Origin of the sequence: Legionella maceachernii, from assembly GCF_900167045.1 — a bacterium.
Taxonomy (GTDB): domain Bacteria; phylum Pseudomonadota; class Gammaproteobacteria; order Legionellales; family Legionellaceae; genus Tatlockia; species Tatlockia maceachernii.
Window position 1 is genome coordinate 1 of sequence record NZ_FUXJ01000019.1, and the last position, 57,671, is coordinate 57,671.

Consider the following 57,671-nt stretch of genomic DNA (forward strand, 5'->3'; position numbering starts at 1 on the left):
ATTCCGACATATACCGTTTTGTTTGTATAATCTCGCTTCATAAGAGTCTCCTTTATCCTTGCACGGGTTTGTTAATCTTTTAACGGGAGACTCTTCTCTATCTCTTTCTCAACTTTTATTCAACCATAGCAACTACTCGCTAATCACAAAACCCTGCGTTCATTTTTTTATGTTGTTCATTTTTTTTGAACAAGCTATAATCATGAACATGGCAAAGAGGATATTGTGATGAATATAGATAAACTATTATCGATCATAAAGGATAGATCAAAGCTTCAATGTAAATTTGATGAAAAAAGTAATCAATTAACCCTCCAAATTGAAAAGAATAATAAGTTAATCTATAAGCCTGAACTCGTTGGCAATATTGATAATTCGAATATTGGTGCTATCGTTCAATACATGCAACATTTAAATAAAAAAAGCATTTTAATTAGCAACCACATTAATAAAGTTCTGGCTGATAAATTGCAAAAAGCGAATATTGAGTACGTTGATTTCTCAGGTAATATGTATGTAAACTCTCCCCCTGTATTTATCTCTATTAAAGGAGAAACACCTCAGAAGAGAAGTCTATCGGATATCACTCAATTCAAACTGAGTGTTGCCAGTATAAAACTTATTTTTACATTGCTTGTCATTAAAAAACCGTTAGAGCATACCTATCGTGAGCTTGCTAAAATGAGTGATGTGGCATTAGGAAGTGTTAGCAAAACACTTTTAATTTTAGAAAAGCATGGATATATCGTAGAAAAAAATCGTGGTGAAAAGCATTTGGTTAATAAAGATATCTTATTAAGTAAATGGTGTATTGGCTATGCTGAGAAATTACGTCCAAAATTAATGATCGATAAATTTTCAACAGATAATCTTGCACAGTTTAAAGAAACGAATCCCTGTGAATTTAATTTTCTTTGGGGAGGAGAAATAGCTGCTGCAAAGTTAACTCATTATCTAAGCCCCCAAATAATTACACTTTATGCAGACGATGCCTTACCACTATTACAATATAAATGCAGGTTAAAAAAAGATAACAATGGGAATATAGAGCTAATAAAAAAATTCTGGAATTTTGATACCAAAACTTATAAAGAAAACCATGTGCCATTCATTTTGGTTTATGCCGATTTATTAAGCTCACTCGATGAAAGAACTCAAGAAACAGCGGAAATTATATATGACAAGTTCATTAGAAAACAGGTGGAATAATTTTTCAGATAATGATATCGAGTTATTTGCATTAATTAATAAGATTGCTCGTGATAATGATTGTTCTTACTTTTTAATTGGTGCTAAAGCGAGAGACATGCTCTTAGATTATTTTGGTAAAAAGGCAGAATTAAGAAAAACATTGGATACTGATATTGCTTTGTGTTGTAGAAATTGGCAAGAGTTTTATAAAATAAAAAGCGCTTTTGTCAATGATAGTTATTTTACTGTCGATGAAAAATTTGAACCCCGTATCATATCCACAAAATATGGCTGTCTAGACATTGTCCCATTTGGTGAAATAAATGAACATGACTCGAATCTAAAATGGCCACCAGATTATGACATAAAACTCAGTTTGATTGGATTTGAAGATACATTTAAGCATGCAATAGATATCACAATTAGAGATATTACTATCAAGGTAGCTTCTCCATTGGGGTTCGCTCTTCTGAAGCTATTTGCATGGGGTGACCGAAGAGCTCAAAAAGACGCAAGTGATATTGCTTACATTATTGCCAACTATTTTGACTTGGGCAATGAAAATAGGCTTTATGAAGAGAATCAGGATCTCTTAGATGAAAACTTTGATTATACGCTGAGTGGATGTCGTCTTTTAGGTCGTGATCTTAACAATTCATCCAGAGAGACATGCAATCATCTAAAGGATTTTTTTGATAGTGACGAATTAACTAATGGACTAGCATTATCTATTTCCAGGGATCAATATAATTATCAGGAAGCAAGTCGTATGCTCCAAATGATTAAACAGGGTTTCTTAGACTGAGTGTAAAATGATACGACCAAATAAGACAGATATTGAGCGAGGTGTTGCCGAAATTATTAGTGTTAAACAGAAAGGTTTGGTTACTGTAAAAATGAGTGGGGCTGAAAAAGAAACAATTAGAACTTATAGAATGTCTTACAATAGCACCTTTTCCATGGATTACTGATGATGGATTTGATGATTTTGGTCGAAAATTTTCATGTAATCTAACGAGTTCAGGATTTTCTTTCCAGAAACCAGAGGAAGATACTCAAAAAATATCAGATTTACTTGATGAAAAGTAAATTTAATCGAAAAGTGACTTTTGTGACGAAAGTGCTATGCCACAAAACATATTTATTTTTTTAGTATGTTACAACGGTTAACTGTAAGCTGTGTAGAGCTGGCCAAAATATTGTCAATTTTTGCGTTGGTCTCTTTCTTTGTAATCTGAGGCTTAACTGATACTGTTTTTAATAATGGAGCAAAGCTAACATAAAGCGCAATAATAAAGCCCAATGTACTCATGACAGAAGCTATTATTGTTGATCGAGAATTCCACGTTTCGCGTCGTTCTTTTTTTAAAAAAATAACATACTTCGAGTAAATGGATTCGCTTTGTTTTTGGGATATTCGGTGCATGCGGAGTTTGAAGCTATCAATATCTTTTTCTAACTTATCGTAACCTCTGAACATAGCACCAGCATTGTACCCATTAATAAGGTGCATATAGAGATCGAAACACGCCTTAGTTCCATTAATAATGCATTTTTTGAGTTCCAACGCCGAAAATCTGATACAGCCTTTATTGGCCTCATCAAGAGCACCATTATAAAAAATTGGAATAACTGAAGGCTTTCATCGAAAAATGAAACGGCTCATTCTCAAAAAAGGGAGCACTTTAATCGAGTTAGTATAGACTAACCGTTTGATTTGACAGTCAAAAGGAGATTAAAGTGCCGAGAAGTGATCTTATCCTAAATTTACCTGGATTTACTATCAAAAAAGTGAGTGGTTATCAGCCGCTAATTTTGGAGCTATCGTATAATCGCAAAGCACGTTGTAGTCATTGTGCAAGTAAGGAAGTACGCAAAAAAGCGTCGTATATGCGTCGAGTATCGCATGAGTTAATAGGCCATCGACGAAGCGAGTTACATTTTAAAGCCTACAAACTATATTGTAATCGCTGTAGGCGATATGGCAATCAGCAATTTCCCGGAATAAAAAAGTATCAACGCTCGACCTGGCGTTTGCAGGCTGCGGTTTTCCACGACCATACTCGTGGAATATCGCAGAAAGATTTGGCTTTGCAATATAACAAAGGCAAAGCAACCATTGAGCGTTGGTATCAGCAGCACTATCGTGAGCAAGAAAGTGAATTAAAAAATACCCCTTGCCCTGTGGTTCTTGGGATAGATGAACATTCTTTTAGTCGTAAACAAGGCTATGCGACAACCCTTTGTGACCTTAAAAAGCATAAAGTATATGACATTGTCAAAGGCCGCTCTTCAGCTGACCTAAAAGAATACTTTAACCACCTGGAGGGTAAAGAGCGGGTGAAAGTCGTTTGTATTGATTTAAGTACAAGCTATCGTGCTTTAGTAAAGCAGCACTTTCCCAATGCCCAAATCGTAGCCGATAGGTTCCATGTAATAAGGCTTATTAATCAGTTCACCTTACAAACCTATCATCAAATTGACCCCACTCTAAAATATCAACGAGGATTGTTAGCAGCGCTTAAAACCAACCCAGAGAACTTAACGGCTAAACGATTGGCGCTGCGTAATAACTATCTTCAACAACAGCCTGCTGTTGCTGCAATTTATGATTTTAAACAAGAACTTCACCAGCTACTGTCTAAAAAGCATTGCACTGCTAAAGAGTGCAAACGCTTATTACCTCGTTTCTTAGACATGATAAATGAGCTTAAACGTAGTCCTTTTCAAACTTTGAATACCTTGGGAAATACCTTATTTAAATGGAAAGAGGAAGTCGCTAGAATGCTGCGGTTTACTAAGAACAATGGCATAACCGAAGGCTTTCATCGGAAAATGAAACTCATTCAACGTAGAGCCTATGGATTTAGAAACTTTGAAAATTATAGAACGCGTGTTAGGGTGCTCTGTGGCTGATTAAAGATGCCCCCGGAAATGGGAAAGACCCTTAATGCTTCACTTCAGCCTTCGACACATATTCGACACGAAAATTTAAGGTTTACTTTGAATTCCGCCAAAACCCAGACTGGGATTGGCTCCCCGGACAAGACTCGAACTTGTGACCTAATGATTAACAGTCATCCGCTCTACCGACTGAGCTACCGGGGAATGAGGCGGAATCTTAAATGGATTCCGCTAGTGGGTCAAGGGGATGAGTGAAATTTTTCTTCCCTTGCGAGGCTTTATTTACAAAAACGCTGCAATCGAGCGAGGGCGTCTTGTAGGATTTCCATGCTTGTGGCGAAAGAGAGACGGATGCAGCCTTCGTTTCCGAAAGCGGAGCCGGGTACTAAAGCGACGCCTACTTCTTGCAAAAGGCGCTCAGCAAATTCGACATCATTAGCGAAGCCGCGCTTTTCAATAATGGGTTGCACATTGGGGAAGAGGTAGAACGTACCATCGGCAGGAATGACTTCAATGCCAGGAATTTCGTATAAACGCTCAACAATGTAATCATGGCGCTCATGGAAGGCTTTAACCATCATTTTTACCTCTTCATCGCCGCCGTTTAATGCTGCAACCGATGCTTTTTGCGCAATGGAGCAAGGGTTAGAAGTGGATTGAGATTGCACGGTTTTCATGGCTTCGATTAAATCAGCAGGGCCTGCGGCATAGCCGATACGCCAACCCGTCATTGCATATGCTTTAGAAACACCATTGAGCACAATAGTACGAGGGTATAAATCAGGGCAAGCATTAAGTATATTAGAAAAAGGCATGGTCCAAAGAATGTGTTCATACATGTCATCGGTAGCAATTAATACATGGGGATATTGTTTTAATACCTCAGCAAGACCTTGCAATTCTTCAAGCGTGTAAGCAACGCCAGACGGATTTGATGGGCTATTGAGTACGACTAATTTAGTCTTTGGAGTAATCGCTTCAGCAAGCTGCGCCGGAGAAATTTTATACCGTGTTGCTGGTGTTGAAGGAATAATCACAGGTTTGCCACCCGCTAATAAAACCATATCTGGATAAGAAACCCAATAAGGAGCCGGAATGAGCACTTCATCCCCGTCGTTGATTAAGGCCTGGCAGAGGTTATAGAAGCTTTGTTTTCCACCCACTGAGACTAAGATCTGATTGAGCTGATAATCAAGGGCATTGTCGCGTTTAAATTTATCTTTAATGGCTTGTTTTAATTCGGCAATTCCGTCAACAGCGGTGTATTTGGTAAAGCCCGCCTCGATAGCTGCAATGGCTGCTTGCTTAATATGGACAGGGGTATCAAAATCAGGCTCGCCTGTCCCTAATCCAATGATGTCTAATCCTTCTGCACGCATTTTTGCGGCTTTTGCAGCCACAGCAAGAGTAGGTGATGGTTTAACTTGGTGTATTCGCTCTGCCAACGCGATATCCATTTTTAAGCTCCTGTGCTATGTTTTCGATCAATTCAGGCCGAGAAAACTACCCTAACACCTCATTGATCGGTTATAGTTTATAGTATGAAAAATGTATTTAAAATTTACGCAAATTATCAACCCGCTGGTGATCAACCAACTGCAATTAGCTCGCTAATCGACGGTTTGACGTCCGGGTTGGCGCGTCAAATCCTTTTAGGCGTTACCGGTTCGGGGAAAACTTACACCATTGCTCATGTGATTCAGGCGATGAAAAGGCCAGCGTTGATCATGGCGCCTAATAAGACATTGGCGGCACAACTTTATGGCGAATTCAAGACCTATTTTCCGGACAATGCCGTCGAATATTTCGTCTCTTACTATGACTATTATCAACCCGAAGCGTATGTCCCTGCTTCGGATACTTTCATCGAAAAAGACGCGTCCATCAATGAGCATATTGAGCAAATGCGCTTATCAGCAACTAAGGCACTGATTGAACGACGGGACGCTATCATTGTAGCGACCGTCTCTGCTATCTATGGTTTGGGTGATCCCGACTCTTACCTCCGTATGTTATTACATCTTTCCCGAGGAGAACAATGCGATCAGCGCAAAATTTTGAGGCGACTTGCCGAAATGCAATACATTCGCAGTCAGCAATCGCTGGAAAGAGGGCAATTCCGCGTTCATGGCGATGTTATTGATATCTTCCCAGCCGATTCAGAAAAAGAGGCGATACGTATCGAGCTTTTTGATGATGAGGTAGAAAATATTTCCCGTTTTGATCCCTTAACAGGAGAGATGCTACAGCGGCTACCACGGGTGACGATTTTCCCCAAAACTCACTATGTCACGCCACGGGAGCGCATTTTACAGACAGTGGATTTAGTCAAAGAAGAGCTGCGCGAAAGGCTTGCTGAGTTTAACGAACAAAATAAATTGCTCGAGGCGCAACGATTGCAGCAACGGACTTGTTTTGATATCGAAATGATGTTGGAACTCGGTTATTGTTCGGGCATTGAAAATTATTCGCGCTATTTATCAGGTCGAAATACGGGTGAGCCACCCCCTACTTTATTTGATTATTTGCCTCCTGATGCGTTATTGATTATCGATGAGTCCCACGTGACTGTGCCGCAAATTGGAGGTATGTATCGTGGTGATCGGGCTAGAAAAGAAACGTTAGTTCAATATGGGTTTCGTCTCCCCTCAGCTTTGGATAATCGTCCTCTTCGTTTTGAAGAGTTTGATGAGCGTTCGCCACAAACGATTTATGTGTCTGCAACCCCAGGTCCCTATGAATTGGAGCATAGTGATAATACGGCTGAACAAGTTGTACGGCCAACGGGACTCGTGGATCCTCAAGTGATAATCCGTCCGGTTAAAAATCAGGTGGATGATTTAATGTCTGAAATTCGTCTGGTCGTTGCGCAGGGGGAGCGGGTTTTGATTACGACTTTGACTAAACGGATGGCGGAAGATTTAACCGATTATTTGCGAGAGCACGGCATAAGAGTGCGTTATTTGCATGCGGATATTGATACTGTCGAACGGGTCGAGATCATTCGCGATCTACGACTTGGCGAGTTTGATGTCTTGGTGGGTATTAACTTATTGCGTGAAGGCTTAGATATGCCTGAAGTCGCTTTAGTTGCTATTCTGGATGCCGATAAAGAAGGATTTCTCCGATCCGATCGATCGTTAATTCAAACGATAGGACGTGCTGCACGCAATGTGAACGGACGAGCGATCCTCTATGCTGATCGCATTACCGGCTCCATGCAGCGTGCCATAGAGGAAACCGAACGGCGCCGCCATAAGCAAATGGAGTTCAACAAAGCGCAGGGCATTACACCTAAGGGAATCAAGAAATCCATCACCGATATTATGGAAGGGGCTTATAGTACACGCCGCAATAAGACCCAAGTGGCAGACCGGCAAGCGATCTATGAGGCGATACCCCCTGACCAATTACTCAAGCAAATCAAACTGCTTGAAAAGCGTATGCATGAGCACGCGAAAAACATGGAATTTGAGCAAGCTGCAAAGGTTCGAGATGAGTTCTTAATGCTTAAAGAACGATTGAAATTAACTCAAGCGTCTTAGTCTTAAAGAAGGGCGAAGAAGCCCGACAGTCTCGATTTTGAACCCCTTAGGTTCAGGTGGGGGGCAAGGTGTCGGCTCAGGCTTCCCACTCATTGATGGGCTTGCACAACACCGACTACAGGACGCTCCCCTGGATGTGAGTATTGGTTCACAAATAACTCGCTGTCGGGTTAAGCACAGTATACCACTATACCATTCCGAAGTTAACTCGTAATCAATAAAAGAGCTTGAGCCTTGGCCCAACAAAATGGCGAGCTATATAAAAGCTTAAGGCCCAACCTTCAGTCTGTTTGCGGGTCCTGATCTAAATTGCCATGCACAGCCTGGTGGATTTTGTTTTCCAATGAGCTGATGAATTTGCTAATCTGCATGCGCTGTTGCTCTTGTTGTTTTTGGCAAGTGATTAGTTGATGGCTTATATTAAGTGCCGCCAAGAGTAAGGCTTGGAATTCGTCCAGTTGTTTGAACTTCTTGCTCTGCTTCAATTGTTCATTCAGCTTTTCAGCAGCCTGTTCGAGATTAATTTGTTCATTTTCAGGGCACTTAATTTCATACGTTTTATTTAGCAATTTGATAGAACAAGTTTTTGCTGTTGACATTTTATATGGCCTATACAATGTGACGTATTATTCAAATAGTAGCAACTTTGGAATGGTCGAGCAAATCAGTTATCATTAATCAATTTGTTTAACGAGTTTATTATGTCTCCTGAAAATACACCAACCCATCTGCCAGACTATCAGAACTTTAGCCATACTATTTTGGCCTTAGAGTTGCCTTTTTCTGGAAGTGAGTTGCATGGAATGATGTGCGGTTATCTTTGTGCAGGGGCTGCCTCTGAGGGCGACGCCTATTTAAGAGCGCTAACCTCCAGCAAAAAAGATAAGTCAACGCGTGCAGCTGCTCTTGCTATCTTCGAAGTCTACACCATTAGCCAACAACAATTAGGGAATTTTGATTTCGGCTTTGAATTATTATTGCCTGACGAAAATGAACCTTTAATCGATCGTGCACAGGCTTTTAGTGAATGGTGCGAAGGATTTACCCAAAGCATGGCGATCGCTGGCATTAGCGTCGAACAATTTCAGGAAGAAGAATCACAGGAAGCGTTGCATCATCTGCAAGAATTTGCCCAATTGGATTATGAATCGTTAGAGGTGGAGGAAGAGGATGAAAAAGCGTTAATGGAGGTAAGCGAATATGCTCGAATGGCCGTATTGCGGTTATACGGGGATTTAAAAGCAAGTAACAGTGGACATGGTTCGACTAAAACCACGCACTAAAACGACTTTAAGGATTGTGTAAATGATTACCCAGCAAGAATATCAGGCAAGAAGACAAACGTTGGCAGCAAGATTGGCTCCAGGATCGATTGCAATTATTCCTGCTGCGCATGAGGTATTGCGTAATGGTGATGCGCATTACCGCTTCCGCCAAGACAGCGATTTTTATTACCTAACGGGTTTTAATGAGCCCGAGGCAATGCTGATTCTGCTAGCAGGTAAACCCGGTAAGGCATACTTATTCAATCGCCCACGAAACCCAGCAGAAGAGCAATGGACCGGAAAGCGCTTAGGGCAAGAAGGGGCACGTGAGAGGCTAGGAGTCGATGAAGCTTATTCCATTGAAAGCCTGGTTGCGCATTTGCCAGATTTATTAACTGACAAAACCGCAGTTTATTTTGCCATGGGTCGTTATCCTTCAATTGAAAAGCTACTTTTTAAGGCATTAAAGCATGTAAAAGGACAGCTAAGAAGAGGCATAAAAGTGCCTGATACGCTATGTGATCTAGAGCCTCTTTTGAGTGAAATGCGGTTATTTAAATCAGAGGCAGAACTTCATCTCATGCGTCGTGCTGCTGCCATCTCTGTGGCTGCACACAAACGGGCCATGCGGGCTTGCAGTAAGGCTAAAAATGAATATCAATTGGAAGCTGAGCTGCTTTATGAGTTCGGTTATCAGGGTTGCCGCTCAGTGGCTTACGATCCGATTGTGGCTGGCGGTGGCAATGCGTGTATTCTCCATTACACAGAGAATAACCAACCTCTGCGCGCAGGGGATTTGTTGCTGATTGATGCGGGGGGCGAGTTTGAAAATTATGCGGCTGACATTACTCGCACTTTTCCCATCAATGGCCGCTTTAGCCCAGAGCAACGAGCCATTTACGAACTGGTGCTTAAAGCGCAACAAGCAGGTATAGCCCGTATTAAACCTGGTTTAGGTTGGTATGAAGTACAGCAAACCATTATTACTATTCTGACTTCAGGTTTATGCGAGCTAGGCATCTTGAAGGGTGAAGTGGATAAATTGATTGCCACTGAAGCCTATAAGCCCTTTTATATGCATAATTCGGGGCATTGGTTAGGTTTAGATGTTCATGATGCGGGTCGCTACAAAATTGAGGGGGAATGGCGCCAGTTAGAGGCTGGCATGGTTCTCACAGTGGAACCCGGTTTGTATATTAGTGCAGGCATGCGTGGGGTCGATGAGCGCTGGTGGAATATTGGTGTACGCATCGAAGATGATATTGTTGTCACACGAGACGGGTATGAGAATTTAACTGCCGCTTTACCCGTGGAAGTGGATGAAATTGAGGCTTTACTCCGTGGTTGAAAGGCAAGTCGATATTCTTATTGTGGGTGGCGGATTAACAGGTGCCATCTTAATGCTGGCCTTAGCCAACAAAGGCTATACGATTCTATTGATAGACAACCATCCACTTAGTGCGAAAATCGATGCTCATTTTGATGCACGCACACTTGCGCTGTCTCCTGCAAGCCTGCGAATTTTGCAAATGCTGGATGTTTGGCCGCTCTTGCAAAATAAGGCGACGCCAATCGAAACCATTCATGTGTCAGAACAATATCGTTTTGGCAGCACCACCTTAAACAGTGAATCAGCGAATAAGCCCTTAGGGCATGTGGTTGAAATGCAGTCCATTAACCATGCCCTATATCAGCGGCTTGACGAACAGCACTGCTTAGCCCCCGCGAAACTCATCGCGCTGGATAAAGACCAAGGGTTGGCCACAGTAAGCACAGAAAAAGAAAATTATTCGATTAAAGCGAAACTCATTGTCGCCGCGGATGGTTCCGATTCCACAGTGAGGCGGTTAAGTGCCTTGCCAGTAAAAATAAAAGATTATCAACAGCAAGCCATTGTCACCAATATTGGTTTAGCACGATCGCATGGCAATTGGGCTTATGAGCGATTTACTGCATCGGGGCCTTTAGCATTGCTTCCTATGACAGAAAAACGCGCCTCTTTAGTTTGGGCTTTACCGCCGGTCGAAGCTGCACGTTTAATTGCTATTGATGAGGTCAGGTTTTTACAGGTATTGCAGAAAGCATTCGGCTACCGTCTGGGCCGGTTTGTGCGCGTCGGTAAGCGTGTTATTTTCCCTCTGAGACAGATCACAATGCCGAAAAAAATCGCTTGGCCGATAGTTTTTGTAGGCAATGCGGCTCACACCCTCCATCCTGTCGCTGGGCAAGGTTTTAATTTAGGCTTGCGCGATGTCGCAACTCTCGCGCAATGCATTGCGCAACAGGGATTAACCCCCGCCATGCTGCAAAATTACCAACAAATGCGCCAGCATGATGAAATGGCCATTACCCGGTTGACGAATGGGTTAATTGAAGTGTTCACCAGTCACTTTCCAGGCATGGCTTTGGCACGAAATTTAGGGTTAATTGCCGTTGATAATCTAAGCCTTCTAAAGCACTGTTTGACCCATTACACCTGCGGTTTTGCGGGAGTGACACCGGATTTGGTTTGTGGTATTGCGTTGGATAGAAAGGAAAGCTTATGAACCAACAGTTTGATGTAATGGTGGTTGGCGGTGGGGTTGTGGGTTTAACGGCAGCACTTGCAATGCTGTCACGTGGTTTTTCTGTCGCACTCATTGATGCGGGGAGTGTCACGGTTAATTCGGCGGATATTGATCCACGCGTGTATGCAATCAATCAAGCTTCTGAGGATTTATTGCAAGCATTGAAGGTGTGGGTGCATTTGGATAAAACCCGGATATCCTCCTACCGCCAGATGTATGTGTGGGATGCGGCAAGTCAAGCACACATTGAATTTGATGCCCGTACGATTGTTAGCGACCACCTAGGGACTATTATTGAGGAATCGGTGCTGAAGCAGGCCATCTTGCAGGCTTTGGATTTACAAAAAGCGAAATTCACTGTTTTAGCGCATTCCACGGTGAGTCAAATAGAGGAGCATGAAGAGGGGATTTTAGTCGCTTCGGGTGAGACTCGTTGGAAAGCACAACTGCTGATGATTGCGGATGGCGGTAATTCACCGTGTCGTCAGCTCCTAAAAGTGCCCTTAACCACATGGTCTTATCATCAGCAGGCCCTAGTTGCCTTGGTGCATACCGAAAAATCACACCAACGAACAGCTTACCAGGTATTTAACCCGGACGGCCCGCTTGCTTTCCTTCCGCTTAATGATACGCATTTATGCTCGATTGTTTGGTCGACAACACCTACACAGGCTAAGCAATTAATGGCGCTTCCTGAAGAAGCCTTTAATCGAGACTTAACCAAGGCATTTGCTAGTAAATTAGGTGAAGTTCAATTAATGAGCAAGCGTTATCAATTCCCCCTTACCATGCGCCATGCAAAACAATACAGCGGGAAACGCTGGCTCTTGCTGGGTGATGCTGCCCATACGATTCATCCACTGGCTGGATTAGGTTTGAATGTGGGCTTAGCTGATGTGGCTACCTGGCTTGCTGGCCTTGATGATGGGAATAAGCGTTTAACGTCGCAAAAAGTGTTAGGTGCTTATCAGCGCCAGCGTAAGTATGAAGTTTGGCAAACAATTGCCCTGATGGATGGATTTAAATCATTGTTTACAAATTCGTTAACGCCAGTAATTGCCCTTCGCGGTTTTGGCTTAAGAATGTGTAATGCAATAACGCCTCTTAAAAGAATGTTTATTGAGCAAGCGGCGGGGAAAAAATTGATTCATTTCGAATAAGTAAAGGATTCGTAGAAAAAACTTTCTGAATAAGGTATAAATCATTCTGTTTAAGAACTCGATACCGGGATGTAGAATGATAATAAAAAAATTGCCGATGGTATTACTGGGCTTTGCCCTAGCAAGGGATGCATTAGCAGGAGGGATGTATAGCCGCTCCCCTTATGATGACAGGACCGGATGGCCTTTCGTTGCGACTTTAAGTGTGGGGCCTGCTTGGTCCAGACCTGGGGAATCCCAGGTTCTTACGTTACAACCCAACGTCAATAAAGCGTATATCCCATTGCCCACAAGCCGCACCATCAAACTCGTTACCACCGCACAGGGAACCAATACCTTATTCACCGGTGAGATCTTTTTAGGCTTGTATGGTCAAATTAACTCGGTGGTCACCTCCCAGATAGGATTAGCATTTGGTGCTTCTTCCCAGGTAAGGACAAAAGGAAATGTTTTTGAAGACTCAGACATTGAGTTTGGCAATTTCACCTACTCTTACGGCATACGCAATGTGCGTGGCGCACTAAAGGCGAAATTTTTGTATGACCCCAATTACTATGATTTGCTTCCCTATATCAGTGGTAGTGCCGGCATAGGGTATAACCACTCCTCGGGGTTTACCATCAATACCCGTTTGTTCCAGGAAATTCCTGCCCCTTCTTTTAGTGATGAAAGTAAATCCGCGTTCAGTTATACCTTAGGTGCCGGATTAGAAACTTACGTGGACGATAACTGGCATGTTGGCTTGGGTTATGAGTTTGCCGATTGGGGAAGGAGTAACCTGGGGCCTGCCATTGGCCAAACCCTTGGTACGGGTCCGCACATTAACAGCCTGCGTACTCATGAATTACAAATCAGTATTAGTTATGTGTCTTAACTAAATGTTTAGCTATCTCTTCAAGGATTGATTTATGAAGAAGACTTCATTGCGGCAGTGGGCTGTTACAATTTTCCTTATGATAATGGCGGTAGTAGTTCAAGCAGCTGAAGTCAAATTTAATATCGTGCCAGTACTCAGGGCACCGAATACCATGCCTGCAAATGGCCTTGCGTATGCCCAGTACATGATTACCAATAACACTGGGATTGCCCGCGAGCTCACAACGGTACCTATTCCTGGCGTTCGCCATTTTGTTACCGGAGCACCCGGCACATGTCACTCTCCTTTTGTTTTAGCACACGGCCAATCCTGTCTTTTGGTATTGGAGTTACTTGCCCATGAAATGGCTGGTGGGGTGCATTCTGGGCCTGTGGTGTGTAAGACCATGGGGCCGGGCGATAATCGACCAGACGCTTCTCTTTGTTCCCAACCTTATCCAACGGATTTTTTGCAGATTAATCTGACACCCGCTATACCTGTGGGACTCGTTGCAAATACCTCCGCTGTGGTTTTCTCACTCGGGAGTACAGGAAGTGTAACCATAACCAATACAAACCCCTTTGGTTTTGCACAACATTTGGATATCCATTTTATTCTTAATACCGCAATTTCCATAACAAGTAGCACTTGCCCGTCTCACTTACCGCCAAACGCCTCCTGTGTGATTACATTTTCTGCCACGTCGGGGGCAACGACAACCCTATCGGTAATGGGAACCAATACGAATCAACTTCTTATTCCTATTACAGCCGCGGCAAATGTGCCAATCAGTGTCTCACCGAATCCTTTGGTATTAGGTGTTGGGAATTCTAGTTCCATAACCGTGACTAATTTAAGTGCCACGGTTCCTGCGATCAATGTTCGTGCTACTCCTCCCGCTGCAAGCACTAACATTCAAGTCAGTTCAACTAACTGCCCCACCTCTTTACCTCCAGGGGGGTCGTGTACGATTACGTTTAGCGCAACGGGTGTGCAATCAGGCATTACTGTGCCAATTCAAGGAACGAACACAAATCAAGTGAACTTGAGCGTTTCTTCTCAAGTAGTTCGGATTTCTTCTAATCCGAATCTTACTTTAGGCATAAACCAGCTAGGAACGGTGACAGTGACTAATCAGTCTTCAACGGGCACAGCATATAATATCCAACCAACGATTCCATCAGGTTCAGGAATAACTGCAACGACTAGTCCTGCTTGTTCTGTTTTGGCGCCAGGGGGCACGTGTACTATGCAGTTCTCAGGTTCTCTTCTTCAATCGAGCGGAGTGAATATTTTTATTCAAGGCTCGAATACCAATCAGACGGCGGTAAAGATTACGATTCTGCAGGCTACTCTCCAGGTAACTCCTAATCCTCTTGCTTTGTCAGAAGGCGGACCTGCTAGTAGTATAACGGTAATGAATACTTCTTCAGTTGCGGTAACAAGTAATATTCTTCCTGCTACAGGAACAACGAGCCCCCAAAATGTACAAGTTACCGCCAATACGTGTATTTTTTCACAGGCGGCGCCTTTTCAGCCCTCTTCATCATGTACAATTTCTTTTCAGGCGCCAATCGGTTCTACTGCAAGTCAATTCATCGTTCAAAGTGCAACTCCTAATGCAACAAACCAAACTACGCTTAATGTTACAGTTAGTGAAGTGGTAATTAATATTTCTCCTACGTTGTTAACTCTTACACCGGGAGGGCAGGGGCAAGTAACAATAACAAATCAATCGTCAACTGCGGCCGCATTAAATCTTGCGGCAACGCCTACAACTCTTTGTAACAATAATACCTGTGACAGCACATGCGGGACTTCGCTCGCACCATCAGGTACCTGTACCATGACATTTAATGGCAACACTAACCCTCCACAAACTAACTTTGTTGATATTAGTGGAGATAATACGAATACTGTGCGGCTACAGATTAATACTGTAGGCACTATTTTAACACTCCAACCCACTTTAGGATCTCCCTATATAACTGTATCACCGAATGCAACCACAACGACGCTTTTTTCTGTTACCTATAACAATTCCTCTGGTCCCCCCCTTTCTAATATAACCCTTATATTGCCCTCTTCGTGGACGCAAGTAATCCAAGATGACTCTGCCTGTGCTGGGCCAATATTTCCTGGGGAGACCTGCACCATATCTCTTGGTTCCGATACCGCTTATATCGCACAAAACACAATCCATGCCCAAGATGGTGCGGGAGATACCTCTAACAATACTGCTATTGGTTTTATCCAAGATGGGGGGTTTGTGTTTGATATTACTAACGGGGTTGTAACAGTCGCCGATCAGAGTGATGCTGTTCAAACTCTACAGTGGCAGACAACGAATGTTCTCACAAATGCGAATAGTACCACGGATGGGCTAACTAACACTCAAGCAATCATGCAAAACTCAGGCTTATTTGGTGCGCCTGCTGCCGGAGATTGTTTTTTTCAAACATCTCCTCAAAAATTTCTTCCAGCTTCAGGACAGTTGGCTGAAATGTATACTAGCCTATCTCATCTCGGTTTGGGCAATTTTGGAGGCTTGCCTTATTGGAGTTCTACTGAGTCTAGTTTTTCTGATGCATTTGCTGTGAATCTTGTTGATACAGGAAATCCAACGACAACTCCATATCCTGATTCAAAAAGTTTAAGCTTGTTGGTCAGATGCGCTTATATTGCGGGATATCCTTAATATAAAAAGCTTCTGTATTAAAGCAAAATATGGTTTAATTTTAAACATGAAGATTTTCAGAGTTTAATGAGTGGCGCTTTTAATCCATTGGCGGCTGTTGCTGCTGGGCAGTTGCCTTATAGCATGTAGCTCCTTGCTTGCCGCTCCTGCTGCATTAGTAACGCCACCTGAACCAACAACATTGTACCGCTGGGTGGATAAACCCGCTGCTGAGGCTACCCGTGTCTCTGAGGCGAATGAGCGCTTGCAAAACGCAATCAATAATCCTGAATTCATGCTGGATCATTGGGTCGACTTACCCACCTCACCTGAGGTGCGTCATAAAAAAGCCCAGCGCTTAAGTTTGCGTGAAGCAATTTTGCTTGCTTTGCGTTATAACCCGAATATTCAAAACGCGGAATTGGATCGGATTATCCAGCGCTATCAGCTGCGGTTAGCCCATAATGAGTTTGAGTTACAATACGCTTTGGCGGGAGCTGCTGCTGTTGAAAAAAGTCGCTACAGCGGTGTGGGTAATACGACAAATAAAAGCTTTATTGCCTCACCGGAAGTGAATTTAAAAACCAAATTAGGCACGCAGTTAGGATTAAACATTGATAATAATGTCGCGAATTATAACAGTTACTCTCCTGTGCTTAATTTTTCCATCACTCAACCTTTGCTGCGTGGATTCGGTAAAGCAGCCAATGAAGCAGGTTTGTTGGATGCGATTGATAATGAGTGGTTAAATAAAGTCAATTTACAGCAGTCGGTGAGTGATCAAATCACTCAAGTTATTACGGCTTATCGCGCATTGATTTTAAGCGGTAATAATTTGCAAACCCAAAAGCTGCAATTGCAGGAAGCGCGCAAAACTTACGAAATCAACGAAAAAAAAATCGCTGCAGGCCAATTGGAGCCCACGGGCAATATTCAGCAATCTTACCAAATTGAATCGCTAAGCTTAATGGTTGAGCAGGCGGAAAATGAGTTTAAAATTGCCGCTCAGGATTTGCTGCAAACAATAGGCTTGGATCCTAAAATGCGGCTGTCAGTACCGAGTAATGTGGTGGTTAAGAAAATCATTGTCCCCGATCTCAAAGCATCGATTGATTGGGCGTTGCAGCATAATACACAATATCTCGCGCAACAAATGGCCTTACGCGCCGACGAAAGAGCGTATAAACTCGCCAAAAACCAGCAGCTTTGGCAATTGGATGTCGGGGCCAATGTGCAAAGTGGCCGAATTAATGAGGTGGATGGGCAAAGAGGGTTTCCTTCCCTCTATAACGGACAAAACATCAATCAAACAGCCAGGGTCACTTTAACCATTCCTTTGCGCGATATTAATCGGCGTAACCAACTCATTTCGGCCAAAGTGAGATTGGAGAAAGATCGCTTAAACCTCATTGCCATGAAGCGCAGTTTAGAAACCACTATTACCAATACCATCAATAACATTGAAAGCTTAGCTAAACGGTACCAGCTTGCGGAAAAGCAAGTGGCATTGGCGGAAAAATCCTATGAGCTGGAAAAAAAGAAGCAACAGGCTGGTATTGCCAGTGCTTTGGACGTAAATAATACACAAAACCAATTGATTCAGGCACAAATGGGTCTAATTGGTGCTAAAATAGCCTACCTTAATCAATTGTCAGCGCTTGATCGCATTTTGGGTAAAACGCTCGATCATTGGCAAATCAAACTTAGGTATGGTGCATGAGAAACGGGTTATTCGTTGTCATTTTTGTTCTAATCGCTGTCTTATCAGGCTGTGGGCATCGTGCTGAGCAAAAAAGGGCCACTGTTCAGGGGTACGCGGTAAAGCCGGAAGCAGTGCATAAATCCCTCTATTTTACAGGCACTATTCAACCACTACGGGAAAGCACGCTGACAAGCCCAATGGACGCTGTGGTGGAAAAGCTGCATTACCATTACGGGCAATTGGTAAAAAAAGGGAATGTGGTGGTGACGCTAAATTCCAACGAATTGCAAAAGCAATACAATGATACGTTGACGGAATACCTCAAGGCGAAGGATAGCTTTACCGTGGCACAGTCCAAATTTAATGGGACTCAAGAGCTATGGAATGCCGGTTTAATATCAAAAAACAATTATTTAAGTGAAGAATCCAGTTTGGCAACTGCCAAAGTGAGTTTAATTCAAGCAACACGTCGGCTCACCGAAATGTTGGAAAAAATGGATGACGGCAATGCTCAGCATTTATCCGAATTGAACATTGCTGAGTTTGAGAAGGTAAGACAAGCCTTAGCAGGGCAACATAATTTAATTCATCTGAAAGCGCCCTCCGATGGTGTCTTGCTCTATCCTCCTAAATCGGGAGAAGAGCAATCGGGAAAATTAAATGTCGGTTCTACGGTGAAAGCAGGACAAGTGCTCGCACTGATTGGTGATTTAACGGGAGTGAGCGTCGAAATCGATATACCGGAAATTGATATTGATAAAATTCGCCCAGGCATGCGTGCCAATGTGACTGGTGTTGCTTTAGGGAAACAGGTATTAAAAGGTGAGCTCGTTGCGGTGAATGCGCAAGCTTCAACCACCGCTGGAGCGGCTCTGCCTTCATTTAATGCCGTGGTTGAAGTCAAAGCGCTTAATGAATTACAACGCCAGTGGGTCAAAGTCGGCATGAGCGCAGAAATTGAAATTGAAGTCGACAGTGGTGAGCAACTCCTTGTGCCCATCACCGCGGTGAAGCAGGAAAAAGGGAGATCCATTGTCAAAATAATCACCGCAAAAGGCTCGTCAGAAACACGTGTGGTGACTACCGGCCCTGCACTTGCAGACAAGGTGGTTGTGGCCTCAGGACTTCAAGCGGGTGACGTGGTGGCGTATGACTAGTCCTTCATTAATTGAACTCCATCAGGTGGTTAAAACCTATTCCATTGGGGGAGTCAGTACGCAAGTTCTCAAAGAGGTTTCGCTGACAGTCAATGAAGGGGAGCTGCTTGCCATTGTCGGGGCCTCAGGTTCTGGCAAATCCACCTTGATGAACATTGTCGGTTTATTGGATAAAGCAGATAGGGGGCATTACTTGCTGCGAGGGAGCAATGTTGCTGGGCTAAACGATGATGGATTAGCGATTTTACGCAATCAAACCATTGGTTTTGTGTTTCAGCAATTTAATTTGTTGCCGCGGTTTAATGCAAAACAAAACGTGGCTTTACCTTTAACTTATCGTAATGTCCCGCCTGCAGAAATGAATGAACGAGTCGCTTGTGCCCTTGCACGGGTAGGGATGCAAGCGTTTGCTGAACATCGCCCCACGCAATTATCGGGTGGACAGCAACAACGCATCGCCATTGCGCGTGCCTTAGTGGGAGAGCCTAAGGTGATTTTAGCTGATGAGCCGACAGGCGCTTTGGATTCGCGCACAGGCAGTGAAGTGATGAATTTATTTTTAGCGCTCCACAAGGAAGGGCGTACCATTATTTTGGTAACCCATGATGAACAAGTTGCTTCACAATGTGCAAGACGCATTACTTTGGCAGACGGGCAAATTATTGCAGAGAGTAGGCGATGAGTAGAAAAAGCCATTGTCGTCCTGAGCGTAGCGAAGGACCTCCCAGACTCAATGACTGCCAAGCGTTGAGAGGTCCTTCGCTTGCCCTCAGGATGACAGGCTTTCTGAGGGCGTATTGATGACTTTACTTAGCCATTTCCAACAAGCGTTAGCGAACTTGGCTGCTGCAAAATTGCGATCTTTTCTTGCAGTACTGGGTATTTTAGTGGGAACAGCTGCAGTAGTGGCTTTGATTAGTTGTGGGCAATTGGCAACGGAAAAAGCACTCGCTCAATTTAAAGCGCTTGGCACCGATCTGCTGGCGATTTCCGTGTACGAAAAAAACCCGAATAAATCGAATAATGGTGAGAAGCAGATCCCTTTGCGTGTTTGGCGACAAATACCTGAGCAAATTCCCAATGTTTTACGCATCGCGCCTTATGGTACGGGTTATCAACCGATTAGTTTTGAAGGAAAAACGCTTCAGGGCGCAATTATTGGTGCGGATGAGTCTTTAGCCAAAATTATTAATATTCAACTCGCGCGTGGTCATTTTGTTTCTTTTGTCGAATCGTTTGAGCATTTCTGTGTGATAGGCGATACCTTGGCACATAAAATAACGGAAGTTACCTTCGAAGATCCGCTTGGTAAGCAATTGCGTATCGGGCAAACCCTTTATACGATCATCGGAATAGCTCATCCCTGGAAAGAAAACGGCTTTTTTAATGAAGACATTAATCAATCGGTCATCATTCCCATAGCGGGCATGGCCTTAGTCAGTAAAGACAATAAAATAAGTAATGCCGTCTTACTGTTAAAACCCGATAGTCCCATTGATGAGGTAATTGCCCAAGTGAGGCAAATTTTAATGGCGCAAGCGCCCACGTTGAGCTTTTTTCCTCGGAGTGCTAAGCAAATCATTGCCAGCATGGAAAGCCAAGGCCGTATTTTTACGCTTTTACTGGCGGTGATTGGCAGCATTTCCCTGTTAGTGGGGGGAATTGGCGTTATGAATGTCATGCTGGTTTCAGTCAGTGAGCGTAAAAAAGAAATCGGTATACGTAAAGCGGTGGGTGCAAGGAACACCGAGATTCAAACGCTTTTTTTGGTTGAATCGGTCATGCTTTCGCTTTTAGGAGGTGTTTTGGGGGTGATATTGGGATTGGTTTTTACACGCATCGTCGCTTATTTTAGTGGTTGGTCATTTACTGTTTATTTTATGCCCCCTTTAGCAGGATTTGCCGTATCCGTGGCAACGGGTGTTTTTTTTGGTTTTTACCCGGCAAGGCGAGCGGCAAAACTGGAGCCCATGGTTTCTTTACGCAGCGAATAAAAGCCCAAGGAGATTTTAAATGGTATTGGATAAATTTAAGCATTCCTTACAAAAACTGGCAATTCCTGCTTTATTATACGGGACAGCCTGGAAGGAGGAGCGCACCGCGGAACTCACTTTGACTGCCTTAAACGCGGGATTTGAAGGCATTGATACGGCCAACCAGCGCCGACATTACTTTGAAGAAGGGGTGGGATTAGGCATCCAGCAGTTTTTAAAAAGCAGTGGGAAAACACGAAAAGACTTGTTTTTACAGACCAAATTTACGTTTGCAAGCGGTCAGGATCACCGAAAGCCTTATGATGAATCCGCTTCTTTTAGCGAGCAAGTTAAGCAATCTTTTGCCAGTTCGCTAAATCATTTGCAGACTGATTATATCGATTCGTATATTCTGCATGGTCCGCTTTATAGGCAAGGAATAACCGAAGGCGATTTGGAAGCTTGGCAGGCGATGGAGACTTTATGCCGAAGTGGGCAGGTTAAATTTCTAGGTATTTCGAATGTTAACTTAAGCCAACTGGAAGTGCTTTGTCAAAACGCATCGATTAGCCCTAGTTTTGTGCAAAATCGTTGTTTTGCTATCACAAAATGGGATAAAAAAATAAGGGAATTTTGTGCCGAAAAAGGCATTATTTATCAAGCCTTTTCATTGCTAACTGCGAATCAAGAATACCTTTTCAATCCATTAATGCGCAACTTAATGACTAAGTACAATTGTACCATTCCACAAATTATCTTTCGTTTCGCTTTGCAAATAGGGATGCTCCCTTTGACGGGCACCACCCAGCTTCAGCACATGCAAGATGATTTAGCCTTGCTTGATTTTGAGCTTAATAAAAAAGAACTGGAACAAATTGAGGCGATTTGTCAGTAAATCCAAAAAGTTAAATGAAAGTCAGAGTAATTTCCGTCAAGCCCCGGGTACAGGTATAGCTGTACCCCGGCGGGGAATCGAGTTGATCTTGAGTTATACGTCAGCGCTATTTTAATATAAGTGGCGTAATTAACTTAACTTAAGCCCTTCTACATTCTCATAAAATTCGTCATCCGATACATAGACGCATTCTTGCATAGCGAGCTTTTCTTTTCGTAACTCAGCAATAAACTCACTTAAAGTAACCCCTCTTTTGATTTCCCAGTCTTTAATCATGAGACCGAGCTCACCTTGAGCTAATACCTCTAAATGAGCAATTTCTGCAGTCGAACTTGAGTTTAAAAAAGTCAACAGATGATTTACTACCTGAAGAGAAGTGAGATCGGTTGGTTGTTTTAATTCCGGTTCTTTCCCTTTCTCAGAGTTCAAGGAATTGACAAGAAAAGATAAGGCAACCAATGGCGTTTCGGGTTTGCTCTCAGAAGCGTTTTCTGAGTTTTCTTGCAATTGTTTATAAGCATTGAGTGTATTTCGCAATTCTGCCACGACTGAAGGTTGATGCGCTTTTTTAAAAGTCAAATGGGGAGCGTCTTTATCGACAAAATAACTATGAAAATATCCTAATCCCATGGATTGTAAATAACATTTTTCTGAATCATCGTAATAGTGATATTCAGCGCATGGGGGAAGGGCAGTACAAAGGGATTTGAGTATCTCATTTTTACCCTCTAAGAAGAGTGCTTTGACGTGAAACTCATAGTTCTCCAGCAAAGGTGTTGCAATAATGAAAGGTTGTGAACGATCGCGGAAGTAAATTTTAGTTAATTGGTGATGTTCGAAGGAGAGCACTTCGGTTTTTTCTGTTTCAATGTCTGCTTCATTTAATTTAAACAAGGGTAAAAAATACGATAGCACATACCCCGGATCTTTATGAAAAGTCGCTACTGCGCAAAACCGTTTGTTATTATGAGTAACTTTGCCATCCAAGCCAGATTTGGTATTGGTCTTAGGCTCATAAATCTCTTGATTTCCAGCTGTATGATGAATAGTAATGGTTTGATCAAAGTCCCAAATATCAAGTATCGGTAGAGGGTACATTAGCGTAAGTGTCCTAAAATAAATTAAAAATTGAAAAAAAGATATACTGTATGCTGAATATCTTGCCTATTGAATGTTACATAGATAGTTGACTATTTGTCAAATAGTAAAAAATATAGTTAAATCAATCAAATAATTATCATAATGGTGATTTATTTGTAATGGCTCACGCTTCTCTTCTACGATTCCGTGAAACGTAGAAGAGAAGGTTCCCTGTTGATAGCCACTTAATTAACCAAAATAGGAGGAGGCTCCATAAAGAGGGCGGTTTCTGAGGTTTTTTCGGTCAATTGATCGGAGTTTGGCATCCATTTTTGCGCTAATTCTTGCTGTCTAGCAGTTACGTCATAGCTAAATAAAGGGTGTTTACCCGCAGCAGCTCGTGCGCCTAAGATAAAAAGCCCTAATCCAAAGCATAAAATACTAACGAGAACCAATACATCAGCCACAAAGCGTTTCTTTTTATCACGATGAGTAAATTCATTTTCCGCAGTCTTTATGATTTCAGTGGCTTGTTCCTTGAGGCTTTTATCAGATAAACGAATGCCTAAGGCTTTGGTGTAAAATTGGTTAACTTCCCTAATATATTGTTGATCGTTAGGATCTTCAGCTGTTTTTCTATCATGAAATTGCTTTATCGTGAGCAAATCCTGAGCCACTTCTCTTGTTAAAACCGTTTTGTTAGTCGTTTCAATGGCGTTCCACAATGCTTGGTCTGATATTGCTTCTGCCATTAATTTTTTAGACATCACTGGATTAGATTGTATACGTCGGAAGACTTTCTCAACCTGTTCTACCGAATAATTTGGTGTTACTCTCTGATTGAGGCTAACGGCTTGGTAGAGGTCCTGATTTTGTTGTAATTGATCAAATACCGCTTGATAACTCCCTTTTATCGAAGTCGGGAGTTGTTCAAATAAACTTTTCAGAGGTTCAAATTGAGCAATTTTATCAGCTAAAGCTTGTACCTGCTTGAACGCTTCAAAAGATTGCAGATAAAGTACTTCTTTATGGTAATCGTCATGCTTGGTTTGATAGATTCCCTTTAAGTCAGAAGGCAATTTCTCAAAAGCGTCGTGTAAATTCCTAAAGGCATCAATTTTTCTTGAGCCCGATACAGTATGATACACACGCTCCTGTGCAAGATAAAACTCGTTACTCGCTTTCCATTGGCTTAAGAGAGTAGAAGCGAGGGCAAATTCATTTTTGAGTTCTGCTTGAAGGTATAAAGGCAAGGTGTCAATTCTTTCCTCAACACTGTGTAATAAATCTTCTTTTTCGGATAAGGAAATGGTTTGATGAAACTGAAGCAATATTTCTCGGCATTGCAATACATTGTTGCGTAACGTTTTTAAAGCTAGCATTTTTTCTTTGGGACTGTCAGTGCGGTTCCCAAAGGTACTGTCAGAGTAGGCTCCTTCGGTTTTATGCCAAAAAAGGTCGTCACTGATAATACGGGCTACTAGTGGGCTTAATTCGATGTCTTGGAGCTCAGCAGAATATAATTCTTCTAAGCAGATGGTAAGTAATTGATCACCACTCATCTCTTCAAGCTCTTTAGCAGTGAGGGGATAAAAGAATAAGCCTTTATAACGTTGGCTTAGTTCTTCATTTTCTTCCTCTAAAGTGGTTACCGAGGCGTCAATTGCCGTGTTGGTTTCAAACAATTTGTTAATTGCATCAGAGGCTTTTTTAAATTCCTGTAGCTGGTGTTTAAGGTTTTCTTTCCACATTTTGATGTCACTAGCGAATTCTTTTTCCGCATTTTTAGTCCTTTGTAAGCTCTTGATTAACGTCATAATATCTTGTGCATTTTGCAGTGCAGTGACGACTTTTAACCAAGCGGAAGGTTGAGCTCCTTCATGCGTCTTGCAGTACTCTCTTTCTTCTCTACAGTAATTTTCATCCAGTTTATCGTAATAGGCAAACCGGTCGGCGGCGTGGCGGCCGGGTGCTGCAAATGCATAGAGATGCCGTAAGACTGCACCCTCACGGTATTGCGGGACATAGGCGTAACCCGTATCTGCTTTCTTATCGAATGCTTCTTTCGATGGGGCTAAGAGATTAGATGAAGACTTGGGATTATGCTGCCATATATTATATAAATCGCTTTGTCGCGCTAAAACAGAGAGGTAATGATTATAATCCTTAACCAATAAATCATAATCAATTCGGTTGAAATCGATTGGTGTTTTGGTCTCAGCAAACAGTTTACCCCATGCGTCCAAACGGTCTGGAAACGAAACCGGTGTTTTCATATCCAAAGCAGTTTCCAGAGGCAAGACCTCTTCAGTCTGCTCTTCTAGAGTTCCTTGCCCAGAGGTTGTAGGATTCGACGTGCTTGGAATAATAATACTCTCATAGACCGATGCCGATGATTGCACGAGATGAGGTGCTTCTTGCAATTGGCCTAGTTTATTTAAGCGCAAGTTTAAGGTTTCTGCGTATTGGTCAATGACGCTTTGACAATTGCCTTCTGGACCAAAAGTGGCAGTCTTAAAGCCAGGAATGCCCATATAGTCCGCTAACTCGTCTAATACTTTCTGATTATTCTGTAGTAGATCGGGGGGCAGTTCTTTAAAAACTTTAGTAATAACGGTTGTAAAATCACCCCCTACTGTCTCAGAGAGTTCTCTTGCATGGGTCGCTATACGCGGAAAGAGTCCTTTAATATTGCGGTAATTAGCAAGATAGCCTTTAGTAAACCAAGCATGCCCCTTTTTATATTCCAAGGGAGTAAGAATGTCCTCATTATTTTCTGGCTTAGCAAAGTCGCGATTGGCGGCACCATTATCAATGCCACAAAATTGTTTGATGTCTGCACCTTCATTGGTGGTGTAACCGCTCTTTTTGAAAACACCAATATTACCGCTGTGCGCACCACTGAAATTGGAGACTAAGATATCGAGCATAAGGACTAAGGATAGGCCGAAGTAGACCCCTTGCTTAGTCAGGGTAGGATAAAGGCTAGGGCCATAAAGCATTTCATAAAGGGGATTGCGATCGGAGCCATCTTTGTATCCGGTTCCTATTAGTTTGAAGAGCTCGTCGAATTCTTCGCAAGGCTGAATCAGGGCATAGCTGCCATCTTCACACTGAATGAAGTCGGCACAAATTAAAGAACGATGGTATTTTTCATCAATGAGTTTTCTGTTTTTAAGCTCTGTAAAAAACCGACCGATCAAGCCCTCGATAAATAATTCCCTTTGATCCGCTGGCTTTTTAATAAAATACCTCTTTTTAGGCTCTCCCTCGGTCTCATAAAAACCATCGACAGGATTTCTATTTTTACCCGCAGTTTTGTCTTTGAACTTAATTAATTTTTGCTTGTCGTATACAAATGTAGGCATTTAACTCGTCTCAGAAAACTTAAAAACTAAATGATAATGAATTAAGCTTAAGAGAGTCTTAAGATAGAATGAAATTATGTAATTATAGGTGTTAATAATGAATGCTTTTTTCATTGATATGATATATTAGACGAATTTGAGAGTAATGTCTCTGAAACCTACTCATCATGAAATAAATGATAAGGATATCGTGATAGAAAATGCAGAACAATAGCATCATGTTTTAAAGCAAGAGTCTGTGGGGTGGTAATGCTAATATTAACTAAGAGCTCGCATCTTCTTGAATGGAATCGCCTAAAATGAATTCAAAATAGGATGCTCTGGATATGACACAGGATCAATTGGGTTTTAATCAAACGGTGGTTGGACTTTTTGAGTTACAAGTTCAAGAAACCCCTAACCTTATTGCTGTTCAGGATAAACATATTGCGTATTCGTATCAAGAACTGAATGAGAAAGCGAATCAGTACGCTCATTGGCTAGTTAAAAAAAATATTAAACAAGGCGAGTTTGTTGCCATACTTCTCGAGCCCAGCGTTGAGTTTATTGTCTGTATTCTTGCTATTATAAAAGTCGGTGCCATTTATGTCCCATTAGACACAAGAGCACCCCAAACGAGGCTAAAAACCATCACCAATGATTTTAATCCAAAGCTTATAATAACCAGTGAAAACTATAAAATTCGCTTAAAAAACAAAGTAAATATTAGTCTTATTAAAAACATCCAATTGGAGTGTATACGTTACGATAAATTGAATCTGGATAGAGCGATTAATCCCAGCTCTCCTATCTATTTAATGTATACCTCAGGATCTACAGGAAAACCAAAAGGCATTTTGATTCCACACCAGGCGGTGGTTAATCTCACGAAAGTTGACAATTACGCGAATATTACTAAAGGAACAATTATTGGACAATTTAGTAATCTGGCTTTTGATGCGTGTACTTTTGAAATTTGGAGTGCTCTACTGAATGGCGCTGTGCTTTCAATCATACCGCTTTCCGCAAGAACGGATCACATTGAGTTAAAAAAGCATTTGCAGAAACAGCAAATCACTTGTTTATTTTTACCAACAGGGTATTTCCATCAACTGATTAAATCATTTCCAAAAACGTTAAACGCCGTTGAAATAATCGTTATCGGCGGAGAGCAAGCGAATGCTGCATTAATAAAAAATTTCTTACACTATCGAAAAATGAATCAGCTTCCTCTCATTCTTATCAATGGGTATGGTCCAACGGAGGCAACCACATTTACCTGCCGGCATATCATGACGGAAGAAAGTGATTTCGACGATGAGGAGTTGATGAGTATTGGTAGGCCGATTCGCAATGTCGAAACGTATGTGCTGGATGAGTATGGGAATCGAGCCACTGAAGGGGAGCTCTATATTAGTGGCATTAATTTGGCCTTGGGTTATTTCTCTAATGAAAACAAAGAGCATAATGCATTTTCAATCAATCCATTTGAGCAGAATGAGCCGTATAAACGCCTTTATAAAACGGGTGACAGGGTTAAATATTTACCTTCCGGAAAGTTATTCTGCCTAGGCCGTTTGGATGATCAAGTCAAGGTAGGTGGGTTTAGAATTCATTTAAGTGAAATTGAAAATGAACTCATGAAGCATGAAGCGATTAGCCTTGCTGCTGTTGTGGTGGAGATAGGTGGCGGCGCTCATAAAATGCTTACCGCTTATCTGGTGCTGTCTTCGCAAAGAACGCTCATTCATGCGAATGATTTGCGCGCATTTTTAAGCCTTCATCTTCCTTCCTACATGCTCCCGAGCAAATACGTCGTCGTGGACGAGCTACCACTTACGTTAGTAGGAAAAGTCGACAAAAAAAATTTGGATAAACTACCGCATACTGATTTGTACTTCCATATCGATACGTCCTCGTCGAGTGCAATAGAAGAGGCCGTTAAAAAAATTTGGGAGCATCTGCTTAACCGCTCAAACATCGACATTCATCGCAATTTATTCGAGCTTGGTGCTAATTCATTGCTCATGCTTGAGGCGTGTGCACGCATTAATGAGGAACTAAAAACGGATTTACAAATCACGCAGATGGTCACTCATCCCACTATTTCGCGATTGAGTCGGTTTATCGAAGGTGATATTGACGTGCTAGCTGAGCAAAAGCATCCTGTCGCTGATTTTTCGGAAATTGCAATTATTGGGATGAGTTGTCGATTTCCAAAAGCGGATTCGGTGGAAGAGTTTTGGGAAAATCTTTGCCAAAGCAAAGTATGCCTTGAGCGATTTACTGAAGAGCAGATAACTCAAAAGCCTCATGTGGTGCCGGTGAGAGGCATACTCTCCAATATTGAAGAATTCGATGCGAATTTCTTCGGCTTTAGTCCAATGGATGCAAGCATTGCTGATCCCCAGCAGCGTCTTTTCCTGGAGTGTGTTTGGGAAGCACTCGAACGAGCTGCTGTCGTTCCAAGTCAGGTGGGTAATAAGATTAGTGTTTTTGCAGGTGCAGCAGACAGTACTTACTTGCATGAGAATTTGCAAAAAAACAGCTGGGTTCAACAAGAGCTCGATCGATTTCACCAACGCATAGCAACCAGTTTGGGGATGTTAAGTACCCAGGTTTCTTATCGTTTAAATTTAAAAGGACGAAGCCTTAATGTGAATACCGCTTGCTCGACTGGTTTAGTTGCTGTTGCCCAAGCTTGTCAAGAACTCATGACAAGGACAAGCGATATTGCACTAGCAGGTGCTATTTCCATCGTGGTGCCACAAAAAGAAGGGTACGTTTATAAACAAGGTGGAATAGAATCGGCTGATGGCTGTTGCCGGCCGTTTGAAAGCCGAGCTGACGGGACTGTCTTTTCGAATGGTGTAGGGGTGGTGGTTTTAAAGCGCCTTGAGGATGCTCTGGCTGATAACGACACGATTTTTGCGGTCATCAAAGGGGTTGGCATTAATAATGATGGTTCGGATAAATTAGGCTATACCGCCCCTAGCGTTAATGGCCAGATTGAGTGCATCCGAGAGGCTTTGTTGCATTCAAAGGTAAAAGCGAAAGAGATAGGCTACATTGAGGCGCATGGCACTGCAACCTCTTTAGGGGATGCTGTCGAAGTGGAAGCGCTTTCCACGGTTTTTCGAGAGCAAACCAGTAAGAAACAATATTGTGCTTTAGGTTCCGTAAAAGGCAATATTGGTCATACTGATGTGGCCTCAGGAATAGCGGGTTTAATGAAGGCTGCACTGTGTCTCTTTCACAAGAAAATACCACCAATGCCCAATTTTGAGCAATACAACCCTCATATCCAGTTTGAGGAAAGTCCCTTTTTTGTTAATTCGCAATTAATTGAGTGGCGAAAAGAATCAACCCACCCGCTTTACGCCGGTGTTAGCTCTTTTGGTGTAGGTGGAACAAATGTGCACATGATTTTAAGTGAGCACGTATCAACACCGGTCCACCTAGACGAGGTGAGCGAATCCTTAGTGGTCCTTTCAGCTAAGACAGAGAAAGCGCTTCAACAGAACATCGAGAAGATGACCAATTTTTTAAGCAATTCTGAGGATAACGTTAGTCTCGCTGACATCGCCTACACTCTGCAAACAGGCCGAGAAACCTTTGAGTGGCGATGCTTTTGTGTAGGTAAAACGCGAGAGGAAGTCATAAAAAATTTACCACTGAGTCCTATCAGTTGCTGTGACATGGCTATTCATCCCAGCATCGTGTTCATGTTTCCTGGACAGGGGATGCAATACCCTCAGATGGCTGCTGAATTGATGCTAAAAATTCCTTTTTTTTCCTCTTTAGTCCAACGCGGTATTGCTATCGCTAAATCTTACCTTGACATTGATTTGCTTGAGATAATCAACAATCCTTCGGATGCACGATTAAACCAAACTCAATACGCGCAACCCGCCTTATTCATCATTGAGTATGCTCTAGCTCACTTATTAATTCATTACGGGATAACGCCTAGCGCTGTCATTGGCCATAGTCTTGGTGAATACGTGGCTGCGTGCATAGCGGGGGTGTTTTCTTTCGAGGAGGCGATTGCATTAGTTTGTCAGCGAGGATTTTTAATGGCCAGTGCACCTGCCGGGGAAATGTTGGCAATCGAATGCACGCGAGAGGAATTATCTTCTTATTTAGAGTATACCGAATTGGCTCTGCACAATAGCACCACTCATTTTGTGGTGGCTGGTAAAGCAGCTGAAATTAATCAATTAGAGAAGATCCTTTTAGAGGCCGAGAAACCGTTTCGTAAGTTAAAAGTAAATCATTCTTTCCATAGTCAGTCGATGGAAGGCATTGAGCAGCCATTGAAAGATTTATTTGTAAATTTCACGCTTTCTGCGCCACAAATTCCGATGATTTCAAATGTCACTGGAACATGGCTGTCTGCCAAAGAGGCAATGGACCCGCATTATTGGTATACCCATTTGCGACACACGGTACAATTCTGCAAGGGTATTGAAACCTTACTTGAAGACAGTCATCCCCTGTTTTTAGAAGTAGGCCCAGGACAAAGTCTAAACGTTTTTCTCAAAGATATAGCCTCCTCGCACAAGAAAGAAGTAGTGAGTACCTCTACTTTAATGGCAAACTATGCCTTAAAAAGCGAATTTAATCAGTTAATTGCCGCAATAGGGATGGTTTGGCAACAGGGGATTCGAATTAATTGGTTAACTTTTCATGAAGAGGCATCTCGTAGACATACTCCTCTACCGACCTATGCATTCCAAAAGCAAAAATATTGGATAGATCCGGATGTAAAAACGAAGAGATTGGATAATAAGCCAACTTTTTATAAACCAATATGGTCTCAACAGTTAGTCTGTCCCTTTGAATTAAGTGATACCACCACCAAGAGTTTGCAAGACAACACCTGGATTATCTTCAAAGATAAGTTAGGAATAGCTGATCAAGTAATTACTTTCTTAAAAAAGAAGAATACGAGCCCAATTGTCATTGAAATGGGTGAGCTCTATTTTGAAGAGAAAAGTAGGTATTTTAAAATAAATCCTGCTAACAAAGATCACTATAAAAAACTATTCAGCGCACTGCGCGACAAACTGCGTAATCCAATCGTTTTGCATTGTTTCACCTGTGCAAATACCGGCGATGGAATGCTTTCTTATAAGGAGATTGATGCGCAACTTGAATTGGGTTTTTTCAGCATACTTTATTTAGCGCAATCTTATTTAGAATGTATTGGTGATCAAACCGTATTAAAAACACTGATCCTTTCCACGGGCACACAACAGGTCGTCGGTTCAGAAAATGTAAGCCCTATCAATGCGGGTCTCATTGGACCTTGTCGAGTGCTTAGCAAAGAGCATTCGTTCATGCAATGTAAGTTACTTGATATTACGCTGAACGACCCGCTTTTTTCCTCACAAAATTTCTTAAGTCTCCTCTTCGGTGTTTGTTTGAATGAAGCCTGGAACGCGAGTCATTCTGTTGTTGCCTACCGCAACAATTATCGATGGGATTTAACATATGAGTTGGCAAAATCGTATAGCAGTGCATTTCGATTTAAAGATAATGGTACTTATCTTATTACGGGTGGGCTGGGAGGTATTGTCTTAATGCTTTGTGAAGCAATTACCAAAAGCATCAAAAAACCCCGATTTATTTTACTCTCTAGGAGCGCAATGATTCCTGAGGAAGAATGGGATAGTGCCTTACAGGATCCAAGCCATGTTTTCCATCAAAAAATTAGTCACTTAAAAAAAATGCAAATACTGGGGGCTCAGTTTATTTTCCATCAAGTAGATGTCACTGACTTTGAGTCTTTATCTCTTATTATCAACCATTACACCTCTGCTGAAAAAATTCATGGAGTTATTCATGGAGCAGGAGTTGCTGGCGGTGGTTTAATGGTGCTTAAATCCAAAAAGGAAGCACAAGAAATACTCTTGCCTAAAATACATGGAACTTATAACCTTGCAAAAATTTTTCAAGATTACCCATTAGACTTTGTGGTCTTGCTATCTTCCATAGCTGCAATTACAGGTGAACCTGGGCAAATTGACTATTGTGCTGCTAATGCTTGTTTAGATGCATTCGCAGTGAGTAAACTTTTTTCATCTTCTTTTGTACTTAGTATTAATTGGAATACTTGGCGAGATATTGGCATGGCAGTTGATGCTGCAAGGATATATAAGGAAAATTTCTTAAATCGTGGAAATGACATTTCCTCCGCTCAAGGGCAGCAATTATTTTTGCAGGCAATGCAAAGACAGGATGCTAATCTCATCATTTCAAATTTTGATATTGATTATTATTCAACAAAAGATAACGGAAAAATTGTTGAAGAAAAGCACGCTCTCCCGAAAACATCTCGTCAAAATGTAAAGACTAGTGTTGCTTATGTACCGCCTAATAATGCAATCGAGAACCAGCTAGCTGGATTATGGCAAGAGAGCTTGGGTATTGAGCAAATCGGTATCAATGATGATTTTTTTGTACTTGGAGGGCATTCCCTTAAAGCAATAAATTTAATTGAAAAAATTAACAAAAATTTTAATTGCAATTTACCCGCTACTCAGATTTATCATGACCCAACGATTAAACAGCTTTGCAAGACGATCTTAAAAACCACTGAGAATAGGCTGTCATATACTCCTATCCTTCTGAAAAAGGGAGAGGAGCATTTTCCGTATCTTTTTCTGGGCCATCCAATTAGTGGGTTAATGAATTGTTACCAATCTCTTGTCTCTCAAAGTGAATTACCCATGTCTATTTATGGTATTCAAGACCCGAGTATAGAGGCCAATGAGCTACTATATAATAGCTTGGCAGCAATGGTAGACGATTATTTTTCCATGATACGCAAGATTCAGCCCACGGGTCCTTATTTTTTACTGGGTTATTCTTTCGGCGGAAATATCCTTTTTGAAATCGCAAGTAAGCTATTGAAGCAAGGAGAAAAAGTTAATTTACTCGCTTTAATTGATAGTTGGGCAATCAAATCCCCTGCTTTGAAAAATGAAACTTATTTTAAATTGTATTTCAAAGAGGCGAGTGGATTGTCCGACGAAATAACAAATCTGGCCTGGAAGAGAGAGCAGCTTTCACTCGCGCATTCAATAAGCAAACTCGATCATGAGATGTTATTATTTAAAGCATCCTACTTATCTGATATCTATCGAACGATAGATGATCCAACGAATGGATGGGCTAAATACAATAAAGGAAAAATTATATGTCATGCTCTTGAAGGCAATCATGACACCGTTATGAATGCTAATAATAGTAAAATTATATTACAATTAATCGAGCAGTATTTAAAAGAAAGATACGGAATAGCTAATGAAGTTCTCTAAAAATACATTAATTGATTTTGGGAAAATCCAGGCCTTATTTAAAGTATCTGTCATTGCGATCAATGAAAAGCTTTTTATAGAATATACCAATGATTATGTTAAAGAGATGTTTCATCTTGAGCAAAACGTTTCTTTGATAGGTAAGTCAATCGATCTGTTTTTTAATGAATTAAAGATACCACTTTTCTTTGGAACAAAAGAAATTACTAACCCGCAAATCCTATTAGTCAATAATTATTTTCAAAAATGGCAAAGTGTCGAGGTAAAAGTTGACAATAAAAAAAAATCTTTACTTGTCGGGCAAATCATCACGTCGAAAGACGATTTTTTTCAAAAAATTCCAGAAGAAAAAACAATCTCAGGAAGTGACATTATTAGTTTAAATAAGGTCATTGAAAATTTACCAGAACTCGTTTACTGGAAAGATAAAGATGGTGTGTATCAAGGATGCAATAAGCATGTCGCTGAGCTGTTAAATTTATCATGCCCGGCCGAAATTATTGGTAAAACAGATTATGATCTTGGTTGGGGTGCTGATCGCATTAAAAATATACAGGATGTTGATCGTGCGATCATTCAACACGGGATTCGTAGGGTTTTAGAAGACACTATACCTGTTGATGGCCTAAAAAAGATATTTATTACGAGTAAAAGCCCTTTATACGATGATACTGGAAACATAGTAGGTATTTTGGGAATTTCAACAGATATAACTGAGCGCAAAAAGATGGAGGAGCAGCTGCGCAAAGCAAGGGCAACAACCGAAGAATTAGAACGGCTTGATAATATTATTAAATACGCCCCTGATATCATTTATTGGAAAGACAAAAACTCAATTTACTTAGGATGCAATAATCAATTTGTAATTTCTGCGGGCTGTACAAGTCGAGAAGAGATTATTGGAAAATCAGATTTTGACTTTCCTTGGCATAAACACGCTAAAAAATACCGTCTTGATGATAAAGAAGTCATCGAATCGGGACAGCCAAAGCTCAATATCGAGGATAGAACATCCTTTGAAAACGGTAAACAAACTACCGTAATAACCAACAAAGTGCCTTTACGTGACTCCAATAATAAGGTAGTAGGTGTATTAGGTATTGCTACTGATATAACGGCTCGCAAAAAAATGGAGAAAGATTTAGAAAAAGCAAAAATAGCCGCAGAGGCTGCGAATCAAGCAAAGTCCGAATTCATCGCTAACATGAGTCATGATATCCGAACACCATTGACTGGTATTTTTGGTATGACACTGGAAATGCTTAATGTGGCTGATGATATTCAATCATCCCTAGAACACGCCTCGATAGAGAACAGTACCCCTACTGAAAAAAAATACCTCTCTTTACTCAATCAAATCATTGAAACGGTACAAGATGACACCCAGCTTCTGATGGGTGCGACGGATGAATTGCTGCAATTATGCAATGAGATTCTTGAAACCATTAGTTTAGAGTCTGGTAAGTCAACGGAACAGGTTGAATCATTTAATTTACGGGAACTAATAGAGCACAACATTGAGCTCATGCAGCCTGTCGCACGTCACAAAAAATTAAAATTAATTTATGAAATAGACGAACAGATACCCATTTATCTAAAAGGATTACATAATTACCTTGATCGTACTTTACTTAATCTTCTCACTAACGCGTTAAAGTTTACCGATAAGGGTTTTGTGAGAGTTGCAGTGCAATTATTAGATAAAAAAGAGTCATCATATCAGGTCGATGATAATATTCTCTTACGTATTGCGGTAGAAGACAGTGGAATTGGAATCCCTAAAAATAAATTCGAAGTTATTTTTGAGCACTTCTCCCGCTTAACTCCCTCTTATCAGGGATTATACAAGGGGGCTGGCTTAGGACTTTATACGGTGAAACGTTATATTGAAGCAATGCAAGCACAGATTAAAGTAGAGAGTGAAGTCGGTAAAGGAACGTGCTTTACTCTCACACTTCCGCTTACAGTGTCTGATCACACAGACCGTTCCAAAGTATCCATTCGCCCACCGAGGCAGGAAAAAATTAAGCTGACTACCCTGAATGGTAAACCAGATACAGAGACTGCCATAACCTCTAGTCTCAAGACACGGGTCTTAATAGTGGAAGATAATTTAATTGCGGCAAGAGCTATACAATCCACGTTAAACCGCCTGGGCTACACCAGTGATATTGCTGAAAACGGTATGAAAGCCATAAAAATAGTACAACATCATGATTATGATTTAATTCTGATGGACATTGGGTTGCCCGATATTGATGGCATTACCACGGCAAAGCGAATTCGCGCATTAGAAGATTTAGAGGGCTCTCAAATACCCATCATTGCCCTCACTGGGCACGCAAGCGATTCAGATAAACGAGAAGAAGCGCTAGGGGCTGGTATGCAGGACGTTTTTAGTAAACCCTTACCCCCCTCAAAATTAGAATCCATTCTTCAAAAATACGCTTTGAAGGGCAAACGAGAAGAAGCAGTTCATAAAAAAGCAAATACGCGTAAGAAGCGAAACACCGCCCAGATAATTGACTGGAATGCATGCCTTGATCGGCTGAATGGCGATGAAAATTGCGTTCGCGAATTGTTAGCTGGATTAGCAGTGGATTTAAAAATCAGCCAAGAAAAAATCGCGAAAGCTTTTGTTGCTCACGATGAAGACGCTTTACGGACGGAACTACACCGCGTCCGCGGTGGCGTGTGTTATCTTACCCTTCCCCAGCTTGATAGAGCATTGGCTTCTTTCCATGAAGCGGTAAAAGCGAAACCTCAAAATCAAGAACAAATCGAACACACCTATGAATTGTTACAAAAGGCGATGGACGCGTTTTGGATTACTCTAGAGCAAGGCCAATTTCTAAAATGATGCTTTTGATAAAGACCACGGCATAAAGGGCGTTATATTTTTTTAACGAACTCCGATTTTAATTTCATGGCGCCAACACCCTCAATTTTACAGTCGATATCATGATCACCCTGAACGAGTTTAATGTTCTTAACTTTAGTTCCTACTTTGATGACCAAGGAAGAGCCTTTTACTTTTAGATCTTTGATTACGGTGACCGTATCACCCTCTTGAAGTCGATTTCCATTAGCATCTTTTACAATGCGCTCACTCTCAGCCTCTTTGCCAGATGTTTCTTCTTTCCATTCGTACATACATTCTGGACAAATAAAGAGACTGTTATCTTCATAAGTGTATTGTGAATTACATTTTGGACAGTTGGGTAGCGTATTCAAGATGGGCCTCTATTTAGAGCATTAAAGCGCATTGTAGCATTTATATGTCTTAAAGGGGGTAATTTAAATAAGCGCATTGAGAACAAGGGCTCAGGCATAAATTTTGCATGGTTTTTGTATTTAAAATATAAACGCGGTAATCGCTTGAAATTTATCCAAAATTGTCATTGAATGGTGATTAGGCTTAGAAAGAGTAACGCTCGAGATCTCAAATAGCCAACAAAGCAAAAGGATGTGGTATATGATAAGAAATCGAATGGATGTAACATCCGTGAAGGGCTTGTCTTTTTTAGTGTTGCTTTGCTCAGCTCTCCTGATTAGCGGCTGTAAACTAATCGATCAAGTGGAGGAAAGCACTAATGCCATCGGTGACAACAGCAAAGCGGTGGAGTCAGCCACAAAGGCCATAGAAACCAACAAGTTAGCCGTTGAGGCGAGCACTAGTGCCATAGAAACCAATAAATTGGCAGTTCAAGCGAGTACCAGTGCAATCGATACCAACAAACTAGCCGTGCAAGCCAGTACCACGGCTATCGAAATGAATAAATTGGCGGTAGAAGAGAGTAGTCGCATTATCAGTGAGAACAAAAGAGTGGTTGAAATGAGCATTAAAACGATTTTGGAAAATCGTGATGCGATTCAAAAAGCCAGTGAAGCAATAGAAAATAATGAAAAAATAGTTAGCCGTAGCACGGCAGCGATTCAAGAAAATATTGCTGCAATTCAACTCAGCTCCTCCATGATTAAGCAAAATGCCGCACAAATTCAGGAATTATCGAATTTATTAAACAAATTAAAGTTCAGTCCCTCTATGCTGAATATTATCCTATTGGTCATCGCGGTCTATTTGTTGCTCATTCCCCTTTTAATGATTTCCTTTATGTGGCGCATTCACAGAGATATTATTTTACTTAAAACCGCCTAAACTCGTATGATGTTTAGAAGCCTGTTAAGGCGGGAATTAACGTCCCGCTTTGTTGCTCTTGAATGCTCAGCGCGCTCTCACGGAGTTAATCTTATGTTTATACTTATTAGATAGGCTTAAAAGAGAGGGCTCTGATGGAAAAAAACGACGAGCTTGAAGAACTGAATAAAAAATGGCATCAAATACTTGAAGTGGCGCCAGATGCGATGCTTATCGTTAATGAAAAAGGAGAAATAATTTTCGCCAATTTACAATGCGAAAATATATTTAAGTATTCCAAAGAAGAATTACTAGGGCAACTGATTGAAGTTTTAATTCCTGAGCCCTATAAAAGCAGACATCCTGAGTACCGTACCCATTATTTTAAAAAGCCGCGTACTAGGCCCATGGGGTCGGGGATGGAATTATATGGTCAACGAAAGAATCAAGAAATTTTTCCTGTCGAAATCAGTTTAAGCCCTCTTAAGATAAAGAATGGTTTAATTGCTTTAGCCGCAATCCGTGATATTACCGAGCGCAAAAAAATAGAGAAAACATTAGCTGAATTGAATCAAAAACTTCTGCTTTCAGCAAGGCAAGCTGGAATGGCGGAGGTTGCTAATGCGGTTTTACATAATTTAGGCAATGTTTTAACAAGCATTAGTGTTTCCATGGAATGTTTACGCGATAAAAGCCGTCATTTTCAATTCATTAAAAACATACTACGCATTAATCAATTGATCCGTGATCATGCTTTAGATTTAAGTGAGTTTTTATCAACGGACAAAATGGGAAAAAAGATACCTGAGTACTTAGCGCAATTCTCCCAACTTTTAGAAGATGAGTATAACGAGATCACTAGAGAAATACAGAATATCCATAGTCTATTGAAGCTTGCTATAGAGATTATTTCAAAACAAGAAGCGATCAGCGGGTCCGCCATGCTTGTTGAAAATGTGTCTGTTGAAGCGATTCTTGAGTCGGCAATAAAGATTGCTGATTTAGGAAAAATAGAAAAGCTTATTATTACAAAAAAAATCGATCAGATTCCGTTAGTTGCTACGGATCAAAATAAATTGTTGCAAATTCTAATTAACCTCATTATGAATGGAAAAGAGGCTCTTTTAGAGGTTGATACTCCACATAAAAAGATAATTATTTCTGCAAAAAAACACCGAAATCAACACATTCAAATTAGCGTACGAGATAACGGCTCAGGTATTCTTCCAGAAAATCTTAGACATATTTTTTCGTTTGGATTCAGTACTAAAGAAAAAGGGCATGGGTATGGTTTACATAATTCGGCTTTGCTAGCTAAAGAATTGGGTGGCTCACTTAAAGTCACGAGTGCGGGTGTAGGTATGGGGGCTACTTTTACCCTTACCTTACCTATTAAGCAAATGTAACGCGTACACTCTCTACCTGCCGCAGATTGTCCGCGATAAAGCAGTAAGCGTTTATGCCTTTAATGGCATAAACGCACGAGATGATAAAGAGGTCAGGCTGAATTCTGCCCGCATTGCTAGTTATGAGTAATATTGCAAACACATTTCATCGTCCTAATCTCATGACCGCATTGCAATAAATGATAATTGGGGTCAGTCAAAATAAAGCGTGGACAATTTGCTGTGGGTGGTTTGGGGGAATTTAGACTAAGCTTTACGGTCTTATTGGAAGCATAAGAACAGTTGTTATTATTTGGGTCATGCGAGCGAAGAGTGTAGTTCCCTACCTGCGGGCAGCTTGCAAACAGTAACCCTGTACACAGGAAAGTACCTAAAAATAAACCCGCTTTGAAGTTTCTCATTATTGTCTCCTTTCGAAAAGAACTCCTAAACTTCCTTATGAGTGTAGCAAAAAGAAATAGATTTATTTTTTTCCTATACGCATGGTTTCTTGTTTTACGGTGATTGCTTGGCTGGTCCTATTCGGTGGATTTTTGCGTTTGTTTGCCCAGAGTTGGGTATCAAGATAGCCAAGGGATGGCTTAAAATTCAAGGTACATGCTGATGGCCGCTTTAATTGACATGGTGATCGGCTTTTATTTGCTTTAAAGCTTATTTTGCATAATTAAGATTCATTGTTGTTCTACAGGGCTGTTTTAGTCTCTGCTTGAATGGTCCTGATGAGTCATGTCATAATGGTTTAATCTTATACATGGACTCAACGATTGTTCAATACTAAAATTAATTGGCTTGTTATTGCTCATATAAGTATTATTTGCCTAAGTAATACCCTGGTGCAATTCCCCTTTGTTTTTTTAGGTTTCCGCACAACTTTTGGTGCATTTACTTATCCATTCATTTTTATTTTAACGGATTTAAGCACTCGCTTGCTTGGCCAGAGCGAAGCAAGAAAGGTGATTATGCTGGCCATGTTGCCTGGTCTTGTCTGCTCTTTTCTTATCTCAAATTATTATAGTCAGGGCGATTTATTGGCGCCTAATGCTGTTGCATTGCGAATTGCCTTAGCGAGCCTAGCTGCTTACGTGGTAGGGCAATTACTTGATATTGTCGTTTTCCAAAAATTGCGAAATCATCCAAAATGGTGGGTTGCACCCAGTGTTTCCAATGTGGTTGGTAATTTGTTCGATACCTTTTGTTTCTTTTTTGTTGCGTTTTATCACAGTACTCATCTTTTTTTAAGCGCGCATTGGGTAGAGATTGCGACAGTGGACTTGATATTTAAACTCTCTATTAGTCTGCTGACTTTTGTGCCCCTGTATGGAATTATTCTCCAATTCATTTTGCGAAAGAAAATTATTTTAAAACCCGTTAATTAATTTGTTTATTGGCAAACATCTCAATAACTGCCTTATTCCACTGCTCTGGTTGTTCCAGATTAGATAAATGTCCTGCATTGGTTATCACGACCAGTTTGCTGTTTTTGGCTAAAGCATGCATGTTTGCGCTTTGCTGAGGAGGGACAACCGTATCTCGATCGCTAGTGATTATCAAGAAGGGTATTTTAGTATCGACCAGTGTATTCGCGGTATCTTCCCGATTAGCCATTCCTTTCAGCGCAGAGGCAATAGCAGTAGGGGTTTGTACCATGACGATATTTTGCAGGAATAATCGCGTTTGCTCGGAAGCATCGCTCGATAATGCCTTGACTATAAAGTCATTAATTAATTGCTCAGACCCTTGTGCAAGGACCTTCTTCGCGGCCATTTCTCGCGCTTTTTTTACTTCAGAACTATCAGCGGCGGTTTGTGTGTTAGAGAGAATTAAACCACCCACTTTTTCTGGATACTTTCGTAAAAAAGCCAATGCGACATACCCTCCCATTGATTCGCCACCAATAATTGCCTTCTTAATGTAGAGCTGATCGAGAAGTTGAGCAACCTGGTCTGCGTATTCCTCCATCTTGATGGGCTGCCCAGAGGTGCCTTCAGAATGACCAAATCCCCATAAATCTAAAGTGATTAAGCGAAAATGTTCTTTTAAGGTTTGTTGTTGAGGTGCCCAAAGCGCTTTATCCGCCGGAAATGGGTGAATAAGTACAAGTACCTCACCTTCCCCGGCATCTGAATAAGAAATGTATTTGGTATTGAGAGGGGGGAGGGCAAAAACAGAAACACTATTTAAGAAATAAGCAACAAAACCCAATAGAAAAACCAGTAAATTCTTTCGAAGAAAGCCTGTCAATATTTTCTTATTATTCATTATCAGCCTTGCCTCTAGGTATAACGAAAAGAATGCGTTATTAGAATTAATCTTTGATTTTAAAGCCAAGGTAGTTGAATAGCAAACAGACCTTGGTGATATACCCGTGATCCTTCAAAACGCTATTTTTGGTCTATTGCTTTTTCCTCCTGGGATTAATCCCAGGCAAAAAATCAAGTTGACCAAAAATAGCGTTTTGAAGGATCACGGGTATAGAACCAAAGTTGAAGTAAGTTGACTCATGACTTAACAGTGACTTCAAAATTCAGTTTTGTTTCAAGAGTGAACAAAGGTTGAACTTGAGTCAACCTGCACGCGTTTTTTGCTAATGCTGATTTTTCCTCGAGATGGATGATTTTTGGTGAGTTTGATTTCAATGGTATACAATGCTTGCCTTTTGAAGCGCAATAGTTAAGAAAAATACTGTGCTATTTTAGCGGGCATGATTCCTGCTTCATCATTTTTCAACTAAAAGGAAAGTTACTCGGGTAATCCTCTAAGGCTTGCAATGGGCAATGGCTTTAGGAGGTTATCTAATGTCTTACCGATGAGAATAAACCATAAGGGGAAGGATCATGAAAAAGTTGGGGGTAAGCATCGCAGCCTGGTCAATCTTGATGTTTTCGCCAGTTGCTTTTGCGAATCAGCAAAGCTGGGGTAGTTGGGTTGCCGGCGTCAGGGAGCAGGCTATTGCGGAAGGTATTTCTCCCGCTTTATTTGATAAAGCTTTTGCCGATATTCATGAGCCTAGCCGTACAGTAAAGGGATTAGCCCGCTCACAGCCCGAACATCGTCTCACATTTAGTAAATACCTGCATTCACGCGCAGACAGCTATCGGATTGTGATGGGGCGCAAAAACTACCTGAAAAATAAAGAGTTATTGGAACAAGTGGGTCGAGACTTTGGAGTTGATCCCTGCTTTATTGTCGCTTTTTGGGGTATGGAAAGTAGCTATGGAACCTACATGGGCAATTTCCCTGTCATTCGATCCCTTGCGACTCTTGCTTATGACTCTAAGCGCCAAGACTTTTTTCGGAAAGAGCTGTTTCTTGCGCTCCATATTTTAAACGATGGTCATGTGACGCTGGATCATTTTAAAGGCGAGTGGGCAGGCGCCTCTGGACAGCCGCAATTTTTACCTTCAAGTTGGCTGCAATTTGCCGTTGATTATGATCAAGACGGTAAAAAAGACATTTGGGAAAGTAAAGCGGATGTTTTTGCCTCGATTGCTAATTACATGAAGAAAAACGGCTGGCAAACAGGCGAGCCTTGGGCTATACAAGTAAAATTACCAGCAAAATTTGACATGAATTTGGAAGGCAAATCAACAGTAAAATCAGTAAGTGAATGGAGTGCAATGGGTGTACGTACCGAAGATGGTCAACCATTACCTTATCCAGAATTGAAAGCAAGCATTGTCCAACCTTTTGGTGGCCCTACTTTTCTAGCCTATCCCAACTATAAGATGATTTTGCGCTACAATAATTCTATCTATTATGCAGGTGCGATTGGTTATATGGCGGATAGAATTTGTAATCGTGTGGACTAAATAATAGGCAGTAGGAGGTGTTTAATGGAAAAGTATCTCGATAAAACGGCAAGTTTAACTCCGGCTGCCCGACGTATTATTTGCAATAAAGCCACTGAGTATCCTCATACCGGTGAATACAATACCGTTGTCAAAAGTGGTTCTTACCTTTGTCGGCGCTGTGGTTTGGCTCTGTTTCGGGCGGCCAGTCAATTTCATTCTGGTTGTGGTTGGCCTAGTTTTGACGACGATATTGTGCAAGCAGTTAATCAAGTTCCCGATCGGGATGGCCAACGTACTGAGATTCTTTGTGGCCGATGCGACGCCCATTTAGGACATGTTTTTGTCGGCGAATTTCTTACCCACAAAAATCTTCGCCATTGCGTGAACTCTGCTTCCATTGATTTTGTTCCTGATAGTGATGTATTGGATACAGAAGAAGCCATTGTGGCGGGTGGTTGTTTTTGGGGAGTTGAACATTTTCTGACTCTTTTACCCGGAGTGCTTAAAGTGGAAGTGGGTTACACAGGCGGTTTTACACTTAATCCTACTTACGAGCAAATCTGTCGAGGTGATACCGGCCACTATGAAGCGGCACGCGTTGTTTATGATGTAGCAAAAACCGATTACCATACCGTCTTAAAACGCTTTTTTGAGATTCATGATCCCACCCAGTCCACTGGACAAGGGCCTGACATTGGTCAGCAATATAAAAGCGCCATATTTTACTATGATGATGAACAACTCACGGAGGCCGAAGCACTCATTCAAACCCTTCGTAATCGTGGTTATGATGTAGCGACGCAGTTACTTCAAGTTCAACCGTTCTGGCCTGCTGAAGGATATCATCAAAATTACTATAGTAAACACAATAAATTACCTTATTGCCACAAGCCTGTGCCGCGTTTTGGGTAATACAGGCTATTTTTCTAAGCGCCAAAAAAATTATACTTCTGGGGGTGGACCCCGTCTTCCGAGCAAGCCCATAATCAGTAAAACGATGAAAATAACAAGGAATAAGAAGAATAAAATTTTTGCAATGCCTGCGGCAGCTGCTGCAATTCCAGTAAAGCCAAAGGCGGCAGCAATAAGTGCAATAATGAGAAAAAGTAGTGCCCATCCGAGCATGATGCTCTCCTTAGCAATCGCCGTTTCTATTAGTTAAGCTAAAAGAAATGAGTTTTTCAAGTATATTAGAGGATTTACTGCAATAGAGCGCGCAATGGCAAGAATTGTCTTAAAGCTTTTTGGCTTACCTCAATGGCATGCGCTTTCTCAGGCAAGCTCACGAACCCAGTCCATCGACGTTGCACCAAGGAGAATTCCCTGTTATTCCTTCTTTTGATCCAATTCTTGATAGAGGGTATCCACTTGCTCGGCTTTACGTGTGTTCTCTTTTAATTGATATTCGTGTAGCTGAGCTTCCCAAAAATTGATTGTTTGTTGTTTAAGTTGGTTAAGTAGGCGAGCTAATTTACCAAGGTGTTCGGCCAACATAGGCAGTTTAGTGGGGCCAAAAACAAGAATCGCGACAAGGAAAGTAAGGAAAAGCTCACCACTGCTCATGATTTCTTATCATCCTCTTTATCTTCCTGTAATGCACGTCGGAAATTTTTTAATGCATTACCTAAATCCGTACCAATAGTCTTTAACTTATCGGTTCCAAACAAGGCAATGATAATTAATAAAATGAGTAGCAACGATAAGGGTTTAATACCACCAAATCCCATGTTAACTCCTATTAGCTCGATTAATAAGACTGATAAATCCGCCTGCAATAGCTGCAATGAAAGCGATAAAGGCTAATTTGTCATAATTTAATGCATTCAAGTAACTGAGAACACTCACAGTGAGCATTGTAGCAAACATGCCAATCCCGAAGCCTTTGTACCAATTTTTTTTAATATCCATAAATCGCTTTGAGACATGCCGCTGTTCAAGAGCACGAATTTTTTGTTCCTTACTGAGTTCCAATACCTCATGCAACAAACGAGGCATATGAGGTAGCTGATCAATAAGGAAAGGAAGATTCTCGCGCAATTGTTTGAGAAACGCTTTGGGGCCCATTTGTTCTTTAAGCCATTTTTCCAGAAAAGGCTTTGCTGTTGCCCAAAGATCGAGTTCTGGATACAGTTGGCGCCCTAAGCCCTCGATGGCGAGTAACGTTTTTTGTAATAAAACGAGTTGCGGTTGTACTTCCATTTGAAAGCGGCGTGCGACTTGAAAGAGACGCAAAACGACCTGAGCAAATGAAATGTCTTTCAGTGGTTTTTCAAAAATAGGTTCACACACCGTGCGAATAGCGCTTTCGAATTCTTCCACGCGGGTATCCCGTGCAACCCAGCCAGATTCCACGTGCAGTTGCGCTACTCGTCGATAATCCCGATTAAAAAAAGCATGGAGATTTTCTGCGAGATAGCGTTTATCGCTATCATTGAGCGTTCCTATGATGCCAAAATCGATACAAATGTATTGAGGGTCGTCAGGGTGTTCTGGTGAAACGAAGATATTTCCAGGATGCATGTCAGCATGGAAAAAGCAGTCCCGAAAAACCTGAGTAAAAAAGATCTCAACGCCGCGTTCAGCCAATTTTTTAATGTTAATACGATGGGCTTGCAACGCAGTAAGATCAGAGACAGGAATTCCATAAATTCTTTCCATGACCATTACATTTTCACGAGTATAATCCCAAAAAATTTCAGGTATATAAAGAAGAGGTGAATTGTTGAAATTGCGTCGCAATTGTCCTGCATTAGCTGCTTCGCGTTGTAGATCAAGCTCATCAAGAAGATTGTGCTCAAATTCTTGCACAATTTCTTTGGGTTTTAACCGCTTGCTTTCAGGCCAATAACGATCAGCTAGGTTCGCAATGGTGTACATGATACTTAAATCTTTTTCGATAATTTTACGGATATTGGGGCGTAATATTTTGACTACCACCTCTTCACCGGTACGCAACGTGGCAGCATGAACCTGAGCCACGGAGGCAGAAGCAAGCGGTTGCGGATCAAACTGGGCAAAAACCTGAAAAGCAGAGCGCCCAAAAGCGGCCTCAATAATGCTTAAGGCGATTTCACTGGAGAAGGGTGGCACCTTATCCTGTAACTTGCATAACTCTGCAGCAATGTCGAGAGGTAAAATATCCGGCCTGGTGGACAGGGCTTGGCCAAATTTAATGAAAATCGGACCTAACTCTTCCAGCGTTTTGCGCAGGGCCTCGCCACGAGTTAATTTTTCCTTGCGCAGCCAATTCCATGGATTTAAATACACAATGAAACGAAAAGGAGAAAAAAGACGGATGCTGACAATGACTTGATCTAATCCGTTTCGAGCCAAGATGGTGTTGATATGGAGAAGTCTCAGTAACTGCTTAATCGATTTCATGATCAGTCTTCAGTTGGTTAACATGCGCTTGGAGGCGCTCAACGTCCAACACCAGTTGGTCAATATCATTGAAGAAATCGTCCACTTCTTCACGAGGAGGAAAAATGCGCAACTCTTCTTGTAAATAATCAGTGAGGTTGTGGCGTATAGAGTGGCTTAATTGCTTTTTGAATGCTAAACCTTGGCGAAAAAGAGAACCAAGCTGGTGAGCGACGACATCACCCGTAAAATGCGCTAAATGCCCTTCCCAGTCAATATCTAATTCATCGAAGAGTGTTTTAACCTGCTGCCCTAACTCCACATCGCCTGATAAGCGAATTTTATCGTTAAAGAGGGAGCGGGCTTTGGAGGCAGGTAAGAAACTTAGGCGAATTAAGCCAAGAGGACTGCTATGGATGATAGTATCGGGATGACCGTCATAGTCGTCAAGCAATTGCAAGGTTTCTTCTGCGAAGCGAATATAAAAATTGACTCCAAGGGGCGCTACAATGATTTCAAGTACTTTCCCATGCAGGGCGGCAATTTTAGCAGGCATCGACTCATCAAGGGCTAAGGCATGATTAATCGCTTTCTGCAGAGCTTTTAGGGAATATTTTTTAATCATAAGAGTCTCAATATTTGTGCGCGATGTGCAAAGCCACAATTCCACCGGTTAAATTATGATAATGGCAATCTTCAAATCCCGCTCGTTCGATCATGGCTTTTAATTCTTCTTGAGAAGGGTGCATACGAATCGACTCCGCGAGATATTGATAACTGGTTGCGTCTTTTGCAACGACTTGGCCAATTTTAGGCAATAGATGAAACGAATACCAATCATAAATTGATTTTAAACCAGGTAAAGTCGGTGTGGAGAATTCCAAGACCATCAATTTGCCCCCCGGTTTGCACACACGAAACATTGAGCGCAATGCTTCGTCTTTATCCGTGACATTACGCAGGCCAAAACCGATGGTAATGCAATGGAAATGATTGTCTGCAAAGGGTAAGGCCTGGGCATTAGCTTGTACAAAATCAATATTTTGGTAAAGACCTTCATCCAATAGCCTATCTCGACCTACAGCCAACATTGCCTCATTGATATCTGCCAGAATAACCATTCCGGAAGGCCCCACTTTTTTAGAAAGTAAGCGGGTTAAATCCCCACTGCCACCGGCTAAATCAAGCACAAGATTACCTGGCCGGACCTGGCTAAGTTCGATGGTAAAACGCTTCCATAAACGGTGTATGCCTATGGACATCAGATCATTCATCAGATCATAATTTTGAGCGACCGAGTGAAAGACGGCGCCCACTTTTTTTTCCTTTTCATCCCAGGCTACTGATTGAAAGCCAAAATGCGTTTTCTTTTTTTGATCGGTCATCGCGTCTCAAGGCAGCAAAATTGCCTATTTTAACTGATTTTTGTGCTGATACCTAATTGCCTAAAAGCTAGGTTGGGCCTTTGGCTCAACAAAAAGAGGGGTGCGGTGTTTTAAGCATGGTTTACACTCAACCTACACATCATTCTACTGAATGTTTTCCTCAGATGATTTTTCGTTAACCCTTAATTCAAGCCATAAGGCATTTAGCACTGCAAAAGCACAGGCTAACCCTGTACCTAAGATCCACGAAAAATACCACATCGATTTCTCTCCTAATAAAGTGTTTTATCATGATGATGAACGAGTTCCATAGTTACTTTACCCCGCAAAACATGGTATACCCATGAGGTATAAAGAATAATAAGCGGTAAGAAGATAACCGTCGCACCGAGCATGATGATCAAGGTTAATTGACTTGAAGAACTGTCCCAAATGGTTAAGCTCTGATGGGGATAGGTTGAAGAAGGTAAAATAAAAGGAAACATACTAATTCCTACTGTTGCAATAATGCCAAAAAGGCTGAGTGCACTACAGGTGAAGGCAAGTACAGGACGGTTGACGAGCAATAAGGCTAAAAAAGGAAAAACGATTCCAAAAGCCGGTGCAAATAGAGTAGCTGGCATCTTTTGGTAGTTGGCGAACCATGCTCCTGATTCAAGTGCCACTTGTTTATAAAATGGATTGGATGGTCCATCATGCGCAGGAATACTCAATAAACTATAACCATCAATTCCCATATAAACCCAAAGGCCGCCTATAACAAAAAGAGCAATGGTCAGTAAGCTGGTGCTGCGGGCAGCTTTTATCGCCTTTTGCTGAAGAGTACCTTCTGTTTTAATATTGATGAAATAAGCCCCATGCATGACTAACATGGACACTGAAAGGCAGCCGCATAGAAGGGCAAATGGATTAAGCAGAGCGAGAAATGAGCCGCTGTAAAATGCTCTTAAGCTAGCGTCGAAACTGAAAGGCACACCCTGCAAGACATTGCCAATGGCAACACCAAAGATCAAAGAAGGAACAAAGCCGCCAATAAATAGAGCATGATCCCACACCATTCGCCACTGGGGGTTATTCAATTTTGAACGGTATTTAAAGCCGACGGGGCGCAAAATGAGTGCTAATAACACCAGTAACATCGCCAAATAAAAGCCAGAAAAAGACAGTGCATACAACATCGGCCAGGCTGCAAAAATGGCTCCGCCACCTAAAATAAACCAAACTTGGTTTCCTTCCCAGGTGGGACCAATACTGTTAATGAGTATTCGTTTTTCCATATCCGTTTTAGCAATAAAAGGCAGCCAAATGGCGATCCCTAAGTCGAAACCATCCATAATGGCAAACCCAATTAATAACAAGCCCAGTAAGACCCACCATATTACTCGTAGCGTTTCATAATCCAAAGGCATTGAATTCTCCTAATGGTTAGCCCCTTCAGGACCTAATCGAATGTATTTCACCATCAAATAAACCTCAATAATGGCGAGTGTGCTGTAGAATGCGATGAAAAAAAACAATGAAGTTATCAGCTGCGTTGAACTCACTGATGAGGTGGCAATGGCTGTAGGAAGAACGCCTTGTACTACCCAGGGCTGACGTCCATATTCTGCAACCACCCAGCCCAGCTCTGCGGCAATCCATGGTAAGGGAAGTGCCAAGAGCGAAATGAATAGGTACCAGCGCGTGGAGTGTAGTTTTCTTTTGACCGACAGATAAAACCCGGTTGCAAATAAAAAGATAAAGAAGAACCCGCAAGCGACCATGATGCGGAATGAAAAAAAGAGGGGTGTAACACGTGGTTTTAGATCATTAGCAGCCTGATTGATTTGTTCTTCACTGGCATCCACAACGGCTTCGGTGTATTTTTTTAATAGTAGGCCGTAGCCAAGGGATTTTCCGTAAGTGACAAAATCAGCTTTTGCTTGTTCATTATTAGGATTGGTTTGGAGTTGGGTCAACGCGCCATAAGCACGTATTCCATCACGAATTTGTTGTTTTCCCTGTTCAATCAGTTCGACTATTCCATCTAAAGGCTCGCTAAGAGAGCGAGTAGCGATTAATCCCAACGCGTAGGGCACACTAAGTGAATAGTTCGTGCGCCTATTTTTCTCATCAGGTATTCCAAATAGCGTCAACCCTGCGGGCGCTTGCTCGGTGTGCCACATGGCTTCCATGGCCGCCATTTTCATTTTTTGATTAGCATTCGCCAAATAGCCACTTTCGTCACCTAAAACCACTACCGATAGCGCAGAAGCGAGACCGAATGAAACAGCAACTGTCATTGAGCGTTTCGCAAATTGAATATTGCGCCCCCGCAATAAAAAATAGGCGCTGACCGCCAAGACAAACACCGCTCCTGTCACATAGCCTGCACTGATCGTATGCACAAATTTGGCTTGGGCAACAGGATTAAAAAAGATTTCAACAAAATCGGCGACTTCCATGCGCATGGTTTGAAAATTGAATTTTGCGCCGACTGGATTTTGCATCCAGCCGTTTGCAATTAAAATCCATAAAGCAGATAAATTGGTACCCAACGCTAACAGCCAGGTGCAGATCATGTGTTGAAATTTGGATAATTTTTCCCAGCCGAAAAAAAATAGACCCACAAACGTGGCTTCCAAGAAAAATGCCATCAATCCTTCAATGGCTAAAGGCGCGCCAAACACATCGCCAACATAATGAGAATAGTAAGCCCAGTTGGTGCCAAATTGAAACTCCATGGTTAACCCTGTGGCAACTCCCATAACGAAGTTGATGCCAAAAAGTAATCCCCAATATTTGACAAGTTGGCGCCATATTTCTCGCCCGGTCATGACATACACGGTTTCCATAATGGCGAGAAGAAGAGAAAGGCCCAATGTTAGCGGGACGAAAAGAAAATGATAAAGCGCAGTTAAAGCAAACTGAAGACGAGAAAGATCGACTATTTCACTACCAGGAATCATAGCATCACCTTGTACTCAGAGTTGATTGAGAATTCATGCTGCTTGCAGTTAGCCAATTTTGCGGAATCATTGATGTTTTTGATCCCCCTTTAAAGCAGACCCACCATAGGACGAATAAGAATACTAATTTGACGAGTAAAGTGATTTGGATATCACGACGTATCGATTTCATAATTGTTACTTAACGACCGGTTGATTGAAGATTATCTGATTTTTATTTAAAATAACTTGATTCAGATCAAGTTTTAGGTGTGAGATAAAAGGATTATTTCTTAGCCCTTTCATTTTTTTCAGGTAAAGCCTCTTGTCGACTGAAATCCCATCGCCTCTTTTAGATAAACGTCATGCATGTTCTGCGTGTACTTTAGCTTCTTTTTGCCCACACCAACCCAAAGAAAGATTATTTCAAGCTAACGAAGTCGTGATCAGAGCCAATTCCTCCATGAGTAATATTCTTATCATTAAACAAGGGGCAGCAAAATCGTCTCAATTCTTGCCCACCGGCAAAGAGCAAATCATCAACTTTTACTTGCCTGGTGAACCCATCGGTTTTAATGCTCTTTCTGAGAGAGTACATCCTCATACTGTAAGTGCCTTGGTTGATACTATCGCTTGCGAAATTCCCTTTCAGTCTCTGCTGAGTCAGAGTACCCATAAGCCGAAGTTGCAACTTTTGCTTTTTAACGCGATCAATAACTTTCCTCGGTTAGAATTTAACTATCATTATTCCGCTGCCATTTCTCCGGCGCAACGACTTGCTACTTTTTTCATTAACTTGGCCAACCGATTAAAGCAGGCAAACCTTCAGTATCCTTTTGACTTGCCTATGAAACAGCAAGACATCGCGAATTTTTTAGGGACCACGCCTGAGACAATTAGTCGATTAATAGCCATCTTTCAGAAGAAAAAATTAATTGGCCTCGTGAAAAAAAAGATAAACTTTATCGATACAGACGGATTACAGCTGATTTGAATAGTACTGAGGATTGATTAGAAGGAAGGCTGGGTCTTGACAGGCCCAGCCTAGTCAAATTAAGAAGCAGTATCGTCGTCATCAGAGTCAGAAGAACTCGGATTTGAACTATTTGAATCACTGCCAGAGTTAGTACTGGAACCGCTATTATCTGTTGAACTACCGGAATTGCTTTGATCACCAGACTGAGGTGTAGTAGTGGTAGTGGATTGTTGAGTATTATCAGAAGCCAGTTGATTTACATTAGCATGAGCTAATACAGATACTGAAGCACCAAATAATAAAGCCAGTAAAGCAACTACTTTTTTCATCGGATCTCTCCTCGAGTTAGTCATAACGCAAACATCCTCTCGTAATCCAAATTGAGACTTTTTTAAAAAAAATTTCTCTGCCTTAGTCTCTTGGGTTAAGAGAAAGTCACAATTTGGATTACGAGAGTTATCTAAATATATAGCTAAAAATTTTTAAAATTAACAATTTAAAGAAAAATTTCCTAAAATTGATTAAATTTTACTATCTCTTGACAATTTAAGGGCATTTTCGGCCTAATCCAGTAACCGATTAAGTGCGAGGAGGTATTTTTTTTCATCAGGAACGCGATTCTCCCTTTGGGCTTCCCATAAGCATTCAGCTAACGAATCCATCATAAGGTGTTCAACGACGAGGGAGTCGGAGTATTTCTTCAGTAGATGAGTATAAACTTGTGAAATCCCTTGCGGTCTATCAGTAGCCACTTGCTCACGAATGGCAAGATGCAAACCCATGTGTAAAAAAGGATTGGTTTGCCCAAGTTCTGGAAAATAGGTTTGGTCATATTGTTCTCCTGGGCTTTCAAGCATGGCTTGATATTCAGGATGATCAATAATTACTGCGACGAGCTGCTGTTCCAATGGCTGCAGAGATTGCTTTTGACGGTATTTTTTCCAGCTGGAAAAAAACATCTGCCGTGTATCTTGAACATTATTACCGTAAAACATGGATGATCCGGGTAAATTGAGTATTGAAATGATAAGTTTAACTCAGTGCTTATGGATAGGAAAATTTAAATGAATAATAAGGCTTACCCCCTGTTTCGGCACAATTGTTGACAACCCTGCTCAAGTTATGAGATATTCCTATTGCGAGGTTGGACTTGCTATGTGTCATTCCACTGGGTCAATTGGCGACACACTGATTGACCCTTTCTATCATTCTGATATTTTCTGTACACTAATCAAAAAAACTTGCTATTTTTCTTGAAATAAGGCTATTCCTTAGTCTGCCGCTTAGCCGCGGGGTGTGCACCCTCATCGACTATAGAAGCTAAAATAGGCTACTTGCTAACTTCAGGCTCAAAACAAGCATTAATATCCCGCTCGAAAACTCAATGCGCCGCCAAACGGTCGCGCGTGATAAAACATCCGAGAAATAATGCGTGGTAAAAGTCAAAGACGTAAACCATAAAAAACTTGCGGAGATGACGCCAAATAAAAAGGCTTGTGGGTGATCAGGGAATTGGGTGCTACCGCTGCCAATGATCACCAAACTGTCGATGATGGCATGAGGATTGAGGAGGCTAAATCCTAGCGCAAGCATAACAATTTGTAAGCGATTAATACGTTGTTGCTCACGAGCGGATTGTGCAGACTCCTTGTCGAAAGCCCGTTTTAACGCTTTTACACCGTAGTAAAGAAGAAATGCTACGCCAAACCAAGTAATCCAAGTGTGTAAAACTGGATGTAACCGCAGTATTTGGTGCAGTCCTGCAACACTTGCACAGACCAAAATAATATCGCAACAAAAACAAATTAATGCAGAAAGCACCGCATGCTCCCGTAATGCACCTTGACGAATCAAGAAAACATTTTGTGGGCCTAAAGCCATAATAAGCGATAAACCTAACATCAATCCGTTGAGATAAACTAGCATGATGCCCCCCCTTTAAACCATTAGGCTAGTAATTATCCATCATTTCGTCTTATAATTTAAATTAATAATTGTAATTATCGATAAATTAAATTTATGAGGATTGAGCAACGCGGTTTACAAGCACTGGATATGGTGATCCAAACGCAAAGCTTTGCCGAGGCGGCTAAACGATTATTTATTACTCAGCCGGCAGTGAGTTTGCGCATCAAACAATTAGAAGCCCAGTTTGGACAACCTTTGCTTATCCGAACTCTCCCTTACAAGGCCACTGCTTTGGGGGAGAAGCTTTTGAGTCTCCTTCGACGCACTCAGTTGCTTGAAGAACATTTATTGCAAGAAATTCAACTGGATACGCCAGCGAGGCTTTCGATCGCATTAAATCGTGATAGCCTAGAAACCTGGTTTATTCGATTATTGAACGAATTAAGCCTGCTGGAAAAAATCAATATTGACATCATCACGGATGATCAAGAAGTCACCATCGATTATTTTCGCCAAGGTGCCGTGTCCTCTTGCATTACAAGCTTCAATAAAGCCTTACCTGGTTGTGAATGTGTCCTGTTAGGCCATATGGATTATTTGCTTGTCGCATCACAAGGGTTTATTAATCGTCATTTTAAGTCTAAAAAAACATTGGAAGAAAATTTGATAGCTGCACCTGTGATCATTTTTGATGATCGCGATCGATTGCCTGAACAATATTTCCAGCATTTTTTTGGAAAATCCCCTTCTTTGAATCGCTATCATAAGGTTCCTTCCGTTCAGGGTTATAAGCAATTTGCTCTACATGGCTACGGCTATGGATTGATTCCGCGTCTGGATATACTAGAAGAATTGGCAAAAGGGGAATTGGTCAATATGTGTCCTGATAAACCCTGGTTAATGCCACTTTATTGGCATTATTGGCAATTACCTGCCCGCCAATATCAACGGTTTATTGAAAAAATAACGAAAGAAGCGAAACGTTTTCTTGTGTAAGTGGCAATAATAAAATGCATTGAGGAAGTGAAAAAATGAAGGGAATTAAAATGGCTGAAGTTTCTTGGCCGGTCATCGAGCAAGCGTTTAAAGAGAGTTTACCCGTCATTATTCCGTTAGCGGCTGGTTGTAAGGAGCATGGCTTGCATTTACCGATGAATACGGATTTGATTATTGCCGAATATTTAGAAAATTGGATACTACAACATTATGTTGTGTTGGTCGCCCCGCCCGTGTTGTATCACTTTTTCCCAGCTTTTATTGAATACCCCGGTTCTGCTACGCTTTCTTATGAGAGCGCTCTGTATTTTTTTATGGATTTATGTACTTCCTGGCATGAACAGGGCGCTAAACAATTCTATGTTTTGAACACAGGGGTAAGTACAACTCAGGTTTTAGCCGAGGCACAAAATAAACTGCAAACCGAAGGTATTCGCTTAAACTATTGTGATTTTTCTGTCCTCTATGATCATCCTGAGATAAAAAAAATCGCTGAGCAAAAAGTGGGGACGCATGCGGATGAAATAGAAACATCGATTATGCTTTACATAAAACCAGAGGTGGTTGATTTAACTAAAGCAAAATCAGAAGAACATCCTGCAATGCCAGGTCCACTGACGCGAGAAGTGGGTGCGCAGGACAAGACGGTTTCAGTGACTGGAGCGTGGGGGAATCCAAGGTTTGCAACGCGTGAAAAAGGGAAAATTGCGGTGGGTATTTTGCAAAGAATATTGCATAAGGGATTGAGCGAAATGTTAACTTTGCCGGATTGAGGCGATAAAACCGTTGACCATTAATCCGCTAAGCACTAGGATCGATCAATCTTATAAAAGTGACAATTTATGGAACAATTAAATCGAGACTGGTTTGCAGCAATCAATGCTGGCGCTGATTTACACGGCTATGCATTAGGATTAGCTATTTTTACCGCTAAGTACCTTACGTATCTTGTTGTTTTAGGATTAGCTGTGCTTTGGTTGCGTGGAGAGGCAAAGCATCGTAACACCTTGTTATTAGCACTCAGTGGTTGCTTCATTGCGCTAGTGATTAATTGGATTATTGGGCTTATTTGGTACCATCCTCGTCCTTTCGTGCTGGGCATTGGCCATACGTATCTTAATCATGCACCCGACAGTTCGTTTCCTAGCGATCATACGACAGCGCTTTGTGTCATTAGCTTTATTTTTTTATGGCGAGAAACCGCCCGAAGCGTAATTGGCCTTGTATTATTAGCGGTGGCGCTTTGCACCGCATGGGCGCGTATTTATGTGGGTGTGCATTATCCATTTGATATCTTAGGTAGTATGATCGTGGCCTTGTTTTCAACTATACTCATGACTTATTTAGCTCCTTTACTTGAAAAACATGTGGTGCCAATTCCAGAACAAATTCATCGTTGTCTATTCCAATCGCATGCAAAAAAGGGATAATCAAATTTAAAGGAAGCATCACTGAAAGGAGGCAATATAACTATGCATAGTGTTCTCATTGTCGGCGCCGGACCTACTGGTTTAATGATGGCGTGTGAATTGGCTCGGTATGGCATTTCTTTTCGAATCATCGATAAAAAAGCGGAACCGACAGCCACAACCAATGCGGCAGGTATTCATGCCCGTACTTTAGAAATATTTGAACACATTGGGATTGTTGAGCAATTTCTTGCAGCAGGTAACATTGCAGATTGCTTAGAATTAAATTCACAACATAAGACCTTAGTGCGAGTACCGCTTAATACATTCGATTCGCATTTTAAATTTGTTTTGTTGTTGCCCCAGTCGATAACCGAAAAAATACTCAATGAGCGTCTGCAAGAGTTAAATCACCAAGTAGAACGAACCGTGGAATTAATTGATCTTACACAAGAAGACAATAAGGTTATTTCTACCGTTAAACATGGAGATGGCCAGCTTGAAACGATCGAAACAGAGTGGGTCATTGGTTGTGATGGTTACCACAGTACTGTAAGAGAGAAGTCGCAAATTGAAATGCATGGTTCTGATATTGATCAAGCTTTTTTTGTCGCCGATGCTCACGTAAAAATTAAATCTCCTTCCAATTTTATCGAGGCCTTTTTCAGCCCAGGATCGGTTGTGGCTCTCTTTCCACTACCCGACGAGACTGGCAGAAACGATAAATTCCGCGTGGTCGCTAACATGAAATCACTCGAACCCAAAAAATCATTTACCGACAACGAAATAAGAAATATCGTTCATAGTCATACAGAAGGACAATGCGAAGTCTCTGAGATTATATGGTCCTCTCCTTTTTGGATTCACAGCAAGCTGGCAACGTCTTTACATAAAGGGCGCATTTTCATTGCTGGGGATGCGGCGCATGTGCATTCGCCAGCAGGTGCGCAAGGAATGAACACAGGGATTCAGGATGCGTATAATTTGGCATGGAAATTAGCGCTTGTTATTAATAAAAAAGCGTCTATGCACTTTCTTGAGAGTTATCAGGATGAGCGTTATCCTATTATTAAAACCATTGTTAACATGACTTTTAAAATGTCTCACTTAGCGTTAACAACCAATCCTATTTTAATCGCACTACGCAATTTTTTCATAAAAAACATAGTAGGACGTTCTGAGTCGATTAAAAAGGCGATGATAAAGTATGTTGCACAACTCGGATGGAATTATCGAAAAAGTCCCATTGTAGATAAAGAAACACTCACTCGCCAATTCATGTTACAACCAGGCGATCTTATCGTTGATGTCAACTTAGAAAATAAAAATCACCTGTTTGATTTTCTTAATAATAACCAACATAACCTATTGCTATTTTCCGGTCCTGCGCCAAGTTCAGAAGGCCTAAAAAATATAGCCTCCACTTACCAATGGGTAACGCAAAATACCGATCATCTCATCAAGGTGTATGTGGTGACCGACGAAAAAATTGAGTTACCTAACATCATTAATGACACAGGGCTAGCGATTCACCGACGGTATAACGTCACTGAACCTTCCCTGTGTTTAATCAGACCCGACCATTATATAGCGCTTTTTAAAGAAGAAATGAATTATGTTGCCCTGAAGAGTTATTTTGAAAGCGTAGGATTGCATTTCGGATGAATAATCATGCCTCGCGGCGCCAGCAAGCCGCGGAACGCAAAGAACATGCACCCTCAACTGCGAATA

The 57,671-nt window shown here is 41.5% G+C and carries 50 protein-coding genes, 1 tRNA gene and 1 other RNA gene (1 of these 52 running past the window's edge); 28 read left to right on the forward strand and 24 right to left on the reverse strand.

From position 1 onward, the window contains the following. The first annotated feature begins 228 nt into the window (after positions 1-228). The 3 genes from B5D33_RS13790 to B5D33_RS16680 are packed head-to-tail and all read left to right on the forward strand — an operon-like array spanning position 229 to position 2,162. Positions 229-1,209, forward strand: coding sequence for a type IV toxin-antitoxin system AbiEi family antitoxin (locus B5D33_RS13790; protein WP_058453410.1), 981 nt, complete (start codon positions 229-231; stop codon positions 1,207-1,209). Further along, complete coding sequence (locus B5D33_RS13795; protein WP_058453409.1) at positions 1,178-1,996, forward strand: nucleotidyl transferase AbiEii/AbiGii toxin family protein; 819 nt, start codon at positions 1,178-1,180, stop codon at positions 1,994-1,996. The genes B5D33_RS13790 and B5D33_RS13795 overlap by 32 nt, the downstream gene beginning before the upstream one ends. A gap of 7 nt (positions 1,997-2,003) precedes the next feature. Further along, positions 2,004-2,162: a hypothetical protein gene (locus B5D33_RS16680; RefSeq protein ID WP_156415027.1), complete on the forward strand. Its 159-nt coding sequence runs from the start codon at positions 2,004-2,006 to the stop codon at positions 2,160-2,162. Between the two features lie 170 nt (positions 2,163-2,332). On the opposite strand, the gene B5D33_RS13800 is transcribed toward B5D33_RS16680, so the two are convergent. Continuing rightward, the gene (locus tag B5D33_RS13800) at positions 2,333-2,704 is read right to left on the reverse strand and encodes a hypothetical protein (RefSeq protein WP_058453408.1); all 372 of its coding nucleotides are present in this window, start codon (positions 2,702-2,704) and stop codon (positions 2,333-2,335) included. A gap of 227 nt (positions 2,705-2,931) precedes the next feature. Here B5D33_RS13800 and B5D33_RS13805 point away from each other — a divergent pair, with 227 nt between their 5' ends. Next, on the forward strand, positions 2,932-4,107 hold the full coding sequence (locus B5D33_RS13805) for an ISL3 family transposase (RefSeq protein ID WP_078767474.1): 1,176 nt from the start codon (positions 2,932-2,934) through the stop codon (positions 4,105-4,107). A 116-nt stretch (positions 4,108-4,223) separates the two neighbouring features. Here the strand turns inward: B5D33_RS13805 and B5D33_RS13810 are convergent. Next, positions 4,224-4,299 (reverse strand) — tRNA-Asn (locus tag B5D33_RS13810). 74 nt (positions 4,300-4,373) lie between these two features. After that, positions 4,374-5,552 carry a pyridoxal phosphate-dependent aminotransferase gene (locus B5D33_RS13815; protein ID WP_058453407.1) on the reverse strand — a complete coding sequence of 393 codons (1,179 nt, stop codon included), beginning with the start codon at positions 5,550-5,552 and terminating at the stop codon, positions 4,374-4,376. Between the two features lie 84 nt (positions 5,553-5,636). Between B5D33_RS13815 and uvrB the strand changes: the two genes are divergently transcribed. Continuing rightward, a complete protein-coding gene (gene uvrB / locus B5D33_RS13820) occupies positions 5,637-7,640 on the forward strand; it encodes an excinuclease ABC subunit UvrB (protein WP_058453406.1) in 2,004 nt (667 codons plus the stop codon). Positions 7,641-7,655: 15 nt separating this feature from the next. Here the strand turns inward: uvrB and ssrS are convergent. Beyond that, a non-coding RNA gene (gene ssrS, locus B5D33_RS13825) (6S RNA) lies at positions 7,656-7,815 on the reverse strand. 106 nt (positions 7,816-7,921) lie between these two features. Next, positions 7,922-8,239 (reverse strand): cell division protein ZapA, encoded by a 318-nt coding sequence (locus B5D33_RS13830; protein WP_058453405.1) that lies wholly within the window; start codon positions 8,237-8,239, stop codon positions 7,922-7,924. A gap of 102 nt (positions 8,240-8,341) precedes the next feature. On the opposite strand from B5D33_RS13830, the gene B5D33_RS13835 reads away from it, so the two are divergent. The 11 genes from B5D33_RS13835 to B5D33_RS13885 all read left to right on the forward strand — a co-directional run bounded on the left by B5D33_RS13835 (position 8,342) and on the right by B5D33_RS13885 (position 21,892). Continuing rightward, positions 8,342-8,923 (forward strand): UPF0149 family protein, encoded by a 582-nt coding sequence (locus B5D33_RS13835; protein WP_058453404.1) that lies wholly within the window; start codon positions 8,342-8,344, stop codon positions 8,921-8,923. Positions 8,924-8,945: 22 nt separating this feature from the next. Continuing rightward, positions 8,946-10,253 (forward strand): Xaa-Pro aminopeptidase, encoded by a 1,308-nt coding sequence (gene pepP / locus B5D33_RS13840; protein ID WP_058453403.1) that lies wholly within the window; start codon positions 8,946-8,948, stop codon positions 10,251-10,253. Beyond that, complete coding sequence (gene ubiH, locus B5D33_RS13845; RefSeq protein ID WP_058453465.1) at positions 10,246-11,451, forward strand: 2-octaprenyl-6-methoxyphenyl hydroxylase; 1,206 nt, start codon at positions 10,246-10,248, stop codon at positions 11,449-11,451. Before pepP ends, ubiH begins: the two co-directional genes overlap by 8 nt. Next, positions 11,448-12,632 carry an FAD-dependent monooxygenase gene (locus B5D33_RS13850; RefSeq protein WP_058453402.1) on the forward strand — a complete coding sequence of 395 codons (1,185 nt, stop codon included), beginning with the start codon at positions 11,448-11,450 and terminating at the stop codon, positions 12,630-12,632. Before ubiH ends, B5D33_RS13850 begins: the two co-directional genes overlap by 4 nt. Positions 12,633-12,708: 76 nt before the next feature. Further along, a complete protein-coding gene (locus B5D33_RS13855; protein WP_058453401.1) occupies positions 12,709-13,506 on the forward strand; it encodes an outer membrane protein in 798 nt (265 codons plus the stop codon). 34 nt (positions 13,507-13,540) lie between these two features. Then, a complete protein-coding gene (locus tag B5D33_RS13860) occupies positions 13,541-16,186 on the forward strand; it encodes a hypothetical protein (RefSeq protein ID WP_058453400.1) in 2,646 nt (881 codons plus the stop codon). A gap of 70 nt (positions 16,187-16,256) precedes the next feature. Continuing rightward, positions 16,257-17,885 carry a TolC family protein gene (locus B5D33_RS13865; protein WP_411550308.1) on the forward strand — a complete coding sequence of 543 codons (1,629 nt, stop codon included), beginning with the start codon at positions 16,257-16,259 and terminating at the stop codon, positions 17,883-17,885. After that, positions 17,882-19,024, forward strand: coding sequence for an efflux RND transporter periplasmic adaptor subunit (locus B5D33_RS13870; protein WP_058453399.1), 1,143 nt, complete (start codon positions 17,882-17,884; stop codon positions 19,022-19,024). The genes B5D33_RS13865 and B5D33_RS13870 overlap by 4 nt, the downstream gene beginning before the upstream one ends. Further along, entirely contained in the window at positions 19,017-19,706 is a 690-nt protein-coding gene (locus B5D33_RS13875) for an ABC transporter ATP-binding protein (protein WP_078767475.1), read from the forward strand. The genes B5D33_RS13870 and B5D33_RS13875 overlap by 8 nt, the downstream gene beginning before the upstream one ends. Positions 19,707-19,824: 118 nt before the next feature. Next, positions 19,825-21,018 carry an ABC transporter permease gene (locus B5D33_RS13880; RefSeq protein ID WP_058453398.1) on the forward strand — a complete coding sequence of 398 codons (1,194 nt, stop codon included), beginning with the start codon at positions 19,825-19,827 and terminating at the stop codon, positions 21,016-21,018. A gap of 19 nt (positions 21,019-21,037) precedes the next feature. After that, positions 21,038-21,892 (forward strand): aldo/keto reductase family protein, encoded by an 855-nt coding sequence (locus B5D33_RS13885; protein ID WP_058453397.1) that lies wholly within the window; start codon positions 21,038-21,040, stop codon positions 21,890-21,892. Between the two features lie 129 nt (positions 21,893-22,021). Here the strand turns inward: B5D33_RS13885 and B5D33_RS13890 are convergent, their stop codons facing one another. After that, on the reverse strand, positions 22,022-22,990 hold the full coding sequence (locus B5D33_RS13890) for a hypothetical protein (protein ID WP_058453396.1): 969 nt from the start codon (positions 22,988-22,990) through the stop codon (positions 22,022-22,024). A 227-nt stretch (positions 22,991-23,217) separates the two neighbouring features. Further along, positions 23,218-26,340 carry a LepB GTPase-activating domain-containing protein gene (locus tag B5D33_RS13895; RefSeq protein ID WP_058453395.1) on the reverse strand — a complete coding sequence of 1,041 codons (3,123 nt, stop codon included), beginning with the start codon at positions 26,338-26,340 and terminating at the stop codon, positions 23,218-23,220. A 326-nt stretch (positions 26,341-26,666) separates the two neighbouring features. On the opposite strand from B5D33_RS13895, the gene B5D33_RS13900 reads away from it, so the two are divergent. Next, positions 26,667-33,644, forward strand: a complete 6,978-nt coding sequence (locus B5D33_RS13900) for a type I polyketide synthase (RefSeq protein WP_058453394.1) — start codon at positions 26,667-26,669, stop codon at positions 33,642-33,644. Next, complete coding sequence (locus tag B5D33_RS13905; RefSeq protein ID WP_058453393.1) at positions 33,631-36,504, forward strand: PAS domain-containing hybrid sensor histidine kinase/response regulator; 2,874 nt, start codon at positions 33,631-33,633, stop codon at positions 36,502-36,504. The genes B5D33_RS13900 and B5D33_RS13905 overlap by 14 nt, the downstream gene beginning before the upstream one ends. A 32-nt stretch (positions 36,505-36,536) precedes the next feature. Here the strand turns inward: B5D33_RS13905 and B5D33_RS13910 are convergent, their stop codons facing one another. After that, positions 36,537-36,878, reverse strand: a complete 342-nt coding sequence (locus tag B5D33_RS13910; protein ID WP_058453392.1) for a zinc ribbon domain-containing protein YjdM — start codon at positions 36,876-36,878, stop codon at positions 36,537-36,539. Positions 36,879-37,119: 241 nt separating this feature from the next. Between B5D33_RS13910 and B5D33_RS13915 the strand changes: the two genes are divergently transcribed. Continuing rightward, complete coding sequence (locus B5D33_RS13915; protein WP_058453391.1) at positions 37,120-37,803, forward strand: hypothetical protein; 684 nt, start codon at positions 37,120-37,122, stop codon at positions 37,801-37,803. 134 nt (positions 37,804-37,937) lie between these two features. Continuing rightward, positions 37,938-39,188: a two-component system sensor histidine kinase NtrB gene (locus B5D33_RS13920; protein WP_058453390.1), complete on the forward strand. Its 1,251-nt coding sequence runs from the start codon at positions 37,938-37,940 to the stop codon at positions 39,186-39,188. A 116-nt stretch (positions 39,189-39,304) separates the two neighbouring features. Here B5D33_RS13920 and B5D33_RS16415 read toward each other — a convergent pair whose 3' ends face one another. Then, the gene (locus tag B5D33_RS16415; RefSeq protein ID WP_133140934.1) at positions 39,305-39,589 is read right to left on the reverse strand and encodes a hypothetical protein; all 285 of its coding nucleotides are present in this window, start codon (positions 39,587-39,589) and stop codon (positions 39,305-39,307) included. A gap of 363 nt (positions 39,590-39,952) precedes the next feature. On the opposite strand from B5D33_RS16415, the gene B5D33_RS13925 reads away from it, so the two are divergent. Continuing rightward, the gene (locus tag B5D33_RS13925) at positions 39,953-40,564 is read left to right on the forward strand and encodes a 7-cyano-7-deazaguanine/7-aminomethyl-7-deazaguanine transporter (RefSeq protein WP_058453389.1); all 612 of its coding nucleotides are present in this window, start codon (positions 39,953-39,955) and stop codon (positions 40,562-40,564) included. On the opposite strand, the gene B5D33_RS13930 is transcribed toward B5D33_RS13925, so the two are convergent. After that, a complete protein-coding gene (locus B5D33_RS13930) occupies positions 40,557-41,447 on the reverse strand; it encodes an alpha/beta fold hydrolase (RefSeq protein WP_058453388.1) in 891 nt (296 codons plus the stop codon). The two genes, B5D33_RS13925 and B5D33_RS13930, sit on opposite strands and share 8 nt — an antisense overlap. Before the next feature lie 575 nt (positions 41,448-42,022). Here B5D33_RS13930 and B5D33_RS13935 point away from each other — a divergent pair. Together B5D33_RS13935 and B5D33_RS13940 are read left to right on the forward strand one after the other, a co-directional pair. Next, a complete protein-coding gene (locus B5D33_RS13935) occupies positions 42,023-42,997 on the forward strand; it encodes a lytic murein transglycosylase (protein ID WP_058453387.1) in 975 nt (324 codons plus the stop codon). A gap of 24 nt (positions 42,998-43,021) precedes the next feature. Continuing rightward, the gene (locus B5D33_RS13940) at positions 43,022-43,891 is read left to right on the forward strand and encodes a bifunctional methionine sulfoxide reductase B/A protein (RefSeq protein WP_058453386.1); all 870 of its coding nucleotides are present in this window, start codon (positions 43,022-43,024) and stop codon (positions 43,889-43,891) included. A gap of 30 nt (positions 43,892-43,921) precedes the next feature. On the opposite strand, the gene B5D33_RS13945 is transcribed toward B5D33_RS13940, so the two are convergent. The 10 genes from B5D33_RS13945 to cydP form a co-directional block, all read right to left on the reverse strand. Continuing rightward, positions 43,922-44,104 carry a DUF1328 domain-containing protein gene (locus B5D33_RS13945; protein WP_058453385.1) on the reverse strand — a complete coding sequence of 61 codons (183 nt, stop codon included), beginning with the start codon at positions 44,102-44,104 and terminating at the stop codon, positions 43,922-43,924. 201 nt (positions 44,105-44,305) lie between these two features. Beyond that, positions 44,306-44,542, reverse strand: a complete 237-nt coding sequence (locus tag B5D33_RS13950) for a Sec-independent protein translocase subunit TatA/TatB (RefSeq protein WP_058453384.1) — start codon at positions 44,540-44,542, stop codon at positions 44,306-44,308. Continuing rightward, a complete protein-coding gene (gene tatA / locus B5D33_RS13955) occupies positions 44,539-44,706 on the reverse strand; it encodes a twin-arginine translocase TatA/TatE family subunit (protein WP_058453383.1) in 168 nt (55 codons plus the stop codon). The genes B5D33_RS13950 and tatA overlap by 4 nt, the downstream gene beginning before the upstream one ends. Position 44,707: 1 nt before the next feature. Further along, positions 44,708-46,360 carry a ubiquinone biosynthesis regulatory protein kinase UbiB gene (gene ubiB, locus B5D33_RS13960; protein WP_058453382.1) on the reverse strand — a complete coding sequence of 551 codons (1,653 nt, stop codon included), beginning with the start codon at positions 46,358-46,360 and terminating at the stop codon, positions 44,708-44,710. Continuing rightward, complete coding sequence (locus B5D33_RS13965; protein WP_058453381.1) at positions 46,347-46,964, reverse strand: ubiquinone biosynthesis accessory factor UbiJ; 618 nt, start codon at positions 46,962-46,964, stop codon at positions 46,347-46,349. Before B5D33_RS13965 ends, ubiB begins: the two co-directional genes overlap by 14 nt. A 7-nt stretch (positions 46,965-46,971) precedes the next feature. Beyond that, a complete protein-coding gene (gene ubiE, locus B5D33_RS13970) occupies positions 46,972-47,724 on the reverse strand; it encodes a bifunctional demethylmenaquinone methyltransferase/2-methoxy-6-polyprenyl-1,4-benzoquinol methylase UbiE (protein ID WP_058453380.1) in 753 nt (250 codons plus the stop codon). A gap of 144 nt (positions 47,725-47,868) precedes the next feature. Further along, entirely contained in the window at positions 47,869-47,985 is a 117-nt protein-coding gene (gene cydX / locus B5D33_RS13975) for a cytochrome bd-I oxidase subunit CydX (RefSeq protein WP_065240039.1), read from the reverse strand. Positions 47,986-47,996: 11 nt separating this feature from the next. Continuing rightward, on the reverse strand, positions 47,997-49,133 hold the full coding sequence (cydB, locus tag B5D33_RS13980) for a cytochrome d ubiquinol oxidase subunit II (RefSeq protein WP_058453379.1): 1,137 nt from the start codon (positions 49,131-49,133) through the stop codon (positions 47,997-47,999). Between the two features lie 9 nt (positions 49,134-49,142). After that, positions 49,143-50,672, reverse strand: coding sequence for a cytochrome ubiquinol oxidase subunit I (locus tag B5D33_RS13985; protein ID WP_058453378.1), 1,530 nt, complete (start codon positions 50,670-50,672; stop codon positions 49,143-49,145). 4 nt (positions 50,673-50,676) lie between these two features. Continuing rightward, the gene (cydP, locus tag B5D33_RS17095) at positions 50,677-50,844 is read right to left on the reverse strand and encodes a cytochrome oxidase putative small subunit CydP (RefSeq protein ID WP_411550309.1); all 168 of its coding nucleotides are present in this window, start codon (positions 50,842-50,844) and stop codon (positions 50,677-50,679) included. Positions 50,845-50,976: 132 nt separating this feature from the next. On the opposite strand from cydP, the gene B5D33_RS13990 reads away from it, so the two are divergent. Next, positions 50,977-51,645 carry a Crp/Fnr family transcriptional regulator gene (locus B5D33_RS13990; RefSeq protein WP_058453377.1) on the forward strand — a complete coding sequence of 223 codons (669 nt, stop codon included), beginning with the start codon at positions 50,977-50,979 and terminating at the stop codon, positions 51,643-51,645. A 59-nt stretch (positions 51,646-51,704) separates the two neighbouring features. On the opposite strand, the gene B5D33_RS13995 is transcribed toward B5D33_RS13990, so the two are convergent. The 3 genes from B5D33_RS13995 to B5D33_RS14005 form a co-directional block, all read right to left on the reverse strand. Continuing rightward, positions 51,705-51,980 (reverse strand): hypothetical protein, encoded by a 276-nt coding sequence (locus B5D33_RS13995; RefSeq protein WP_133140933.1) that lies wholly within the window; start codon positions 51,978-51,980, stop codon positions 51,705-51,707. A gap of 210 nt (positions 51,981-52,190) precedes the next feature. Then, positions 52,191-52,622: a DUF1841 family protein gene (locus tag B5D33_RS14000; RefSeq protein WP_058453375.1), complete on the reverse strand. Its 432-nt coding sequence runs from the start codon at positions 52,620-52,622 to the stop codon at positions 52,191-52,193. Positions 52,623-52,947: 325 nt separating this feature from the next. Then, the gene (locus B5D33_RS14005) at positions 52,948-53,553 is read right to left on the reverse strand and encodes a LysE/ArgO family amino acid transporter (protein ID WP_058453374.1); all 606 of its coding nucleotides are present in this window, start codon (positions 53,551-53,553) and stop codon (positions 52,948-52,950) included. A 93-nt stretch (positions 53,554-53,646) separates the two neighbouring features. On the opposite strand from B5D33_RS14005, the gene B5D33_RS14010 reads away from it, so the two are divergent. The 4 genes from B5D33_RS14010 to B5D33_RS14025 all read left to right on the forward strand — a co-directional run bounded on the left by B5D33_RS14010 (position 53,647) and on the right by B5D33_RS14025 (position 57,605). After that, complete coding sequence (locus tag B5D33_RS14010; protein WP_058453373.1) at positions 53,647-54,531, forward strand: LysR family transcriptional regulator ArgP; 885 nt, start codon at positions 53,647-53,649, stop codon at positions 54,529-54,531. 35 nt (positions 54,532-54,566) lie between these two features. Then, the gene (locus tag B5D33_RS14015; RefSeq protein WP_058453372.1) at positions 54,567-55,304 is read left to right on the forward strand and encodes a creatininase family protein; all 738 of its coding nucleotides are present in this window, start codon (positions 54,567-54,569) and stop codon (positions 55,302-55,304) included. Between the two features lie 69 nt (positions 55,305-55,373). After that, positions 55,374-55,961: an undecaprenyl-diphosphatase gene (locus B5D33_RS14020; protein WP_058453371.1), complete on the forward strand. Its 588-nt coding sequence runs from the start codon at positions 55,374-55,376 to the stop codon at positions 55,959-55,961. Positions 55,962-56,003: 42 nt separating this feature from the next. Further along, positions 56,004-57,605: an FAD-dependent monooxygenase gene (locus B5D33_RS14025; RefSeq protein ID WP_058453370.1), complete on the forward strand. Its 1,602-nt coding sequence runs from the start codon at positions 56,004-56,006 to the stop codon at positions 57,603-57,605. 53 nt (positions 57,606-57,658) lie between these two features. Here B5D33_RS14025 and B5D33_RS14030 read toward each other — a convergent pair whose 3' ends face one another. After that, positions 57,659-57,671: the end of a L,D-transpeptidase family protein gene (locus tag B5D33_RS14030; RefSeq protein WP_058453369.1), read on the reverse strand. 659 nt of this gene lie beyond the right edge of the window; the window shows 13 of its 672 coding nt (coding positions 660-672); its start codon lies off the right edge, out of view; the stop codon is at positions 57,659-57,661.

What these genes read in the sequence shown, in the direction of transcription:
- B5D33_RS13835 (WP_058453404.1), top strand. Translation starts at nt 8,342, where the DNA reads ATGTCTCCTGAAAATACACCAACCCATCTGCCAGACTATCAGAACTTT.
- tatA (WP_058453383.1), bottom strand. Translation starts at nt 44,706, where the DNA reads ATGGGATTTGGTGGTATTAAACCCTTATCGTTGCTACTCATTTTATTA.
- B5D33_RS13830 (WP_058453405.1), bottom strand. Translation starts at nt 8,239, where the DNA reads ATGTCAACAGCAAAAACTTGTTCTATCAAATTGCTAAATAAAACGTAT.
- cydX (WP_065240039.1), bottom strand. Translation starts at nt 47,985, where the DNA reads ATGTGGTATTTTTCGTGGATCTTAGGTACAGGGTTAGCCTGTGCTTTT.
- B5D33_RS16680 (WP_156415027.1), top strand. Translation starts at nt 2,004, where the DNA reads ATGATACGACCAAATAAGACAGATATTGAGCGAGGTGTTGCCGAAATT.
- B5D33_RS13965 (WP_058453381.1), bottom strand. Translation starts at nt 46,964, where the DNA reads ATGATTAAAAAATATTCCCTAAAAGCTCTGCAGAAAGCGATTAATCAT.
- B5D33_RS14000 (WP_058453375.1), bottom strand. Translation starts at nt 52,622, where the DNA reads ATGTTTTACGGTAATAATGTTCAAGATACACGGCAGATGTTTTTTTCC.
- B5D33_RS13850 (WP_058453402.1), top strand. Translation starts at nt 11,448, where the DNA reads ATGAACCAACAGTTTGATGTAATGGTGGTTGGCGGTGGGGTTGTGGGT.
- B5D33_RS13930 (WP_058453388.1), bottom strand. Translation starts at nt 41,447, where the DNA reads ATGAATAATAAGAAAATATTGACAGGCTTTCTTCGAAAGAATTTACTG.
- B5D33_RS13880 (WP_058453398.1), top strand. Translation starts at nt 19,825, where the DNA reads ATGACTTTACTTAGCCATTTCCAACAAGCGTTAGCGAACTTGGCTGCT.
- B5D33_RS13920 (WP_058453390.1), top strand. Translation starts at nt 37,938, where the DNA reads ATGGAAAAAAACGACGAGCTTGAAGAACTGAATAAAAAATGGCATCAA.
- B5D33_RS13855 (WP_058453401.1), top strand. Translation starts at nt 12,709, where the DNA reads ATGATAATAAAAAAATTGCCGATGGTATTACTGGGCTTTGCCCTAGCA.
- B5D33_RS14005 (WP_058453374.1), bottom strand. Translation starts at nt 53,553, where the DNA reads ATGCTAGTTTATCTCAACGGATTGATGTTAGGTTTATCGCTTATTATG.
- B5D33_RS13860 (WP_058453400.1), top strand. Translation starts at nt 13,541, where the DNA reads ATGAAGAAGACTTCATTGCGGCAGTGGGCTGTTACAATTTTCCTTATG.
- B5D33_RS13985 (WP_058453378.1), bottom strand. Translation starts at nt 50,672, where the DNA reads ATGATTCCTGGTAGTGAAATAGTCGATCTTTCTCGTCTTCAGTTTGCT.
- B5D33_RS13895 (WP_058453395.1), bottom strand. Translation starts at nt 26,340, where the DNA reads ATGCCTACATTTGTATACGACAAGCAAAAATTAATTAAGTTCAAAGAC.
- B5D33_RS13875 (WP_078767475.1), top strand. Translation starts at nt 19,017, where the DNA reads ATGACTAGTCCTTCATTAATTGAACTCCATCAGGTGGTTAAAACCTAT.
- B5D33_RS13790 (WP_058453410.1), top strand. Translation starts at nt 229, where the DNA reads ATGAATATAGATAAACTATTATCGATCATAAAGGATAGATCAAAGCTT.
- B5D33_RS13815 (WP_058453407.1), bottom strand. Translation starts at nt 5,552, where the DNA reads ATGGATATCGCGTTGGCAGAGCGAATACACCAAGTTAAACCATCACCT.
- B5D33_RS14015 (WP_058453372.1), top strand. Translation starts at nt 54,567, where the DNA reads ATGAAGGGAATTAAAATGGCTGAAGTTTCTTGGCCGGTCATCGAGCAA.
- B5D33_RS13885 (WP_058453397.1), top strand. Translation starts at nt 21,038, where the DNA reads ATGGTATTGGATAAATTTAAGCATTCCTTACAAAAACTGGCAATTCCT.
- B5D33_RS13995 (WP_133140933.1), bottom strand. Translation starts at nt 51,980, where the DNA reads ATGACTAACTCGAGGAGAGATCCGATGAAAAAAGTAGTTGCTTTACTG.
- B5D33_RS13900 (WP_058453394.1), top strand. Translation starts at nt 26,667, where the DNA reads ATGACACAGGATCAATTGGGTTTTAATCAAACGGTGGTTGGACTTTTT.
- uvrB (WP_058453406.1), top strand. Translation starts at nt 5,637, where the DNA reads ATGAAAAATGTATTTAAAATTTACGCAAATTATCAACCCGCTGGTGAT.
- B5D33_RS13915 (WP_058453391.1), top strand. Translation starts at nt 37,120, where the DNA reads ATGATAAGAAATCGAATGGATGTAACATCCGTGAAGGGCTTGTCTTTT.
- B5D33_RS13905 (WP_058453393.1), top strand. Translation starts at nt 33,631, where the DNA reads ATGAAGTTCTCTAAAAATACATTAATTGATTTTGGGAAAATCCAGGCC.
- B5D33_RS13935 (WP_058453387.1), top strand. Translation starts at nt 42,023, where the DNA reads ATGAAAAAGTTGGGGGTAAGCATCGCAGCCTGGTCAATCTTGATGTTT.
- cydP (WP_411550309.1), bottom strand. Translation starts at nt 50,844, where the DNA reads ATGAAATCGATACGTCGTGATATCCAAATCACTTTACTCGTCAAATTA.
- B5D33_RS13945 (WP_058453385.1), bottom strand. Translation starts at nt 44,104, where the DNA reads ATGCTCGGATGGGCACTACTTTTTCTCATTATTGCACTTATTGCTGCC.
- B5D33_RS13795 (WP_058453409.1), top strand. Translation starts at nt 1,178, where the DNA reads ATGACAAGTTCATTAGAAAACAGGTGGAATAATTTTTCAGATAATGAT.
- B5D33_RS13800 (WP_058453408.1), bottom strand. Translation starts at nt 2,704, where the DNA reads ATGCACCTTATTAATGGGTACAATGCTGGTGCTATGTTCAGAGGTTAC.
- B5D33_RS13950 (WP_058453384.1), bottom strand. Translation starts at nt 44,542, where the DNA reads ATGAGCAGTGGTGAGCTTTTCCTTACTTTCCTTGTCGCGATTCTTGTT.
- pepP (WP_058453403.1), top strand. Translation starts at nt 8,946, where the DNA reads ATGATTACCCAGCAAGAATATCAGGCAAGAAGACAAACGTTGGCAGCA.
- B5D33_RS13940 (WP_058453386.1), top strand. Translation starts at nt 43,022, where the DNA reads ATGGAAAAGTATCTCGATAAAACGGCAAGTTTAACTCCGGCTGCCCGA.
- B5D33_RS13890 (WP_058453396.1), bottom strand. Translation starts at nt 22,990, where the DNA reads ATGTACCCTCTACCGATACTTGATATTTGGGACTTTGATCAAACCATT.
- B5D33_RS14025 (WP_058453370.1), top strand. Translation starts at nt 56,004, where the DNA reads ATGCATAGTGTTCTCATTGTCGGCGCCGGACCTACTGGTTTAATGATG.
- B5D33_RS14020 (WP_058453371.1), top strand. Translation starts at nt 55,374, where the DNA reads ATGGAACAATTAAATCGAGACTGGTTTGCAGCAATCAATGCTGGCGCT.
- ubiE (WP_058453380.1), bottom strand. Translation starts at nt 47,724, where the DNA reads ATGACCGATCAAAAAAAGAAAACGCATTTTGGCTTTCAATCAGTAGCC.
- ubiB (WP_058453382.1), bottom strand. Translation starts at nt 46,360, where the DNA reads ATGAAATCGATTAAGCAGTTACTGAGACTTCTCCATATCAACACCATC.
- B5D33_RS14010 (WP_058453373.1), top strand. Translation starts at nt 53,647, where the DNA reads ATGAGGATTGAGCAACGCGGTTTACAAGCACTGGATATGGTGATCCAA.
- B5D33_RS16415 (WP_133140934.1), bottom strand. Translation starts at nt 39,589, where the DNA reads ATGAGAAACTTCAAAGCGGGTTTATTTTTAGGTACTTTCCTGTGTACA.
- cydB (WP_058453379.1), bottom strand. Translation starts at nt 49,133, where the DNA reads ATGCCTTTGGATTATGAAACGCTACGAGTAATATGGTGGGTCTTACTG.
- B5D33_RS13870 (WP_058453399.1), top strand. Translation starts at nt 17,882, where the DNA reads ATGAGAAACGGGTTATTCGTTGTCATTTTTGTTCTAATCGCTGTCTTA.